This window comes from Rhodococcus sp. Q (assembly GCF_005503035.1).
Classification (GTDB): Bacteria; Actinomycetota; Actinomycetes; order Mycobacteriales; family Mycobacteriaceae; genus Rhodococcus_G.
Map to the genome: position 1 here is coordinate 1 of NZ_SCOY01000015.1, position 55,682 is coordinate 55,682.

The following is a 55,682-nucleotide window of genomic DNA, read 5'->3' on the forward strand; positions in this document are numbered from 1 at the left end:
GGAGGGCCTGAGTCGCGCGCGGGGGGGCGCATCGACGTGCCCGCGATGGTATTTCGTGCATCTGATTACGGGCGAGTACCCGACCGTCAGGTCTTCATGGACAACGGTCCAGGTAGCGCTGCGGCGGTTCCGGTGTCGCAGGGCGTTTGTCGGAACTCGTCGCGCCGACTAGGATTAGAGCAGTACTGAGCTAAGCTGACACCACTGGAGGTTGGGATGGAACGGAACGCGCACCGGATCGACCGTGCGATCGGCGTCCTGCTTGGAGGCGCCGCAGGCGATGCCCTGGGCGCGGGATACGAGTTCACTCATCCGGCCCGTGACGCAGTGATCGACATGATCGGCGGCGGGACGTTCGACTGGGCGCCGGGGGAGTGGACCGACGACACGTCGATGGCACTGGCGATCGCCGAGGTCGCCGCCGCAGGAGTCCCGATCGGTCACGGCGCGGGACTGGACGCGATCGCGGCCCGCTTCGTCGCCTGGTTCGATTCGAACCCGCCGGACATCGGCAACCAGACGAGGGCGGTGCTGTCGACCCGTCCCGAAGGCGCCGACGCGATGCGCACGCGCGCACAGGCTGTTCGTGGACGCAAGGGGGGCAACGGGTCGCTGATGCGTACCGCCCCGGTCGCGCTGGCGTATCTCGACGACGAGCGTGCCTGCCGCGACGCCGCCGCCGCGATTTCCGCCCTCACTCACGACGACGTGCGCGCAACCGAGGCGTGCCAGTTGTGGACGCACGCCATTCGCCATGCAGTCCTGCACGGGACCTTCGACGGGGTGCGAGGCTTCCTGGAGACGGCACCCTCCGACGTCGCCGAGTTCTGGTCACCGCTCCTCGATCAGGCCGAAACCGGTTCGCCCGCAGACTTTCCCAACAACGGATGGGTGGTGCACGCCCTGCAGACGGCGTGGTGGGCGATTGCCACTACAGACGATTCGGACTCCGGGCACCTGGTCCGTGCCCTCGAAGCGGCCGTGCGTGCGGGCGGCGACACCGACACCACGTCGGCAATCGCCGGGGGTCTGCTCGGTGCGCGGTGGGGCGCCGGTGCGGTTCCGCTCCGCTGGCGGCGGATGCTGCACGGCTGGCCCGGCTTCTCCGACCCGGACCTGGTACGGCTCGCCGAAGCCTCGGTTCGGGGCCGCGCCGCGGCACGTTCCGGCCCGGTGATCGAGGTCGCCGTCGGCGACATCACCACGCAGCTCGTCGACGTGATCGTCAACGCCGCGAACTCGGCGCTGCTCGGTGGCGGTGGTGTCGACGGGGCGATCCACCGTGCCGGTGGACCGCGAATTCTCGCGGAGTGCAAGAAGATACGGACCACCACTCTGCCGGATGGCCTGCCCGCCGGTGACGCGGTCGCGACCACCGCGGGCAACCTTCCCGCGACGTGGGTCGTCCACACCGTCGGCCCCGTGCACTCGAGCGCGGAGGATCGCTCCGCACAACTGCGATCCGCCTACACCCGCAGCCTCGCCGTCGCGGACGACCTCGGCGCACGCAGCGTCGCCTTCCCGCTGATCTCGTCAGGTTCCTACGGGTGGCCTCGCCAGGATGCCGTGCGGCAGGCCGTCGACGCGATCCGCGGCGCGGACAGCTCCGTGGAGCGCGTCGTGCTGGTGGCCTTCGACGCCGCGACCGCGGATCTGCTGCGACGCGCGCTGGACTGACGTCGGCCGCTACGCGGTCCGGGCGAGCAGTGCGTCGAGGGCCGCGTAGCTGGCGTTCATGCCCTCCTCCATGCCCGAGCCGAGCATGCCGTCCCGGTCCTCGGCGGTGAGGAACAGTGACTCCACCACGATCTTCGTGCGCCCGTCACCGAGGTCGACGAAGTCGACGGCGTCGATCGACGCGTGCGTCGGCATGCCGTCCCACTCGAACGAGTACACGAGACGTTCCTGCGGGACGACCTCTCGGAACCGCCCCTCGAATCCGTCGCTGCCGCCCCCGTGGTGCTCGACGAACCGCCAGTGGCCGCCGACTTCGAGTTCCCACTTCTCCACGTCGACCGGGTTTCCGCGACCCCACCACTGCGCGATCAGGTCCGGCTCGGTGTAGGCGGCCCAGACCCGGGCGCGTGGCGCGGCGAAGGTTCGTTCGACACGGCAGTCGCGGTCGCCCGATGTCGTGAGTGTCGCGTTGGTGGTGCTGGTCATGGCTCCTCCTCGTGATGCGGTTCGCGGTCGAGAAACGCTCCCAGGTGGTCCAGTCGCTCGGCGACGACGCGGCGGTGCCGGGCCATCCAGGCGGCCTCGAGGTCGAGGGTGTTGCCGCCGAGGCGGCAGTACCGGACCCGGCCCCGCTTCTCGGTCACCACGAGGCCCGCTCGTTCGAGAAGGTGCACGTGCTTCGTGATGCCGGTGAGCGTCATGTCGAAGACGTCCGCCAATTCGGTGATCGTCGCGTCGGAGCGGTCGAGGTGTTCGAGAATTCCGCGACGCGTGGGATCGGCGAGCGCCGCGAAGGTCGTGTCGAGCGGTTGATACTGAACCATCTAGTTCAGTGTTACCCCGCGCATAACCGCTGTCAACCCATGGGGGTCGTCAGCGGAAACGCGTCGATCAGACCATTTCCGGCACGTGGAGGTGAGCGATGGCCAGGTCGAACATGCGCGTTTCGAGCATCGTGGCGCCCATCTCGCGGGTAACGGCGGCGCGTTTCTCGTCCATCTGTGCCTGGGCGCGTTCGAACGCTTCCCGGCTGTCCCAGGTCACCGACACCACTGCGTGGCCGGAGGCGGGGTCGATCATCATGCCTGCGCTGCAGAAGCCTTCCGCCGCGCCCATCGCGGGCAGGGCCACCAGCTTGAAGATGTCGACGGCCCGGGTCATGTGGCCGGGCTCCACCTTCAGCCAGGTGACGCGGACGCACGAGTCGCGGCTCGCCGGGTGGTCGCGGTGCAGGACAGCGATCTCCCACCGCGAGACGGTCGCCGTGCCGTGGAACATCTCCGTGGCGTGGTCGCGCAGTTCGCGGACCGGTCCCTCACTGCCGCGGAGCGCGTCCTCGTCCATCCACGAACTGGTCGCGATACAGCGACCGCTGTCGCGATCGACGAGGAGCGAAAGTCCTGCACAGCCCTCGTAATCCGCGAGTGCGGGCATGACGGTGTCACTCATGTGTTTGATGCCGGCGTCGATGAAGGACGGGTGCGCCAGGATCGTGGTGGAGCGTGCGTACACGACCGAACCCCTTCCACTCGAGGCAGCGCCCCGGCGGCGCCACCGGATACCCCCCGCCTCTCACCCTCCTCCGCGTCAGAGCCCGAGGCAATGCCTGCGTGGGACCGGGATCAACTACCGGCCGGTAGGTCTGCCGCGCAGGTGGGGGCGGTAAAATCCCGGCGAACACAGTGCCTCGTGAGCAGTCGAAGGGAATCGGATTGAACGCGCACACCGGAGAACGGGAGCAGCTCGAGTTCCAGGCGGAGACCCGCCAGTTGCTGGACCTGATGGTCCACTCGATCTACTCGAACAAGGACTCGTTCCTGCGGGAACTGGTGTCCAACGCCTCGGATGCACTCGACAAGTTGCGGCTCGCGGCATTCCAGGACAAGGACCTGGACGCCGACACGTCCGACCTGCACATCGAGATCGCGATCGACAAGGACGCGCGGACGCTGACGATCCGCGACAACGGCATCGGCATGTCCCGGGACGAGGTCGTCGACCTGATCGGCACCCTCGCCAAGTCGGGCACCGCGGACCTGCGTCGCAAGCTCAAGGAGGCGAAGGACGCAGCCGCGAGCGAGGAGTTGATCGGCCAGTTCGGCATCGGCTTCTACTCCACGTTCATGGTCGCGGACAAGGTCACCCTGCTCACGCGTAAGGCAGGGGAGCGGCAGGCGACCCGCTGGGAGTCGAGCGGCGAAGCGACCTACGTCATCGAGACGGTGGACGATGCCCCGCAGGGCACCGCGGTGACGCTGCACCTCAAGCCCGCCGACACCGACGACAACCTCCACGACTACACCGCCGAGCGGAAGATCAAGGAACTCGTCACCCGGTACTCGGACTTCATCGCCTGGCCGATCCGGATGGACGTCGAACGCCGTACCCCGGCGACCGACGAGGAACCGGAAAAGGTCGAGGTCGAAACCCAGACTCTGAACTCGCAGAAGGCGCTGTGGGCGAAGTCGAAGGACGAGGTCTCCGAGGAGGAGTACACCGAGTTCTACCGCCACATCGCGCACGCCTGGGATTCGCCGCTCGAGACGATCCCGATGAAGGCCGAGGGCACTTTCGAGTACCAGGCCCTGCTGTTCATCCCGCAGCACGCGCCGTTCGACCTGTTCATGCGCGACGGCAAGACCGGTGTCCACCTGTACGTCAAGCGGGTGTTCATCATGGACGACGCCGACGAACTGCTCCCCGAGTACCTGCGCTTCGTCAAGGGTGTCGTCGACGCCCAGGACCTCTCGCTGAACGTGTCCCGAGAAATCCTGCAGCAGGACAGGCAGATTCGCGCCATCCGGCGTCGACTCACCAAGAAGGTGCTCGGCACGATCGCGGAGATCGCGTTGTCGCGTCCCGACGACTACCGCACCCTGTGGTCCGAGTTCGGCCGCGCCCTCAAGGAGGGGCTGATCTCCGACGTCGACAACCGCGAGACGCTGCTGAAGATCTCGTCGTTCGCGTCCACGGCCAGCGAGGACGAACTCACCACCCTCGCCGACTACGTGTCCCGGATGAAGGACGACCAGAAGCAGATCTACTTCGCGACCGGCGAATCGCGTCAGCTGCTGGAGAACTCGCCACACCTGGAGGCGTTCAAGGCCAAGGGGCTCGAGGTGCTGCTCCTCACCGACCCCGTCGACGAGGTCTGGACGTCGCAGGTGCCCGAGTTGGAGGGCATGACCTTCCAGTCCGTCGCCAAGGGCGAGGTCGACCTCGACAGCGAAGAGGACAAGGCCGCCGCCGAGACCGAGCGTGAGGAGAAGGAGAAGGAGTTCGCGGATCTGCTCTCCTGGCTGACGACGACCCTCGACGAGCAGGTCAAGTCGGTGCGGTTGTCGACCCGCCTGACCACCTCGCCCGCGTGCATCGTCGGCGACGACTTCTCCATGTCGCCCGCACTGGAGCGGATGTACCGGGCGTCGGGTCAGCCGGTCCCGGTCACCAAGCGAATCCTCGAACTGAACCCCGAGCACCCGCTCGTGCTCGCGCTGCGCACCGCGCACACCGAACGCCCCGGTGACGAGGCGTCCGCGGAGACCGCCGAATTGCTTTACGGCATGGCGCTTCTCGCGGAAGGTGGCGAGCTCTCCGACCCGGCACGCTTCACCGCTCTGCTGGCGAACCGACTGGCCGCCGCGGTCTGACGCCCTTCGACGCCGCGCCGAAGCGGTCCCGGGCCCTGCCCGGGCCACTACGGCGCGGCGTCCGTCGTCATCGCGGCGTCGACGGCGCCCCGGACCGGATTCGGCCCACCTCGGTGCGGGCGAACTCGACCGCAGGGGTGTCGCGGCCGCCCGACGTGGCGAGCGCGTCCGCCACGTCGGCGACCGCCTCGAGGGTGTGTCCGCGGCGCCTGCGGTCCCGCCTGTCGGCCCCCATCCTGCGGAACGCCCTGCGCACCTTGTGATCTCCGCACACCGCGATCAGTTCCTCGGGCGTGATGGTCCCGATCGCGACCTCGGGACCGAGCACGTCGCCGAGGAACGCGCGTTCGCGGGGGACCGTCATCCGAAACACTCGCACCGCGATGGCCAGTGCCACCACGATCACCACGACCCACGTCGCGACGAGTTGAACGACCCGGCCCCCGGCGAGGGCCGCCAGCGAATTCCACACCCCGTGCAGCAGCATCGCGGTCGCCATCAGCACCAGCCCGCGTCCGACGCGGCGCGGCTCGGCGGGCCGGCCGAGCAGGTAGACCAGTCCGGCGCAGAAGACCGCGCTGTACAGGATGTGCGCCGCGACGCCGACTGCCATGCGCAGCCACACGGTTCCCATCGCCGCCGCCACCTGGTTCGCCCCGAACTGCGATCCGGCCGAGTTCAACGCGTACACGACGTCCTCCGCGATCTGGAATCCCAGGCCGAGGAACGCCCCGACGATGAAGCCGTCGAACGCGGTCCGGATCAACCGCGGCGCCAGGGCGATCAGCAGGAGAAGCCCGAGACCCTTCGCGATCTCCTCGGTGACGGGGGCCACGAGACCGGCGCCCCACGCCAATGACCACGACTGCCCGAACACTTTCGCGAACAGTCCGAGCGCGGCAGTGTTGGCCTCCGCCGCGAGCACCCAGGTCGCGGCGAACGCTCCCCACCCGAAGGCCGCGACGACGATGCCGACGGGCTGCCGGGAGTATCGGTCGATGTGCTGGGTGAATCCCCAGAAGAGGGCGCCGTACACCCCGAACAGCACGACCGACACCGCGATCGCACGTCCGTACGCGCCCGACGCGCCCACCAGCATCGTCACGAAACTGAACACGCCGAGCGACACCAGCAGCAGATACACCCAGAACGCCGCATTGCGCGGCTGATAGAAGGTGAACGACCGGCCCCACCCGGAGTCCTCGATCGCGGCGACCCGACGTTCCGTCGCGGTGGCGGTCATCAGGACTCCTCCTTGCCGCGGTCGATGCTCGTGATCATTCGGGAGATCTCCTCAGCCCGTGATTGGTCGGTGTCGGGGGGACCGGTGGCGACGACCTGGACACCCCGACCGTCCTCGACGAACGCCGCGATGACCCCGGAGAACTGGGGTCCGGCGTAACGCGCGACGTATCCGTGCTCCCCGGAGTCGGTCGTGACGGGCGTTGGGGTGCCGTCGATGTGGACGTTGTCGTCGAGCGCCGTGGTCGTGTCCCGGATCTGTTCGAGGAGGGCGCGGGCATCGCCGCTGAAGGCACCGGTCCGGACCGTCAGGGACACGCCATCGGCCTCGACGGTCGCGGACGCCGGATACGAACCTGTCGCGGGCCGGTCGCCGACCCGCACGCCGGAGGTGATGCCCCAGTCGGTCGCGGGCTCGAACGTCACCCTGCCCGCGATCTCCATGACGTCGCCTGCCGCGACGGTGTCGTCGTACTCGACCGCACCGTTGACGGCCGGCAGGACTGTCGCGAGAACGAACGCGAACGCGAGTACCACGACGGCGGGCAGGAGGGTTGCACGGTCGAGTCCCAGCCACCGCCGGTCCACCGGCACCCATCGGTCACCCGGATCGAATTGGTCGGTTGGCGGTGAAACACCCTGCGTCATCGGACCTCCTGCGTCGCTGGGTGCAACGGTAGGGCGTCGGGCGGGCCCGTCGCCGCCGCGACACTCGCGACCCCGTCACGTTGCCGCTGCTATCGTCACCCGGTGCCGCGGATGACCAGCCCTGATGCGCAGTCGTACTGGATCTCACGCCGGATTCCGACAGACCAGTTCCTGCTGTACTGCTTCGTCGGTACGACCGAGCCGCTGACGAGTGCGCGGGACCAGCTTCTGGCGCGCGCCGCGACGATCGGCGACCTGTGCCTGCGGGTGCGGGAGGTTCCCCGACGGCTCGACGTTCCGCACTGGGCGCCTGCCGCGCCGGACGACTCCTCGATCCGCCTGCACGAGGACACCGGAACCTGGAGGGACTGCCTGACCGTTCTCGGTGAACTCGTTCTCGACCAGGTCGAGCCTGCTGAATCACCCTGGCGGATCCACCTTTTCGGACCGTTGGTCGATGCACCGGACAGTGGCGGCGCCGAGTGCGTGGTGGCCGTCCTGCAGGTGTCCCATGCCCTCGCCGACGGGAGGCGAGCCGCGGCGATCGCCCGCGACCTGTTCGCCGACGCGGCGCCGACACCGTCGCCACCGCTGCCGCCGTGGCGTCCCCGCCGCGCCGCCGCGGCCGCCGCGATCCGGCTGCCGATACAGGTAGGCCGGATGCTGCTGCGTGCCCGGCCCGCTCACCATGCACACCGCCAACGCGAACGCGACACAGCAGCAGGGTTGGTTCCGCCGAAGCCGCTCGGCCGGCCGAAGTTGCCGACGAATGCCGCACCGGACGAGCGACGGACCCTCGGTGCCGTCGTCGTTCCGGCCGCCGACCTGCGAGGGCCCGGCGTCAGTGTCACCGTCGGTGCGCTGACGGCGATCTCGTTGGCGCTCGGCAGGTACCTCCTCGAGCGAGGAGTGGACCCCTCGGTGCTCGCCGCGGAGGTCACCGTCGCCAAGCCGGGAATCCCGGACGCCCGCAATCACTTCCGTAACTTCGCCGTCGAGCTTCACTCGGAGGTCGACGATCCCGCCGAACGAGCTGCCGCCATCGCGGAGTCGCTTCGGCAGCGGAGGTTGCGCGCGGACCACCCGTCGGGGGCCGCCGAGGATCGCGCACTCGACGCCGTGCCCGCGCCCCTACTGCGACACGGCATCGAGCACTTCGATTTCACCGCCGTCCCGGACGAGGTCACCGGGCACACCGTGGTCTCCAGCGTCGACCGTGGTCCGGCCGACCTCGTCCTCGCGGGTGGACGGGTCGGGTTCACGGCAGGATTCCCCGCACTGTCTCGTTTCATGGGGCTCACCCACGGCGTGCACGGCATCGGCGACCGCGTGACGATCGCCGTCGCGACCTCACCCGCGGTGATGCCCGACGTGGACGCGTACGAACGGCTGCTGAGCGACGCGGTCACAGAAGTTGCGCGGGCCCTGCACGCCGGCCGTGATCGGACCGGGTCCTGATCGCCCGCGAACCACAGACGTTCGGCCCGGTGGGAGTGGGGCTCCGCCTGGCCTGACATGCCGGCCCTGCGTCATCCCGCGACGGTGACGCCCCCGAACGCCACCCCGCGGAACTCCGCGAGCGCCGCCGCCCGCTTCTCGACGTCGGCGCGCTCCGCCTTCGACAGCACCCGCCACGGCGCCGTCTCGACCGTGAGCGTGCGGCCCGACGTTCGGGGTCGCCACTCGCCGACGAGGTCACCGCCGACTGCGATCGCACCCGGCCGACCCAGAGTCGGCCACAGGGACTTCCGGTTCGCCGCGTCGGGCACGAGAATCTCCCGGTCCTTCAGTTGCAGGTACGGGTCGTACGGGCCGAGCAACTGCACCGACCTGTCCGGGGGAGAAGTACGCAGCGCGTCGACGTCGTCGGCGAGCGCCGAGCGGCTCACCCCGTCCACCGTCACCTCGACCACATCGCCAGGCCAGTTCGCCTTCACGTCCCGGACGGGGGCGTCGACGTACGCCGCGACCGCCTTCGGATCGCTGGGTCCGAAGAAGTGCAGGTACCCGCGGATCACGTCGAACCGCGGCTCGGCGTCGGTACCCGTGTGCGCGTACGCCGCTCCGCGCCAGCCGGGAATGCGCTCGAGGACCGGTGGTGACGTGTGCGGGCGCAGTTCCAGACCGGCCTGAAGCGCCGCCAGCCGGAAGGGCATCTCGTACATGTGCGTCGCGTTGCACGGCCGGCAGAACCGGAGGTACGGCTCGGGCATCCGAGCGGTGAGTTGCGACGACATGTCGCCCTTCACGGTGGGCTCGTGCACGATGTCGCGCATCTCGTGTGCGACGGCGCGGAGCGCGTCGAACGTCGGAATACCCGCCGCCTTCAGTGGCCGGTTGGCATCGAAGATCCGCTTGGCGGCGTCCGCCTCCGACAGCGGGGCCGTCGCGACCGCCACCTTCGGCAGGTCGGCACGGCGATAGCAGTGCGGCGCACCCCGCAGCGTCCACGCCAGCGCGAGCGCGTCACCGGTGTCTGCCGGTGTGCCGCGCAGGTGCAGCGCCAAAGCCGCGCCGTCGGGACCGGTGTTCTGAATTCCGAGGTCGAGGAGGTCGCAGTCGGCGGCGTCGGTGGCGATACCGGGCATGCGATCGAGCTGCTGCACGTGCCATCGATACGCGAGCACCTGCACACGGGACACCTCGGCGGTCATGGGGCGAGTGTAGGAGCGGTGACCGACACCAGGCGTGTCAGCGGTTGTCGACCTGATACGACTCGATCCGCCGGATCAACCCTTCCCGTAAGTGGAAGTAGTCGCTGAAGATGCCGTGCAGTTCGCCGCCGTCGGTGAACCGAGCCTCCACCGTCCCGAGCAGGACGACGACATCGTTCTCCTCGACCATGCGGATCACCGTCAACGTCGGCTTCCCGGTGAACGTGTCGTTCTCGATCTCCTTGTCGAAGGCCGCCTTGCCGGTGATCGAGAAGTCGCCCGGCATCTCCCAGACCACGTCCTCGGTGAGCAGGGAGAGGATCGCGTCGTGGTCGCCCGTGCGGAAACCCTCGACGTACGCGGCGACAGCGCGCTTGTTCGGGGACAGTGACGGATCGGATTCGGACATCTCCGGCTGCATGACTCTCCTTCGGGCAGGCGAGGCGGTCCAGTTCATCGTGGCACCGGTAGCGGCATCACACCCCTGATGAGGCCAGATCGATGTCGAGTTCCGCGAGAGACGCCGGATCGGCGAGCACGACCAGCTCGACGATCCGGTCTCCCTCGACCACGAACGTGTACACCGCCCGGACGTGCCCGCCGGGCGCCCACGCCGCCGCGGGACGCCCGTCGACCGTGACGACCTGCGCGGCACGAGCGCGCCCGCTGAAAGCCTCCGCGACGCCGCCGGCTCCGGCAACCATCGCCGACAGGGCAGGCGCACCGTGGGTCACCCCCGCCGCCGACGCGGACACCGCCACCGAGTCCGCGCGCAGCACGACATCCGGATCGAGGAGTTCGAGCAGGTCCTCGAAACGGCCCTCCCGTGACGCGGCGAGAAACGCCTCGACCACCCGCCTGCGCCGCGGCGCGTCGGGCTCGGAGACGCCACCGCCCTGCACGCGGCGCCTGGCACGGCTCGCGAGCTGTCTCGCGGCGGCGGGGGAGCGGTCCACGATCGGTGCGATCTCGTCGAAGGGCACCGCGAACAGGTCGTGCAGCACGAAGGTGAGCCGCTCTGCGGGCGTGAGGGTGTCGAGCACGACGAGCATCGCAACACCGATCGAATCGGCAAGGACCGCTTCGGTTTCCGGTCCGATGGCCGCATCGGCCGGATCGGGGCGGCCGGGCTCGTCCAGCGTCACCTCGCGGCGCGACCCCCTCGACCGCAGCATGTCCAGGCACACCCGGCTGAGGGCGGTCGTGAGCCAGCCCGCCAGGTTCAGGATCTCGTTGCTGTCGACCCGAGCCAGGCGTAGCCACGTCTCCTGCACCGCATCGTCGGCCTCCGCGGTCGACCCGAGCATGCGGAAACCCACAGCTCGCAGATGCTCGCGGTGCTCCTCGAACTGCCTGGCCAGAATTTCTTCACTCATCGCTGTCACATTCTTTCGTAGCGGTCCGTCAGAGGGGTGACGAACATGCGAGAACCGATGTGACAGGAGAGTTCGAGATGCAGGCACGAATGACCAACCCCGCGATGGTTCTGCCCGGCGCCGTGGCGGCGTTGCAGGCGGTCGGCGGCACGACGGAGAACACCGGACTGCCGACCCGCACCGTGCACCTCGTGCACCTGCGCGCCAGTCAGATCAACGGCTGCGGCGTGTGCGTCGACATGCACCCGAAGCTGGCGATGAAGGACGGCGAAACCGTCGAGCGCCTGCTCGCGGTCGCCGCGTGGCGCGAATCTCCGTACTTCACGGACGCCGAACGGGCGGCGCTGGCTCTGACCGAGTCGGTGACCCGGCTCGCCGATCGACCGGACCCCGTCCCGGACGCCGTCTGGGACGACGCTGCCGACCACTACGACGAGCAGCAGCTCGCGGCGCTGATCATGCAGATCTCGCTGATCAATGTGTGGAACCGGCTCAACGCCACCGTCAAGCAGGTCGCCGGCGCAGGCTGGTGAACACGACGGCGGCCCGGTGGGAATCCCACCGGGCCGCCGCCGCACATCTGGTTACAGGCCGGGACGCTTGCCCACGGTCAGGGTGACCTCGCCGGTGTGCGCGAAGAAATCGTTGCCCTTGTCGTCGACGACGATGAACGCGGGGAAGTCGACGACGTCGATCTTCCACACCGCCTCCATGCCGAGCTCCTCGTACTCGACGACCTCGACGTGCTTGATGCAGTCCAGCGCCAGACGCGCGGCCGGGCCACCGATCGAACCGAGGTAGAAGCCGCCGTGCGAGTTGCAGGCGTCGGTGACCTGCTTCGAGCGGTTGCCCTTCGCGAGCATGACCATCGAGCCGCCCGCGGCCTGGAACTGCTCCACGTACGAGTCCATGCGGCCTGCGGTGGTCGGGCCGAACGATCCCGACGCAAGTCCCTCGGGCGTCTTCGCCGGTCCGGCGTAGTAGACGGGGTGATCGCGCAGGTACTGCGGCATCTCCTCGCCTGCGTCGAGGCGTTCCTTGATCTTCGCGTGCGCGATGTCGCGGGCGACGACCAGCGGACCCGTCAGCGACAGACGCGTCTTCACCGGGTGCTTCGACAGCTCGGCGAGGATCTCCGGCATCGGCTTCGTCAGGTCGATCTTGACCGCGGCGCCCTTGCCGGTACCCGAGATGCCGTCGGTCTCTGCGTCGAGCTGGCTGTCGGTGACCTCGGGCAGGAACTGGCCGGGGTTGAACTCGAGCTGCTCGAGGAAGACGCCCTCGGGGGTGATCTTCGCCTTCGCCTGACGGTCCGCCGAGCAGGAGACGGCGATCGCGACGGGCAGCGACGCGCCGTGGCGGGGCAGGCGGATGACCCGGACGTCGTGGCAGAAGTACTTGCCGCCGAACTGCGCGCCGATGCCGATCTTCTGGGTCAGCTCGAAGACCTGCTTCTCCAGTTCGTGGTCCCGGAAGCCGCGGCCGGTGATCGCGCCCTCGGTGGGCAGCTCGTCCAGGTAGTGCGCCGACGCGTACTTCGCCGTCTTGAGCGCGAACTCGGCGGAGGTACCGCCGACGACGATCGCCAGGTGGTACGGCGGGCACGCCGCGGTGCCGAGCGACCGGATCTTGGCCTCGAGGAACTGCATCATCGAGTCCGGGTTCAGGATCGCCTTCGTCTCCTGGTACAGGTACGACTTGTTCGCCGACCCGCCGCCCTTCGCCATGAAGAGGAACTTGTAGGAGTTCTCGTGGCCCTTCGCGGTGTCCGCGTACAGCTCGATCTGCGCGGGCAGGTTGTTGCCGGTGTTCTTCTCCTCCCACATCGTGATCGGAGCGTTCTGCGAGTACCGCAGGTTCAACCGGGTGTAGGCGTCGTACACGCCCCGCGCGATCGACTCCTCGTCGTCACCAGGCGTGAGAACCTGCTGGCCGCGCTTGCCCATCACGATCGCGGTGCCGGTGTCCTGGCACATCGGGAGGACACCCGCCGCGGAGATGTTCGCGTTCTTCAGCAGATCGAGTGCGACGAACTTGTCGTTGTCCGAGGCCTCCGGGTCGTCGAGAATGCTCGCGACCTGCTTGAGGTGATCGGTGCGCAGGTAATGCGAGATGTCGTGCAGCGCGGTCTCGGTGAGCAGCCGCATCGCTTCGGGCTCGACCTTCAGGAAGGTGCGTCCGTCCGGTCCCTCGACGGTGGACACCCCCTCGGTGGTCAGCAGCCGGTACTCGGTGGGATCTTCCCCGATCGGCAGCAGGTCCTCGTAGAGGAAGTCGGCCATCATCTCTCCTGGGCATGGGCGTGTGAAGGTCGGGATCCAGGCTAAACCTGCCCGCCGAGTGTGACGAAGGCGGGGATCATACGGGCCTTTCCCTGCTCGTGGGGTCCGTACACTGGGCGGGGTGTCCGAAACGATCGCCGTCCATCGCCCGCGCTTCCACGCGTATCTCGACGTCGCGGTCGTCGTCGCGGTCCTGGTGTGCACGAACCTGATCGCTCACTTCACCACCGTGTGGGCGTCGGTGGCCGCCGTCCCGCTCGCGGCAGCGGTCCTCCTCGGACTGGGCCGGAGTCGGGGGCTGGGCTGGCACGAACTCGGACTCTCGCCGCGGCACTGGCGCCGCGGCACCCTCTATGCGCTCGGCGCGGTCGCGCTGGTGCTCGCCGTGGTCGCGGTGGCCATCGCGCTTCCGCTGACCCGCCAGTTCTTCCTGAGCAACCGGTACGCGACGGTCTCGGGTGCACTGATCGCATCGATGATCGTCATCCCACTGCAGACGGTCATCCCGGAGGAGCTGGCGTTCCGTGGTGTCCTGCATGGAACGCTCGAACGTGTCTGGGGAGCCCGCGGAGTCTTCGCGGCGGGCTCGCTCCTGTTCGGCTTCTGGCACATCGCGTCGTCACTGGGACTGACCACGGGCAATCAGGGGCTCACCGGGATCCTCGGCGCCGGACTGTTCGGGCAGGTCGTCGGGATCGCGGGCGCCGTCGCCGCCACCGCGGCCGCCGGAGTCGCATTCACCTGGTTGCGGCGCCGCAGCGGTAGCCTCCTCGCGCCCATCGCGCTGCACTGGTCCCTCAACGGAGTGGGAGCCCTCGCGGCGGCCCTCGTCTGGCACGTCACCCTGTCGTGACGTTGCCACCGTTCTCGAACTCGGCGATGTCGCGCGCCAGCTCCCGCTGAAGGGCGAAGTACATCGCCGGATGCATCCGCTGCTGATCCGGAAGCGGAACACGTTTGCGTGGTCGCCCGAAGGCCAGCCAGAGCGCGGGACCGACCGGCGGCAGCAACGCGATCGCCGCGATCCACGTCCGGCGCCGCGCCCGGCACATCTCCCACTCCCGTCGCGTGACGGCATCCGTGAGCGTCCCAGCCCAGAGCGGCACGATCACCGCCGCGGCCAGCATCGGCGTGAGTTGCTTCTGCACGATTTCGGTTCCTCCCCCGTTGTGTGGCTGTCGGCGCCACCTGATGTCGACCCCCTGCACGGAGGGTACGGGGTGGGAGAGCCGTTTCACCCGGGGTTCGTACCGGACTTAGCGAACCCACAGGAACGGCTGAGATTCGTCTCAGAGGTCGAACGGAACCCACCGGCCGAACGGCGGAGGCCCCTCGCCGTGCACCTTGATGCGATGACTCGGGTCGTCCGGGGTGATGTGCATCCACTCGTAGCCGTGGAGAACGTGCTCCTCGTTTCCCTCGGTGCTCGCGACGACGAGGTCGCCGTTGGGGCGTTGCTCGAATGTGAACGGGCTCTCGGGTGCGATCACCCACCACGTTTCCTTAGCCATGGCCCACCCTCCTCGGGGAGGTTTTCCTGCTGGTCGGCTGCCCTTCGGATACGGTTCCGAGCCTACCGCCGAACCGGCCGTCGGCACCCGCGCCTTCGGTTACGGGTGAGACGCAACAGGACACGTGCGACTGGCGGGCACCACTGTGCTGTGATGCAATTCACCGAGGCCGGCCGCACACGATCCGATGAAGCGAGGCGCCCCGTGCATGTCACCCGTCGTGAACTGTTCAGATTCGCAGCCGTGGGCTCGGCCGCGCTGGGTGCCGCGGCGCTGGGCGTGACCGGCGCCGCGGGCGCGGCGCCGCTCGGCACACTGGTCGACTACTCCGGCGGCGTGCCGTCCGCCGACGCCATCCGAGCAGCAGGGCATGTCGGCGCCATCCGATACGTCTCCGATCGAAGGCCGGGCGCCGAATGGATGGTCGGCAAGCCGATCCGGGCCGACGAGGCGTCCGCGTTGATCGAGGCCGGCCTCCAGATCGTTTCCTGCTACCAGTTCGGTAAGGGTGCGACCGCCGACTGGCGCGGTGGATTCGAAGCGGGTGTCACACACGCCAGGCGCGGACTCGAACTGCACCGCGCCGCGGGCGGACCCGAAGGGCGCCCGATCTACACGTCGATCGACGACAACCCGAACACCGTGGACGTCGCGACGAAGGTCCTGCCGTACGTACTCGGCTGGGAATCCGTGATCGGACGCGAGAACACCGGCGTCTACGCGAACTCCGGCACGATCGACGCACTGAGGCTGGCAGGCGCGGGAAGGTTCTTCTGGCAGCACGACTGGGGGACACCCGAGGGCTACGTCCACCCCGCCGCGCACCTGCACCAGTACGAGATCGACAAGCGTGCCATCGACGGGGTCGGAGTCGACCTCAACGCGATCCTCAAGCCCGACTACGGCCAGTGGTCGCTCGCCTGAGCGACCACCGGCCGTAGTGGTTCGGTCCTACGTCAGCAGAGCGGCTTGGCGATGTTGTAGATCTGCTGCGCCTGCTCCGGCGTCGCCTCGGTGCCACCGTTGCCCGCCCGAACCTGCAGTTCGGAAACCACCGTCGCCTCGTCGACGTTGGCGTCGATCGCCGCACACGTCTCGGCATAGATGTCCTCGATGGCGGCGTCGTCGCGTCCCTCGGAGAGATCGGGATAGCCCGCCCGGAACGCGGCGACGAACGTACCCGACTGGATGGCGTCGACCGCGCCACTCGCGCGACTCGTCAGGCCCGCCGCCGCGGACTGCATCGACGAGACCGCTCCCTGCGCCGACGAGATGGCACCCTGGGCTGCGTTCGCGGCCGAGCTCACGGCATCGGATGCCCGATCGAGGACGCCGGCCGTCGTGGTGACGGTGGTGTCGCTGCTCTCGCTGTCGGAGGTGCATCCCGCGACGGTGACAGAGACGAGGGTCGCGGTGAACAGTGCTGCTGCTACACGCTTCATGTGTCGAGCCTAGCCCCGGACGTAACGGCTGGGGCGTATGTGGACGACGTAGGGAAGAACGAGTCGCAATCGAAAGGACACCGATCACACGTGGACATCGTCATCAACCTCGTCTATGCCTTCGCAGCCAACCTCTACGACGAGATCTCCGCAGGCTCGACCGCAGGCGCAGGGGAGCAGCAGAACCCCTGACCGGCGGTCGGTGTCAGCCGCCGACCTTCGCGAGCCACCGGCGGGCCTCCTCCGGCAGGGTGCCCGCGGACTCGGCGGCGCGGCACCACTTCTTGGCCATGGCAAGGAACTTCATCGGGTTGTAGACGTCCTCCTCGCAGGACCACAGCCCGTCGCCGGCGTAGTGCAGGATCGTCAGGTTCGACGCGCCGTGAACCGATCCGTCGCCCGGATCGCACATCGGGTTGTCGATCTCGCAGATCACCCAGCCCCGCTGCTCGTCGATGGTGTGCCACAGCGCCGGGAATGCCGTCATGTGACTGCCCGGGAAACTCGACATCGTGCGGTTGATCCACGGACGGATCTCCTCGCGGCCGGAGAACGTGCCGTATGCGTGCTCCACGTAGTTCGCGTCCTCGGTGAACATGTCCGCGAACAGGTCCCAGTTGCCGGTTTCCTTCGCGGTCTCCACCGTGCGCTGGTAGCCGGCGAACGCCTGCTCCAGTTCCTCCCGGCTCCAGCGGCCTCCGGTCGGGGCGAGTGTGGCGTCGTTGCCGGGCAGGGTCACGGGTCCTCCATCGGTGTCGGTCGAAACCGGATGGGGCGATCCAGGTTTCGGCTCAGGTCTGGGTATGCGAGAGCGGTGACGTCGCGAGTTCCGGTTCCTCCGCCAGCACGTGAAGTGGGCGGTCTCCGGGACCCTCGCCGTCGGCCCGCCAGGACAGCACCGACCATCGGGACAGGCCCGACAGCGCGGAACCGAGGCTGCCGAACGAGCCGGACGACAGCGCGGAACCGGCGGATCCGATCGACCCTATCGAGAGGATCGAGAAGGCGGAGCCGATCGACAGGATCGAGTACGCGGAGCCGATCGACAGGATGGATCCCTCCGAGCGGATGGACAGGATCGACCGACTGGAGCGCACGGACTTGACTGAGCGTCGACTGCGAGTGGCCATTCCCCGGTTTACCACGGTGCGGCCCACCGCACGACCCGGCGAATGAACGAAGGCCCCTCGCGTGATGCGAGGGGCCTTCGTGAGTTCGTCGATCGGAACTTTCCGATCAGGGGACGTACACGGTCCCGACGGTCGGGAGGAAGCTGCACGTGACGGCGGCGCCGCCCTCGGTCTCCGTGGTGAGCCCACCGGAGACAACGGCGAGAACGCGGCCCTGGCCGGTCTGGGCGATGCCGGACAGGGTGGCCGGGCCGTCCGGGTTGATCCGCGACGCGGTGGTCAGCTCGGTGCGGCCGTTCTTCGGGTGGTCGATGTTGACCCAGTCGACGACCAGCGGCACGGGCTGCTTCTCGGTGGCCTTGCTGGTGCCGAGCGCGGTGAACACGAAGCCCGTCTCGCCGGCCTTCGGTCCCGGAGGGGGCAGGTGCGCGGGCCCGGGAACGGCGAGCGCCGCACCGATCGAGTCGGACGTGCCGCCGATGCAGCCCTCACCGATGGTCGGGTACAGGAACTGCGAGATGACCGGGCCGCTCTCGGGGGGCAGCTCCGGGCCGCCGCCGCCGCTGCCGTCGAGGAACGTGATGACACGCTGGAGGGTCGACTTCGTCTGCGGGGGCAGGTTGGACGCCTCGAGCAGCGCCTTCGCCTGCGCGAGCAGATCTGCCTGCGGGCTGGCGATGTCCGTCACGCCGAGCTCGATCGGGCCCGCGGCTGCACCGACGATCGCGGGGGCGAGCGAGGCGAGTGCCTTGATGTCCAGGCCCTCAGGGATCTGGGGGACCGTGGGCTCGGCGGACGCGCTCGCCGGTAGCGCGACTGCGGCAGCGGCAAGCGCCAGCGCAATGATCGATGTGCGCGTTCCTCGCGTACGAAGCACGGTGTCCCCATCCTTGTCGTCAAACGTCGGCGTCCCTAAGGCGACGACTGGCCCAGCAGGCCCCTCGTTGTCGAAGGGTCACTCTATGCAGGGCTTCTGGCGTTGTACAGCGTTTGCCGTGACCGTCCCACGCAATGGCGAAGGGCGAGCACCCGCGGAAGTGTACTCACTGGTACTTCCGACGATGTCGACGTCCCGACGATAGCGTGTTACGGGAGTGAACTCTGAGGTAGTTGATGCAACTGTTACGTGCTGCCGTCGCCGTGCATCGAGTCCGCCGCCCCTGACGTAGGCTCGCCGACGACCAAGTCGGGTCCGGCCCGCAGGAACACCACCACCCTGGAGAACACGAGCACAGTGTCCGAGACGACCCCTGCGTCCGAGGCGAACCACGCCGCCCCGGCCCGCGGCCCCAGGACACGGGCGGACCGATTCCTGCGGCTGGCACCCCTGCTCCTTCTCGTCTCGGTCGCGGCACGGATGGCATGGTCCCTGCTCAGCGCCAACGGCATGAACCTCGTCGACCTGCACGTGTACGTGGACGGATCTGCGGCCCTGCTCCAGGGCGACCTGTACGACTTCACGTACTCCGAGGTGACTCCCGACTTCCCGCTGCCGTTCACCTACCCACCGTTCGCCGCGCTCGTCTTCTTCCCACTGCACTATCTGCCGTTCCCCGTCGTCGGCATCGGATGGCAACTCGCGACGATCGGAGCGCTCTACCTGCTGGTCCGGATGAGCATCGAACTGCTCCATGGCACCCGAACGGCGTGGACACGCGGACTCGACCGCCGATGGACGTCCATCGCCCTCCTGTGGACCGTGGTCGGAATGTGGACGGAACCGGTCCGCACCACCCTGGACTACGGACAGGTCAACGTGTTCCTCGCGCTCGGGGCGATGGTCGCGGTGCGCTCGACTCGGTGGTGGCTTGCGGGCGGGCTCGTCGGATTCGTCGCAGGCATCAAGCTGACTCCGGCGGTAACCGGGTTGTACTTCGTGCTGCGGCGCCGCTGGAAGGACGCGGTGTTCGCCGCGGTCGCCTTCGGCGGCACCGTCGCCCTCAGCTACCTGCTGATCGGGAACGAGGCGCGCACCTACTTCGAGCACCTGCTCGGAGACGCGTCTCGGATCGGGCCGGTCGGGTCGGTCTGGAACCAGTCCCTGCGCGGCGCGATCAGCCGGGTCGCCGGACACGACGTCGGCAGCGGCGGGGTGTGGCTCGTCGGGGTTGCGGTCGCGGCAGTGCTCGCGTGGTTCGCGTGGCGGTCCCTCGGGCGTGACGATCTGCTGGGCACGCTGGTGATCGTCCAACTGTTCGGGCTGCTGCTCTCGCCGATCTCCTGGTCGCACCACTGGGTGTGGCTGATCCCGATGTCGATCTGGCTGGTGCACGGTCCGCTCGCCGACCGCCTCGGCTCGAAGATCCTCGCCGGAATGTGGCTGACGTCGATGCTGGTCGGTGTGCCGTGGGTGCTGAGCTTCTTCCAGGATTCGATCTGGCTGATCTCCCGGCCCGGCCTCCTGGCGTGGCTCGGTGCGGTCGACGTCATCGGGACGGCGGCCTTCTTCCTGTGGGTGATCTACGCCGGTCGGGTCAGCCCGCGGCCAGCCGGTCGATCGCCCGCGCCAGCGTCACGTCCAGATCGGTGATTCCGCCCTTGAAATGGGTGGAGCACCGGAACGTGAGCGTTCGCCAGCGGATGTCGATGTCGGGGTGGTGATTGCCCGACTCGGCGATCTCGGCCACCCGGTCGACCAGGGTGATCGCGTCGGGAAACGTGGGCAGTTCGATGGTTCGGACGATCGCCGCGCCGTCGCGGCGCCACTGCGGCAGCCCCGTCAGTGCCTCGGCGACCTCTGCGTCGGTCAGCAACTCCGCCATGGTCATGATGGTCCCATGCGCACGGGTGCGAGCAACAGGGACGACCGGCGGGAAGTGGCCGCCGCGGCGATCGTCGAGGATGGCCGGCTGCTGCTCGCGCAGCGCGTGAGCCCGCCGGAACTGGCAGGCCGGTGGGAGCTTCCCGGCGGCAAGATCGAACCTGGCGAGACGCCTGCCGAGGGACTTCGACGCGAACTGCGCGAGGAGCTCGGCGTCGAGACGGTCGTCGGTGCGCGGATCGGTGTGGACGTGCCGCTGCCGAACGGGATGGTGCTGCGGGCGTATGCCGTGGAATTGAAGTCAGGCGTCCCGGTGGCGCTCGCACATGCCGCGGTGCGGTGGGTCGGCGCCGCCGACCTCCTTGGCGCCGACCTGGTGCCCAACGATCGCGCCTGGTTGCCCGAGCTGATCGGCCTCCTCGCCGTCAGGTAGGTCGGTCGGCTCAGGCGGCACGCGCCTTCTTCAGGCCCTTCTTGAGTTCCTTGCCGGTTGCGCCCTGGTCCTCGAGCTTCTTCATCCGCATGATGACGACCGGGCACTTCACACACCGGGTCTTGCTGCGGCAGCACTTCTTCTTCGGCTTCAGGCTCGACACCTTCTTCGCCTTGACCTTGCTCATCGGCGACCGGGACCTTCCACTCGACAACCACGAAGCGACTCTCCGAGGGAGGTTAGCGTGTCCTCAGTCGCCCTGGACCTCGGGTCAGCGGCCGTGCACCGGGTAGTTGCCGCGGATCACGTGCGACGGGTCGACCGACTCCTTCAGTCGACCTAGCGAGTTCAGGACCGGCGCGTCGAAAGCGCGGTCCAGTGACTCGCCCGGCCCGAGGAGCGTCGGGACGGTGGGGCCCGCGGACCAGGGTGCGAGCTCGTCGAACAATGTCGACATCGCCTCCGCTCCGGCAGCGAGCAGATCGGGTGCAGGCGCGACGGTCAGCGTCATCACCGCATACTCGGCACCGCGAGGCCGGAGGTCGAATGCGCCGGCCCGCCCCGTGCGCGACGGACCGCCCAGGTGACGGAACTGGATCTGGCTCAGCGGAAGCGAGCCGGCCGTACCGGCGCGCTCGACCACCAGGTCGACGAGGTCGTCGTCCAACGCGGTGAGCATCATCGAGGAGTGCACGCCCGGTGACGGATCCGTCGGCTCCTCGCAGATCGTGCCGACGTCGCCCGGCTGCAGTGGGCGAGTGGTGTCGCGCAGGACCGTGCCCGCCGCGCGGATCGAGGCCAATCGGGTCGTGAGCTCGCCCTCCGAGCCCAGCAGTATCGCGTCGACGAAGCAGAACGACTGCCCGCGGATCTCGTCGGGCAGCTCCGGGATCGGCGGGAAGTGCATGATCGACGCCCACACCGACAGTTCCGCCGGAGCGGTGGCCGTCAGGGCGGCGACAGCGCGCAGCACCGCCGCGGCGTCGGTGGCGGGAAAGGCGACTCGGCCGCCCGTGATCTCGGGAGCCGGGAAGAGGTCGATCTCGACGGCGGTGACGATGCCGAACTCGCCGCCTCCCCCGCGAAGGGCCCACATCAGTTCGGGGGACGTGTCGTCGCTGATCCACCGGTGCGTGCCGCCCGCGTCGACCAGTTCGACCGCGCTCAGCGACCCCGATCCCGGCCCGTACGGGCGGGTGAACCACGACAGTCCGCCGCCCAGGCAGAAGCCCACCACCGAGACGTCGGGATTCGAGCCGACCAAACCGGTCAGGCCGGTTCCGTCGAGCGCGGACTGCAGCGCACCCCACTTCACGCCCGCTCCGACTCGCGCGGTCCGCGCGGTGGAGTCGATCCAGATGTCGTCGAGGGCGGCGGTCCGGATCAGGAGGGTGTCGTCGAGCGCCTTGTTCGCCCCGTGGCCACCCGGCTGCGCCGTCACGCGGACACCGCATTCGGCGGCGAAGCGGACGGTCTTGACGACGTCGGCGACGGTCGCGGCAGTGACGACCGCGGCGGGACGTTGCGTCACGCTCACGTTCCACGCCAGGGTCGCGGCAGGCCAGTCGTGATCGCCCGGGAGGTGGAGCCTGCCGTCGAGGTCGGCGGCGAGCAGGTCCCACGCGGCGGTGGCGGAGCGGGTGCGGGAGCGGTGGGCGTCGAGGTCGATCGGTGTCGATGTCATGGCCGCCAGCCTGCGGCGGTGTGACGGCCGGGCACATCCCTCGCGACCGGGCCTTCGACATCCCAGGAACCTGGGGTGTCGGAATTGCGCCGCGCACGGGAGGATTCCACGCCATGACGACCATGCGCGCGGAAACGGTCCGCACCAAGCTGGACGCTCTGTCGCGGGCCGGTGGGTCGTGGCAGGAGTTCGGCCTGACCGCCATGGAGTTGTTGACGAAGGCGGTGCCGTTCGACGCGGCGTGCTTCGGCACGATCGATCCAGCGACGTCGATGGTGACCGGTTCGGTCAAGTCCGGACTCGACAACCCGTGCGAGGTCGAGTTCGCCTTCCACGAGTACGTCGAGGACGACGTCAGTCTCTTCACCGATCTGGCCCGTCGCAAGGTCGGCGTGAGCATCCTCCACGAGGAGACCGGGGGCGATCCGAGGCGCAGCTCCCGGTTCCGGGATCTGTTCGAGCCGATGTTCGACCTCGGGCACGAGATGCGGGCGACGATCCGGACCGGTGGAGACGTGTGGGGCGGCTTGGCCATCTATCGGCGGGCGGGTGGCAGTGGGTTCAGCCCGGCGGAGGCCGATTTCCTCCAGGGGTTGTCCGGGACGCTCGCCGTCGGGGTTCGCGCCGGCCTGATCGTGGACGCGGCACGGGGGGTCGAGGTCGGCGTCGAAGCGGGAGAGCGGTTCGCTGCGGACAGGGTGGACGGACCCGCGGTCCTCACCTTCGACCACCACAACCAGCTGTGTCAGGCCACCCTGGCCGCGCAGGCGCGTGTCGAGGAACTCGGTGGGGACCTCTGGGCGGAACTTCCCCAGCCGGTGTTGGCGACGCTGGCGGGTGCGCGGGCGTTCGCGGCGGGGCGGACGTCGGCTCCTCCGCGTGTTCGGGTCCGCTCGGTGACCGGCCAGTGGCTGGCCGTCCACGCCGCCACGCTCACCGGGCGCGCGGGTCATCCCACCCAGATCGTGGTCACGATCGAGCCGGCAGGCGCACCCGAGGTTGTACCGCTGGTGGTGGCGGCGTTCGGGCTGACGGCCCGGGAACGCGACGTCGTGGACGGGGTCCTGCGCGGGGCGAGCACCGCCGAGATCGCCAAGGCTCTGCATCTGTCCCCGTAGACGGTGCAGGACCACCTCAAGGTCGTCTTCGACAAGGCGGGCGTCTCGAACCGGAAGGAACTCAGCGCTCGGGTGTTCTTCGACCACTACGCCCCACGGAAGGACTCCCGGGTGGGGCCGTCCGGGTGGTTCGCTCGGCCCTGAACGCCGCCCGTGTCGCAGATCACTATTCCCTGGTCAGGGGCCGTGATCGGGGATTGCGATGTGTGGAACCGGTGCGCAGGCGGGTAGGATGTTCGCTGGCCGCAGTCCCTGCACCAGCGCAAAATGTCGATTCGGCACGCGACGTTCGGTTTGACGGGGGTCGCGAATGGAAATCACGCATGCGCGTAGCGGCAGCCAGAAGCCGTGCGACCCCAAATTCGTGTGGCCCCATCAGCAGCCAGGAGAACGCCCCGCGTGAGCACCACCAATTTCCGCAACGTCGCCATCGTCGCGCACGTCGACCATGGCAAGACCACCCTCGTCGACGCGATGCTGCGCCAGTCCGGCGCCTTCGCCGAGCGCGCCGAGCTGGTCGACCGCGTGATGGACTCCGGTGACCTGGAGCGCGAAAAGGGCATCACCATCCTCGCGAAGAACACCGCGGTCCACCGCCACAACGAAGACGGCTCCGTCACCGTCATCAACGTGATCGACACTCCGGGCCACGCCGACTTCGGTGGCGAGGTCGAGCGCGGCCTGTCCATGGTCGACGGCGTCGTCCTGCTCGTCGACGCGTCCGAGGGCCCGCTGCCGCAGACCCGATTCGTGCTCCGCAAGGCCCTCTCGGCGTCCCTGCCGGTCATCATCGTCGTGAACAAGACGGACCGCCCCGATGCCCGCATCGAGGAGGTCGTCACCGAGGCCCAGGACCTGCTCCTCGACCTGGCGTCCGACCTCGACGACGAGGCCGCTCAGGCCGCCGAGGCGCTGCTCGACCTCCCGGTCCTGTACGCGTCGGGCCGTGAGGGCAAGGCGTCGCTGAACCGTCCCGAGGACGGCCAGGCGCCCGACACCGAGAACCTCAACGTGCTCTTCGACGTGCTGATGGAGCACGTCCCGGCGCCCAAGGGCGACGAGAACGCACCGCTGCAGGCCCATGTCACCAACCTCGACGCGTCCGACTTCCTCGGCCGTCTCGCGCTGGTTCGCATCCACAACGGCCAGCTCCGCAAGGGCCAGAACGTCGCGTGGATGCATGCCGACGGCGTGAAGACCGTCAAGATCACCGAGCTGCTCAAGACGGTCGGCGTCACCCGTGAGCCCGGCGAGAGCGCAGGCGCAGGCGACATCGTCGCCGTCGCGGGCATCCCGGAGATCATGATCGGCGACACCCTCGCCGACACCGAGAACCCGGTCGCACTGCCGACCATCACCGTCGACGAGCCCGCGATCTCGGTCGTCATCGGAACCAACACCTCGCCGCTCGTCGGCCGGGTGAAGGGGCACAAGCTCACCGCGCGCATGGTCAAGACGCGCCTGGACTCCGAGCTGATCGGCAACGTGTCGCTGCGCGTCCTCGACATCGGTCGCCCGGACGCCTGGGAGGTGCAGGGCCGCGGCGAGCTGGCGCTGGCCATCCTCGTCGAGCAGATGCGCCGTGAGGGCTTCGAGCTGACCGTCGGCAAGCCGCAGGTGGTTACCCGTCAGGTCGACGGCAAGCTGCACGAGCCGTTCGAGGAACTGACCATCGACACCCCGGAAGAGCACCTCGGCGCGATCACGCAGCTGCTCGCGAACCGCAAGGGCAAGATGGTCCAGATGACCAACCACGGAACCGGTTGGGTCCGTATGGAGTTCATCGTCCCGTCGCGTGGCCTGATCGGGTTCCGCACCGACTTCCTCACCGAAACCCGCGGCACCGGCATCGCCAATGCCGTCTCGCACGGTTACGGACCCTGGGCCGGCGAGATCCGCGCGCGCCACACCGGTTCGCTCGTCTCGGACCGGAGCGGCAGCGTGACCCCGTTCGCCATGATCCAGCTGTCGGATCGCGGCACATTCTTCGTCGATCCGGGTGCCGACACCTACGAGGGCATGGTCGTGGGCATCAACCCGCGCGCCGAGGACCTCGACATCAATGTCACCAAGGAAAAGAAGCTCACCAACATGCGTTCGGCGACGGCCGACGTCACGGAGACGCTCGCGAAGCCGATCGAGCTGACCCTCGAGTCCGCGATGGAGTTCTGCGCGGGCGACGAGTGCGTCGAGGTCACCCCGGAGGCCATCCGCGTCCGCAAGGTCCACCTGAACGCGACCGAGCGCGCCCGCGAGCGTTCGCGCGCGAAGTCCCGTGACAAGGCTGCGCTGTAAAGTGCGCTGACGTGCCTGTGCGCCTTCGCGGTAGCTCCGACTACCGCGAAGGCGCACAGGCGGCGTAGCCGCTTACGAAGGGAACGGTGGGTGCGAGCGATCCTGCGGATGGTGACCGTGTTGGTCTCCGGACTGGCCCTGGCGGGCTGCACGGCAAACCCACCACCCCCGGTGGAGAGCACGGACAGTCCGAAACCCACCACCACCGTTCCCACCAAGAACACCGTCGTCGTCGGGATCGACGAGATCGGGCAGGGTTTCAACCCGCACCTGCTCTCGGACCAGTCTCCGGTCAACGCGGCCGTCACCTCGATGGTGCTGCCGAGTCCCTTCCGGCCGATCCAGAGTCCGACCGTGCCTGGCGGGACGGACTGGGTGCCCGACGAGTCGCTGCTCGTGACAGCGGACGTGACGTCGCAGGCGCCGTTCACGATCACCTATCAACTCCGCAACGAAGCCCAGTGGTCGGACAGCGCACCCATCGCCGCCGAGGACTTCCGCTACCTGTGGCGGCAGATGATCAGCCAGCCCGGCGTCGTCGACCCCGCCGGCTACGCGCTGATCGACGACATCGCCTCGTCGGCGGGCGGCAAGACCGTCACCGTCACCCTGACGTCGCCCTATCCGGCATGGCGCGAGCTCTTCACGGACCTGTTGCCGTCGCATCTCGTCAAGGACACTCCGGGCGGTTTCTCCCGCGGGCTCGCGGAGAACATCCCGGTCTCCGGTGGGCACTTCCACATCAAGAGCGTCGACCGTGGACGCGACGAGATCCTGCTCGAACGCAACGACCGCTTCTGGGGAACGCCAGCGACGCCCGATCAGATCCTGATGCGGCGCGGTGGATCGAACGCCCAGCTCACCGATTCGGTCCGGTCCGGTGACACCCAGGTCGTGCAGGTGCGCGGTGCCGGTTCCCTGCAGGCGCAGCTCGCCGCGGTCCCCGGGGTGCGGGCGGGTACGACACCGCAACCGCGAGTCCTGGACCTGACGTTCAACGGCCGCACCGACGTCGTGGCGGATCAGCGTGTACGGCGTGCCCTCACCGGCCTGCTGAACACGGATCTGCTCGCATCGGTGGGGTCGCCGTCGGGCGCGAACGCGACGGTCGCCCGAGCCCAGGTGCTCGCACCGTCCGCACCCGGATACGTTCCGACGGCTCCGCCTGCGCTCACCCGGGACGACGCGCTGCGTCTGCTCGCGGAATCCGGGTGGATTCTCGACGTCCCGCAGGCGCAGCCCGACGACTCCGCGGAGGCTCCGGAGGAAGAGGTGCGTCTGGTTCGCGACGGTGAACAGCTGGCGTTGACAATCGGTGCGACCACCGGCGACGACTCCGCGATCGCGGTTGCGAACACGGTTGCCGACCAGTTGCGCGGCACCGGTGTCCTGGTCGATGTCACGACGATGCGTGCCGAGGAACTGTACGGGCAGGCACTGGTCGAGGGTCGTGTGGACGCGGTCGTCGGCTGGGCGCGTGCGGGCGCGGATCCCGCGACCGTGCTGGCGTCCCGATACGGGTGCCCGCTGCCCGCTGCACCCGAGGCTGAGCCGACGGGCGAGGCGAGCGCAGCCGCGGGCACCGCGGCGACCGAAGCGCCGGACGCCACCGACGAGGATTCGGAAGACGCTCCGAATCCCGAAGCCCCGAGCAACATTTCGGGCCTGTGTGATCCCGCCTTGCAGCAGGGGATCGATGCCGCACTGCGTGGTGTCGGCGACGTCGGGCAGGTGATCTCCCAGGCCGAGCCGCGCCTGTGGGACCTTGCCGCGGTGCTGCCGATCCTGCAGGACACGACGGTGGTCGCGGCGGGGCCGGACGTGGACGGCGTGACGCTGTCCGGGGCGATCGAGGTCGGCATCTTCGGTGACGCCGCGAACTGGTCGAGGACTCAGGGATGACGACGCACCACGTGACTGCCGTGAACGATTCGACGCCGCCCCGGCGTGTGCTGCTGGTGCACGCGCACCCCGATGACGAGTCGCTGACGACCGGCGGCACCATCGCCCGGTACGCGGCGGAGGGCGCCGAGGTCACGGTGGTGACCTGCACTCTCGGCGAGGAGGGCGAGGTCATCGGGGAGAGCTGGGCCGGTCTCGTCGCCGACGAGGCCGACCAGCTCGGGGGATACCGGATCCTGGAACTGACCGCGGCACTCGGCCGCCTCGGGGTGTCCTCGCCGCTGTTCCTCGGCGGCGCCGGTCGTTGGCGCGACTCCGGGATGGCAGGCACCCCGGCCGCACGGAATCCGCGGGCGTTCGTGAACGCCGACGCCGACGAGGTGGTCGAGGCGCTGGTCCGGGTGATCCGGGAGCGGCGCCCGCAGGTCGTCGTCTGCTACGACCCGCAGGGCGGGTACGGCCATCCCGACCACATCCGGGTGCACGACGTCGTGACGGCGGCTGTCGAGTCGGCCGCGTCGGATGCTGGAGCCGGGGCTCCGTGGGACGTGGCGAAGCTGTACTGGACCGTGACCGAGGAGACGTCTCTGGCTGCAGGTCTCGAGTGCATCACCGAGTTCCAAGCGAGCTGGCGTCTGCCCGAACCCGGTGAGTTGCCGTGCGTTCCGGACTCCGAGGTCACGACGACGGTCGACGTTCGTGAGCACCTGGCGGCGAAGGTGGCGGCCTTCGAGGCGCATGCGACGCAGGTGACGGTGTCTCCGAGTGGGACGGAGTATGCGCTGTCGAACGACATCGTGCAGCCGATCCTCGTCGACGAGCACTACGTTCTGGTGCGCGGGACGCTCGGTGACGTGGCCGCCGACGGACGCGAGCGGGATCTGTTCTCCGGACTGTGAAACGGCCTTGCGCGGGCTACGCTGTGGTCGATTCACCTGTGTGACTTCCAAGTGTGTGTGAGCTTCACCCACGAAGGGACGAGTGCTGATGGCACTGCACAAGGTCGGTGACCGATCCGACATCACCGACGACATCTATTCGACGCCGCTGAGTGAAGCGGAGCTTCCGAAGTATCGAATGCCAGAGGGGTCGTCGGATCCGCGAATCGTCCGAGCGTTGATCCACGGCGAACTGGCCCTCGACGGAAACTCCTCGCAGAACCTCGCGACCTTCTGTTCCACGTGGTCGGAGGACGAGGTGCATCGTCTGATGGACGAGTGCATGGACAAGAACATGATCGACAAGGACGAGTACCCACAGACCGCGGAGATCGAGTCTCGTTGCGTGCACATGCTCGCCGACCTGTGGAACAGTCCGGACGGCCGCAACACGGTCGGGTGTTCGACGACGGGGTCCAGCGAGGCCGCGATGCTCGGCGGACTGGCACTGAAGTGGCGGTGGCGGGAACGCAGGCGCGCGGCAGGGCAGTCGACCGACCGCCCGAACCTGGTGTGCGGTCCGGTGCAGGTGTGCTGGGAGAAGTTCGCCCGCTACTTCGACGTCGAGTTGCGGCAGGTCCCGGTGGAGGAGGGTGCCACCGGAATGCAGCCGCACCAGCTGAGGGAGTACGTGGACGAGAACACCATCGGTGTCGTCGCGATCCTGGGCGTCACCTACACGTGCGACTACGAGCCGATCGCGGAGATCGCCGCCGAACTCGACGCGATCCAGGCGGATCACGGTTGGGACATTCCTGTCCACGTGGATGCCGCGAGTGGTGGCTTCATTGCGCCGTTCGTGCAGCCGGAGCTGGTGTGGGACTTCAGGATCGAGCGTGTCGCGTCGATCAACTCGTCCGGTCACAAGTACGGGCTGGCGCCACTCGGAGTGGGCTGGGCGATCTGGCGGAGCGCGGACCTGCTCCCCGAGGACCTGGTGTTCCGGGTCAGCTACCTCGGCGGTGACATGCCGACCTTCGCGTTGAACTTCTCCCGGCCGGGCGGCGAGATCGTCGCGCAGTACTACCTGCTGCTGCGTCTCGGGAGGGAGGGCTACCGTCGGATCCAGCAGGCGTGCGCGGACACGGCCAAGCACCTTGCCGACGAGATCCGAGAGATGGGCCCGTTCACCATCCTTTACGACGGCACCGGCGGGCTGCCTGCGGTGTCGTACACGCTCACCGATCCGGAGAACGCAGGATTCTCGCTGTACGACCTGAGCGACCGCCTGCGGATGCGTGGCTGGCAGGTGCCGTCCTATCCGTTGCCCGCGAACCGGGAGAACACGGTGATCCAGCGGGTTCTGGTGCGGCACGGAATTTCTCGTGACGTGATCGAGTTGCTTGCCCGCGACATCGAGGAGTCGGTCGCGGCGTTGAGTGGCGGCGGGGTCCCCGCGGCCAGTGAGCGCACGAGTTTCCATCACTGAGTCGGTTTCTCGGCGAGACAGGTGACGGGCAGCGTCCTTCCCTCTAGGCTGTGATCTGGATCATAGTTGCGGGGGATGGCTCGGAGGTGCCGGCGTGAACTGGAGCGTGCAGAACCAGATAGTGGAGTTCGTGGACTCGCTGCGGCCCAATTCGCAGATGCATCACGATCAGTACATGAACGCGCTGCACGGATTCGTCCACATGCAGTCGAACCTCCTGACGATGCTCGGGTACCCGCCCGTGGGGTGAGTGCCCGGCGCCTACGATCGACGGCATGACCACCGCACCCGCCGCCGACCACGGGACCGTCGACCGTTTGATCCTGACGTTGCTGGTGTTCGACGGGTTCCTGACGGCGCTGCTGGCCGTGCTGTTCCTACCGACGCACATCGGGGCGGTGGCGGTGCCGGTGAGCGCGCTGGTCGCGGGTGTCGTGAACGTGCTGCTCGTCCGCGGGGCGAGGTCCGTCACCGACAGCGTCGGGCAGGCGACGTGGCCGCTCGTCGCCTGGTTCGTGGGGTTTCTCGTGTGCATGGTCGGTGGTCCCGGTGGGGACCGACTGCTCCCTGCGGACTGGCGCACGCTGCTGCTGCTCGCCGTCGGCCTGCTTCCGCCGATCGCGATGCTGTTCAAATGGGGAGCCGACGCCGCGGTGGAGCGTGGGCAGGCGACGCGGCGCTGAGCGTCGGGGCCCCTACCGAACGATGACCTGCGGCGCGCCCTCGAGATCGGTTCCCGGTAGACCCTCGCCGAACCGCCGGCTGTACCCCGGGGAGATCTTGCAGAACCCCTTGCAGGACTCGTTCAGCTTGCCGAACGTGTTGGGATTGACGGCGGTGTACGAACGGAGGGCCGGATCGCCCACTGGTGGAGTGCCCTCGCGCGACGAGGCTCCACAAAGGCATCGGGTCGGAATTCCACTGATCACCGCAACTGTCGCGCCGAACATCGTGCGCGACAACTCGAGCGCGGTACCACCTTGTTGAGGGTGCGAACGAATTCGACTATCGGACAGGTAAAAGCGCGGCGCGCGCCGCATCCCGGAGAACGCTCTCGATCATGGGTGGAGTGAGCCTGCCGGTGAAGGTGTTCTGCTGGCTGACGTGATAGCAGCCGAACAGGTGCAGCGGCCCGTCCGGGCCGGAAAGTTCGACGTGGGCGCCGTGACCGAACTTCGGCCGCGGCCGCGGCACCGTCCACCCGGCATCGGCGAGCGCGGGAAGCAGTGCCTGCCAACCGAATCCACCGAGCACGACCACCGACCGCAGCGTCGGGGAGAGCATGCGCAACTCCTCGTCGAGCCAGCGGCGGCACGTGTCGCGCTCGGTGGGGGTCGGCTTGTTGTCGGGTGGCGCGCAGTGCACGGGCGAGGTGACCCTGGTGCCGAGTAGGGCGAGTCCGTCGTCGATCGACACCGCGGTCGGCTGATTCGCCAGGCCCACGGCGTGCAGCGCCGCGTAGAGCACGTCACCGCTGCGGTCTCCGGTGAACATGCGCCCAGTTCGGTTGGCGCCGTGGGCGGCGGGTGCCAACCCCACGATCAGGAGTGAGGCGTCGTTCGGTCCGAACCCGGGCACCGGACGGCCCCAATAGGTTTGGTCGCGGAAGGCGGCCCGTTTCTCGCGGGCCACCTGCTCGCGCCACTCGACAAGCCGTGGGCAGAGCCTGCAGTCGACGAGGTCGGCGTCCATCGCGGGGAGTGTGGCATACGGTTCCACGGGTTCGACGCTACCGGTGCGGTGGGCCCGCTGCCCGAGTCCACCGCACCGGAGCATGCCCTAGCAGGGAGGTGTACCCGCGAGTGTCGGGTCGAGGGCCTGGCGGGCGAGGAACAGTGGAACAGGGTGATTCAGCATTCCGACCGGTGCACCGTCAACGACGTTGTTGGCGTGGCGGATCGCCAAGGTCGGAATCTGGCACCTGTCCTGAACGGTGACGTTGTACACCGATCCTTCGGTGCCGGGGGCCGGGTGGAGGAACGGGAGGGGCGGCAGGTCCGGATCCCGATCCGCCTGAGTGATGACGCGGTCCGTCGTCGTGGCGATGACCGTGTACTCGATTCCGGGGAATGTCTCCTTGTTGTCGGCGTTGAGAGCGGCCAGGAACGCCGAGCCGATGATCTGCTGCTGTACGGCGATCGGCTGCCTCGCTGCCTTGGCGTCGGCCTCGGTCCTGTACAGGCCGTTGAAGTCGGTGCCGTGGGTCGACGGGGCCAGCATGACGAGGTTATGGATCGTGTTTCGTGCTGCGCCACCCTCGAACCGGAGGTACTGGCGGGTCACGGTGCCGCCCTGCGAGTGGCCGACGATGTCGACCTGTGCGGACTGGGTTCGGGTGCGCACCGTTTCGACGAAGGTGTCCAGCTCCTTCGCCGAGTTCTCGATCGCGGCGACGCCGTACCCCCATTTCGGCAGGAAGGTTGCAGGGTCGAACAGGATTCCCTTGCCGTAGTTCAGGGCGAAGACGCAGTAGTTGTCGCGTTGCAGTTCCGCGGCCAACGGCTTCCAGCTGTCCGCGGCGGTCATCTTCGTGCCGTGCACGAGCACAACCGGACGTGGGTGCTCGGCCGACCTGCATTCGAAGTTGTTCACGCCGGCAAGACCGACATCGTCGGACGCCTGCGCGCCTGAGGATCCCATGTCCGAGGACTGAGCGGTGGCGGTGGTCGCGGGGAGCAACGTGGCGCCGAGCGCGAACAGTGCGACGGTGGCCAGGCCGGTCGTGACAGTGCGAAGCCGGTCGATCACGTGAGCTCTCCTTGTGAGTGATGAATGCCGCACGAAACAGCGCAGACGTTCTGTTTTAGCAGCGTCACCCTGGCGGAGAGGGAGAATGCGAAAGCCCACGGGTCGTGGCCTCCGGGGTCAGTTCCTGCGCGTCCAGATGTCGCCTGCACCCGGGGTGACGGTCTCGACGAGACTCCATGCCTCCTGAGCAGGGAGATCGAGCACGTCGTAGTGACCAGTTCCGGCCGGGGTCGCGGCGATGACGGTTGCGACCCCGGCGCGGCGCTGGAAGAAGGTTTGCCGCACCGTCCACGCCACGATGCCGTCGGCGTCGACGGTGTGCCTGCCGCGGTCGAGTGATCCGTGCCGGGTCACCAACCGGCCTGGCGGGGTGGCATGCCCGAGACCGCGATACCGGTCGTGGGCGAGCAGGCCCGCGGCGACGGCCAGGATCGCGACCGCGGTCCACACCTGCCAGCCGATCGGTGCACCGGCCGTGTCCGCGACGCCCACCGCAGCGGCGAGAACGACCACCGGCAGCAAAGCCCGGCTGTACCTGCGGCGCTGAGCCGCGGGTCCGTGGGAGTGCAGCGGGGTGGCATCCCGCGATCGCAGCACCAGGGACTCGACCCGCTGCACCTCGGGCCGCGGCGCCTGCGGCAGCAGCAGCGACGAGAACCGCTGATCGGCCGACACGCCCGTCATCACCGCATCCAGCCGGGCGGCGCCCGCCAGTCGCAGCAGCAGCGGCTCACGGAGGCTGGTGCCGCGCAGGCGCGCCCGGTCCAGTGTCGTCTGCCGGGTGCGGAGCAGCCCGTGACTCACGTGCAGGACCCGTCCGTCGTCGGTCACCGTCAGGTTGCCGAAGGTCAGCAGGTAGCGGACGCAGGCGAGCGCGCTCGCGATCGCGACGAGCGCCACGACGCCGATCGTCACCGCTGCCGCGACACCCCAGCCGCGCAGCACGTCCAGGCCCTCGGAGATCGTGTCGGAGTCGGCGACGCGTTGCCCCAATCCGTACTGGAACACCAGGCCGATTGCGGCGGCGACGGTGAGGACGCCCGTGGTCGAGAGCGGGGCGTACCGAACCCAGGACGGCGACCAGTGTGCGATCTCGACCCCACGCGGTGCCTGCGTGGGGTCGGATGCCTCGGGGGAGTCCGTGGCACCGTGTGTGAACAGCAGCGCCTCGCGCAGCGCGGGGACGAGCCGGGCGTCGAGGGCGTTGAGTTCGAACCTGGCCGATTCGCCCGGCTTCTCGGCTCGCTGCCCCGTTCCGATCCGGACAACCGAGAGACCGAGGACGCGGTGCAGCAGTCCGGCCTCGACATCGACCGACCGGATCCGGTTCCGTGGAACGGACAGGACCTTGCGCTGGAACACCCCGGTCCGCAACTGCACATGGACGGGCCCGATGCGGTAACTCGTCGTGAACCACCGTGCGATCGCGTACGCCACCAGCACGGACAGGGCGATCAGACCCCAGTAGTGGTTGCCGCTCTGTGTGCCGACGACCAGCGAGATCAGCAGCACCGGGAGGAGTTTGACCGCTTCGTCGACGGGATGGACGAGCAACATCCGCTTGTCGAGGCGCAGCCACGGCTGCTCCTGTTCGGCGGCGAGGGCGTCCGGACCCGACTGTTCCGGTGGGGCGGTGCCGGGGGCCGGTGACCGCGGCACGGTCATGTCGCGTCCCCCCGGTTGCGTCCGGCGATCTCGGTGAGTCGGGCGACGGTGGCGTCGGCGATCTCGGTGTCGAGCGCCGCGATCCGCACCGCACCCGCGGACGAGGCGGTGGTGACGGTGACCGTGGCGAGTCCGAGCAGGCGGTCGACCGGGCCGCGTTCGGTGTCGACGGTCTGGACGCGGCTGATCGGCGCGATGCGACGTTCCTGGGTGAACCACCCGGACCGCGTGTAGACGGCGGTGTCGCTGACCTCCCAGCGGTGCACCCGGTAGCGCCAGCCGGGCACGACCAGCACGTGCGCGAGCGCGAGCGCCGCCGACGCCGCGAACACCGTCACGTGCGGCCACGACGTCCACGCGCCGTCGACGACCGCCCAGACGACCTGCGCGACGAAAACCGGGATCCACATCAGGGCAGCGTTCACCGCCCACAGCAGCGGAGCCCGTGAGCTCGGCTTCCACCGCGGGTCGGCCATCGTGACGGGGGAGGAGAAGGCCGGGGTGCTCATCACCCCTCCACACTGCCGCACCAGACGCCAACGGCGCTCGTGGGCGCTGTGCGTGTCCCCGGACCCGTGAAACCGCGCACGGGCGCCGAAGGCGCCTAACCTGGACAGGAGCGGAAGGAGTGTGCCGTGGATCGACTCGAGAACGAGGTACCGGACGTCGACCGCGCCGAGCAGGCGGACCCGGTGGTGCCGGACGACGAGCAGGAGGATGCGGCGCAGGTCGAGACGGTCGGCACCAGGGAGGTCGACGAGGCCGACGCGGTGGAGCAGTCCCGTGCCGTTCCCGACGACGAGGACTACCCCCGCAGCTGACCTGCCCTGGCGTAGATCTCCGGCAATGGCGCATGATCGACTGCGTGACTGCTGACGACGCCACTTCCTCGATGCTGCCCGACCCGACGATGCCGGTCGCGGCACCGTCGACGGTGCGTGAATTGCCGGCACCGCCGGCGTCCGCGATGCGACGTGCGCTGCGACGTGCCCGGGACGGGGCGACACTGAACGTCGACGAGGCGACGGTGCTGCTGCACGCCAAGGGCAGCGACCTCGACGATCTGTGTACCTCGGCGGCGCGTGTCCGGGACGCCGGCCTGGAGGCGGCGGGCAGGCCGAAGACCGTCAGCTACTCCCGCAAGGTGTTCATCCCGCTGACCCGGCTGTGCCGCGACAAGTGCCACTACTGCACGTTCGTCACCGTGCCCGGCAAGCTGCGCGCCGAGGGGCACGGGATGTACCTGGACCCGGACGAGGTGCTCGACATCGCCCGCCGGGGCGCCGAACTGGGCTGCAAGGAGGCGCTCTTCACGCTCGGTGACCGTCCGGAGGCACGGTGGCCCGAGGCGCGGGAGTGGCTCGAATCGCGGGGCTACGACTCGACCCTGGACTACGTGCGGGCCATGTCGATCCGGGTGCTCGAGGAGACCGGTCTGCTGCCGCACCTGAATCCGGGCGTGATGAGCTGGGAGGAGATCTCGCGGCTCAAGCCCGTCGCGCCGTCGATGGGCATGATGCTCGAGACGACGTCGACGCGGCTGTTCACCGAGAAGGGGCAATGCCACCACGGCAGCCCCGACAAGGATCCGGCGGTTCGGCTGCGGACGTTGACGGACGCCGGTCGGCTGTCGGTGCCGTTCACCACCGGACTGCTGGTGGGAATCGGCGAGACGATGACCGATCGCGCCGAGACGATCATGGAGATCCGCAAGTCGCACAAGGCGTTCGGACACGTTCAGGAAGTGATCGTGCAGAACTTCCTGGCCAAGGACGACACCGCGATGCGGGAGACGCCCGACGCGGGGATCGAGGAGTTCCGAGCCGCGATCGCCGTCACCCGGCTGGTGCTCGGACCGGCGATGCGGATCCAATCGCCGCCGAACCTGGTGTCGGGGGACGAGTGCCTGGCGTTGATCGCGTCCGGTGTCGACGACTGGGGCGGGGTGTCGCCGCTGACGCCCGACCACGTCAACCCGGAACGCCCGTGGCCGAACCTCGACACGCTCGCCGCGATCACCGCCGAGGCCGGGTACACGCTCGTCGAGCGCACGGCCGCCCAGCCGCAGTACGTGCTGGCAGGCTCGCCGTGGATCGACCCGCGCATCGCCGGGCACGTGCAGGCACTCGCCGACCCGGTCACCGGCATGGCCCGTACCGACGTGATTCCGGCAGGCCTGCCGTGGCAGGAACCGGACGAGATGTGGTCGTCGAGCGGCCGCATCGACCTGAACACCGCCATCGACACCGACGGCCGCAACACCGAGACCCGGAGCGACCTGGGCAGCGCGTTCGGCGACTGGGACACGGTCCGCGAGCAGGTGCTCTCGCTCAGCGCCCCGCAGAAGGTCGATTCGGACGTGCTGACGGCGCTCCGAAACGCCGAGCGCGACCCGGCGGGCTGCTCCGACGACGACTACCGCGCACTCGCGACCGCCGACGGTGCGGGCCTCGAAGCCCTCGTCGCGCTGGCCGACGGCCTGCGTCGCGAGGTGGTCGGCGACGACGTCACCTACGTGGTGAACCGGAACATCAACTTCACCAACATCTGCTACACCGGCTGCCGGTTCTGCGCGTTCGCGCAGCGCAAGGGGGACGCGGACGCGTTCACCCTGTCGGCATCCGAGGTCGCGGACCGGGCGTGGGAGGCGCACGTCGCCGGGGCGACCGAGGTCTGCATGCAGGGTGGTATCGACCCGGAACTCCCGGTCACCGGGTACGCCGACCTGGTGCGCGCGGTCAAGGAACGGGTTCCGTCGATGCACGTGCACGCGTTCAGCCCGATGGAGATCGTCAACGGCGCCTCGCGCGGCGGACAGTCGGTGCGGGACTGGCTGACGGAACTGCGGGCAGCGGGCCTCGACACCATCCCCGGAACGGCCGCGGAGATCCTCGACGACGAGGTCCGCTGGGTCCTCACCAAGGGCAAGCTGCCGACGAGCACCTGGGTCGACGTGGTCACGACGGCGCACGAGGTGGGCCTGCGGTCGAGTTCGACGATGATGTACGGCCACGTCGACCAGCCGCACCACTGGGTGGGCCACCTGAACGTGCTCCGCGGAATCCAGGACCGCACCGGCGGTTTCACCGAGTTCGTGCTGCTGCCGTTCGTGCACCAGTCGTCGCCGCTGTACCTGGCGGGGGCGTCGCGTCCGGGGCCGACGATGCGGGACAACCGGGCCGCGCACGCGCTGGCGCGGGTGATGCTGCACGGCCGTATCCACAATATTCAGACGAGTTGGGTCAAACTGGGGATCGAGGGCACCCAGGCGATGCTGCAGGGCGGTGCCAACGATCTCGGAGGCACGCTCATGGAGGAGACCATTTCCCGCATGGCCGGCTCGCAGCACGGGTCGGAGAAGACCGTCGCCGAACTGCGCTCCATCGCGGAGGGCATCGGCAGGCCCGCCCGGGAACGCACGACCAGTTACGCCGAGCGGGTGGTCGTGTCATGAGCGGCGGGGACCCGATCGGCGACGAGCGGGTCGTCGCGGTTCTCGACCGCGCGGCGTGGGGTGTCAACCCGATTCTAGATCTGGCGTCCGTCGACCCGTTCGGGATCAAGGCGCGCACCTTCCTGCCCCCGGTCGAGGGTGGGTCGGCGCTCGACCGCGTCCTCGACGGGGTGGCGTGGCTGCTGGACCTCGCCGAAGTGCCGGGCACCGCGGCGTGGGAGCGGGCCGGGGACGAGCGTCGAGCGAGTTGGTGGCTGACACGCCTCGGGACCCTGAACACGATGGTCGTGGCGTTCCCGGGTGTCCTCGGACCGGTTGCGAAGCGTCTGCCGCTGCAGGACCTGCTCGGGTTCGCGAACCAGACACTTGTTCTCGTGGCGGTCGCCCGTGAACTGGGCGTCACCGACCGGACCGCCCAGGTGGAGTTGCTGGCGTCGGTGCTCTGCGGTCGGGAGATCGATGCGCGCACCCTGCTCGCCGACACCACCGACATCGCTGAACGCGTCGACGACCAGCCCGCCGGCTGGCGACCGTTCGCCGCGATCGGCGGTCTGTGGTCGACCGCGCGGACGTTGCGGGCCATTCCCGACGAACTGCACCGCAGGCCTCAGCCGATACGGGTGTTTCAGGTGCTCGGTCACGTGCCTCTGGTGGGTGCGATCGCCGGATATCTCGGTGAGCGGGGCGCCCTGTTCGATGCCGCGGTGCAGGGGAAACGGTGGATCGACGGGCACACCGTGCGGACCGCCGTCGCGGGGCAGGGTGTGCACGGAATCACCACCGTCTGAGGGCACCCTTACCGGACCGTTGTCCGGGGGAGGGGTGATACTTGTTACCCGGGTACCGCGCCTCGTGGTGTCCTGCAAAGAAGGTCCGTGTCAGAAAGGCAGCGGCAGTGCCCTACACGATTGCTGAACCGTGCGTGGATGTGCTCGACAAGGCGTGCATCGAAGAATGCCCCGTCGACTGTATTTACGAGGGCGGCCGGATGCTCTACATCCACCCCGACGAGTGCGTGGACTGCGGCGCCTGTGAGCCCGTCTGCCCCGTCGAAGCCATCTTCTACGAAGACGACGTCCCGGATCAGTGGAACGACTACGTTTCCGCGAACGTCGACTTCTTCGTCGAGCTCGGATCACCCGGCGGTGCCGCCAAGCTCGGCAAGGTCGACTACGACCCGCCGTTCATCAAGGCACTCCCGCCCATGGGCGAGCACTGAGCGTCGAGGTTCCCGACCGTGCCTCGTAACGCCGTCTCTCGCGGCCTGCCCGACTTCCCGTGGGACTCGCTCGCCGGCGCGAAGGCCACGGCGCAGTCGCATCCCGACGGCATCGTCAACCTGTCCGTCGGTACCCCGGTCGACCCCGTCGCGCCCCTGATTCGGGACGCGTTGGCGTCGGTGTCGCACGTGCCCGGGTACCCGACCACTCACGGTGAACCCGCGCTGCGGGAGGCCGCGGTGGCGGCGCTCGCCCGGCGGTACGGCATCACCGGTGTCGATCCGGTGGCGGTGCTGCCCGCGATCGGGACGAAGGAGATGATCGCCTGGATGCCGACCCTCCTCGGGCTCGGCAAGGGCGATCTGGTGGTGATCCCCGAGGTCGCGTACCCGACTTACGAGGTGGGCGCGCTGCTGGCAGGCTGCCGCGTGCTGCGGGCGGACGGTTTGACGCGTCTCGGTCCCGAGCGGCCCGAGCTGATCTTCGTCAACTCGCCGTCCAACCCGACCGGCAAGGTGCTCGGCATCGATCACCTCCGCAAGGTCGTCGAGTTCGCGCGCAGCCGGAACGCGATCGTCGTGTCCGACGAGTGCTACCTGGGGTTGACGTGGGACGCCGAGGCGTACTCGATCCTGGATCCGCGCGTCTGCGACGGCGACCACACCAATCTGCTTGCGGTGCACTCGCTGTCGAAGACGTCGAACCTGGCCAGCTACCGGGCCGGCTTCGTCACCGGCGACCCGGCACTCGTTGCCGAGTTGCTCGAGGTGCGAAAGCACGCGGGCATGATCATGCCGCTCACCGTGCAGGCCGCGATGACGGCGGCACTGAACGACGACGAGCACGAGAACGAGCAGCGTGAGCGGTACCGCAAGCGTCGTGAGGTTCTGCTGGGTGCCGTCCGCGGCGCCGGATTCACCGTCGACAACTCCGAGGCCGGCCTCTACCTGTGGCTGACCCGCGAGGAGGCGTGCCGTGACACCGTCGACTGGTTCGCGGAGCGTGGCATCCTCGTCGCCCCCGGCGACTTCTACGGTCCCGGCAGCCGCCGCCACGTGCGAATGGCGCTGACCGAGACCGACGAGCGCATCGCCGCGGCAGCGTCCCGCCTGTAGGCAGCTTCGGCCCCCGCAAGCGGGAGGCGCCCCAGCTCGTGCGCGTGTCGGGGGTCTGTGGACCTCCACAACACGCACGAGCGCCGACGGCGCCTTACCCTGGACTTCAGTTCCTCGGTACCGGGGTTCCGCCCCGGTCCCACCTCGGGACAGGAGGCAGCATGGACGCCGTCACGCAGGTTCCCGCGCCGGCCAACGAGCCGGTGCACTCGTACGCTCCGGGTAGTCGCGAGCGCACCATCCTCGCCGGCGAGCTCGCCGAGATCGCCGGGGCTCCGATCGACCTCCCGCACGTCATCGGTGGCGTGCACCGGATGGGCGACGGGGAGCGGATCGACGTCGTGCAGCCGCACCGCCGGACCGCGGTCCTGGGCACGATCACAGACGCCACCCACGAGGACGCCGACGACGCCGTGACCGCGGCCGTCGCGGCGGCTCCGGGATGGCGGTCGCTGCCGTTCGACGAGCGCGCCGCGGTGATCCTGCGCGCCGCCGACCTGCTGTCCGGCCCCTGGCGCGAAACCATCGCGGCGGCAACGATGCTCGGACAGTCGAAATCCGTGCAGCAGGCCGAGATCGACGCGCCGTGCGAACTGGTCGACTTCTGGCGGTTCAACGTGCACTTCGCGCGGCAGATCCTCGCCGAGCAGCCGGTGTCGAGTCCGGGGGTGTGGAACCGGATGGAGTACCGGCCTCTGGAAGGTTTCGTCTACGCGGTGACGCCGTTCAACTTCACCGCGATCGCCGGCAACCTGCCGACCGCGCCCGCGTTGATGGGGAACACCGTGGTGTGGAAACCGTCTCCCACCCAGACGCTTTCGGCGTACTGGACGATGAGAGTTCTCGAGGAGGCCGGGCTGCCGCCTGGGGTGATCAATCTCGTCACCGGGACGGGTCCCGCGGTGTCGGACGTCGTCCTCTCCGACCCTCGTCTCGCAGGCATCCACTTCACCGGCTCGACCCGCACCTTCCAGCACCTGTGGCGGGAAGTGGGCACCAACATCGACCGCTACCACGGCTATCCGCGGATCGTCGGCGAGACCGGCGGCAAGGACTTCGTCGTCGCGCATTCGTCCGCGGACCCGGACGCCCTGCGGACCGCGCTGATTCGGGGCGCCTTCGAATACCAGGGGCAGAAGTGTTCGGCGGCGTCTCGCGCCTACGTTCCGCGGTCGGTGTGGGAGGAGATGGGGGAGGACTTCCTCGCCGAGACGGACGAGCTCGCCTATGGGGACGTCACCGACCTGGCGAACTTCGGCGGGGCACTGATCGATCAGCGGGCCTACGACAAGAACGTCGCGGCCATCGAGCGGGCGCGCGGAGCCGCCGGCGTCAAGGTCGCGGTCGGCGGCACGTACGACGACGGCGTCGGCTGGTTCGTGCGACCGACGGTGCTGCTCGCCGACGACCCCGGCGACGAGGCGTTCGCCACCGAGTACTTCGGGCCGATCCTGTCGGTGCACGTCTACGACGACGCCACCCCGACCGCGTTCGAGGACCTGCTCACGGTGGTCGACAGGACCGCGCCGTACGCCCTGACCGGGGCGGTGATCGCCGACGACCGAGTTGCGGTGGAGAAGGCCATGGCGGCACTGCGATTCACCGCGGGGAACTTCTATGTGAACGACAAACCGACCGGTGCCGTGGTGGGGCAGCAGCCGTTCGGTGGGGCGCGGGCGTCCGGTACCAACGACAAGGCGGGCTCGCCGCTGAACCTGCTGCGCTGGACGTCGGCTCGCACGATCAAGGAGACGTTCGTGCCGCCCACCGACCATCGCTACCCGCACATGGGACCGGAGGTGTAGCGATGGCGAATCTGCTGCGGCCCGCGATCCTGGCCGCAGCGCGCTCGTCTCGGATCAAGTCGGCGATCACCCACGCCCCCGGAACCCGCTCGCTGGTCACCCGATTCGTCGCGGGGGAGGCCCGCGACGACGCGCTGGCCGCGACGCGTGCCCTGCTCGACTCCGGACGAGCCATCAGCATCGACCACCTCGGCGAGGACACCACCGACGTCGACCAGGCGCGCGCGATCGTCGCCGAATACCGCAGTCTGCTGGGTGATCTCGCCGAGCTGGCCGAGGCGCCGGGATCGCACAGGCTGGAAGTGTCGGTGAAACTCTCGGCGCTCGGGCAGGCGCTGCCCGTCGACGGTGACAAGATCGCGCTCGACCACGCGCGGGAGCTGTGCGAGGCCGCGCTGGCCGCGGGCGTGTGGGTCAGCGTCGACGCGGAGGACCACACCACCACCGACGGGGCGCTGTCGATCGTCTCCGCGCTCCGCGCCGACTACCCGTGGGTGGGAGCGGTGCTGCAGGCGTATCTGCGCCGCACCGAGAGCGACTGCCGCGACCTCGCGGGACCGGGGTCACGGGTCCGCCTGTGCAAGGGCGCCTATCGGGAGCCGGCATCGGTGGCGTTCCAGTCCGCGGCAGAGGTCGACGACTCGTACCGTCGGTGCCTGGCGATTCTCATGGACGGCGACGGCTACCCGATGGTCGCGTCCCACGACCCGGCGATGATCGACGCCGCGACCGCCGAGGCCCGGCGCACCGGACGCGGCCCGGATCGCTACGAGCACCAGATGCTGTACGGGATCCGGGACGTCGAGCAGCAGCGTCTCGCCGACAGTGGCGCCCGCATGCGGGTGTACGTGCCATACGGCGCGCAGTGGTACGGCTACTTCATGCGCCGCCTCGCGGAACGTCCCGCGAACCTCACGTTCTTCCTACGGTCGCTGGCGACGCGGACGTGACGGGCGCCGGACCTGATGTGAGACGCTGGCAGGCGTGCTGCTGAGCTCCCTGAATCCCCTCGCCGTCGCCCAGGGCGACGACCTCCCCGACGCCGTGCGCATCGACGGGCACACCCTCTCGCGCAGCGACATCGTCGGTGGCGCCGGCGCCCTGGCGCGTCGCATCGCCGGTGCTCGGTGCGTCGCCGTGCTCGCCGAACCCACTGCCGCGACCGTCGTCGCGATCGTGGGCTGCCTCTTCGCCGGGGTCACCGTGGTTCCGGTGCCGCCGGACTCCGGACCGGCCGAGCTCGCGCACATCCTGACCGACTCGGGCGCGCAGGCGTGGTTGGGGAAGGCGCCCGAGGGGAGCGACCTTCCCGTCGTGCCGGTGCGGGTGAACGCCCGAGACTGGCACGGGCACCCCGAGCCGCATCCGTCGTCGACGGCATTCGTCCTGTACACCTCCGGTACGACCGGCGCCCCCAAGGGCGTGCTGCTGTCGCGACGCGCCATCGCGGCCGGGCTCGACGCGCTCGTGCGGGCCTGGCAGTGGACCGGCAAGGACACTCTGGTCCATGGGCTTCCCCTGTTCCACGTGCACGGCCTGATCCTCGGGCTGCTCGGACCGCTGCGCGTCGGCAGCAGGCTCGTCCACACCGGTAAACCCACCCCGGCTGCCTACGCCGAGGCGGGCGGCTCCCTGTACTTCGGTGTCCCGACGGTGTGGTCGCGGATCGTGGAGGACGAGGCGTCCGCACGGGCACTGTCCGGAGCCCGGTTGCTGGTGTCGGGCAGTGCGCCGCTACCGGTTCCGGTGTTCGAGAAGCTCACCGCGCTCACCGGACTCGCGCCCGTGGAGCGGTACGGCATGAGCGAAACGATGATCACGCTCAGTACCCGAGCCGACGGGGAACGCAGGCCCGGATGGGTCGGCCTGCCGGTCGAAGGAGTGGAGACGCGGCTCGTGGCCGAGGACGGGACGCCCGTTCCGCACGACGGCGAATCCATCGGCGGGCTGCAGGTGCGCGGCCCGATGTTGTTCGACGGCTACCTGAACCGTCCCGACGCGACGGCCGAATCGTGGACGGAGGACGGCTGGTTCGTCACCGGCGACGTCGCCGCGATCGACGACGGCGGCTTCCATCGCATCGTCGGCCGCGCGTCGACCGACCTCATCAAGTCCGGCGGCTACCGGATCGGCGCGGGCGAGGTGGAAACCAGTCTGCTCGGACATCCCGGCGTCAAGGAGGTTGCCGTCGTCGGACTGCCCGACGACGACCTCGGGCAGCGGATCGTCGCGTTCGTCGTCGGACCGGACGCCGACCGCGACGAGCTGATCGCGCACGTCGCGTCCGAACTGTCCGTGCACAAGCGTCCGCGGGAGGTGCGACTCGTGGAGTCGCTGCCCCGTAACGCGATGGGGAAGGTCCAGAAGAAGCTGCTGGGGTAGTGGGGATGTGAAGCGTTGGGGCGGCGAGTATCTCGACGTGGCACGGCCGAGAACCAGACAGTGGGAATACGGACTCGTCGCGTCGCCCACGGAAGAGGACAGCGGGCAGGTTCTACCATGTGGAGAACCTGTCCCCTGAACGCAGGAGTCCCGTCGTGACCTCCCGGGATCTACAGAGCGTCGACCTGAATCTGATGGTCGCGTTCGACGCCCTGATGTCGGAGCGCAGCGTGACGCGTGCCGCCGCGCGGATGCAGGTGGGCCAGCCCGCGATGAGCGCATCCCTCGCGCGTCTGCGCAAGCTGTTCGACGATCCCCTCCTCGTCCGGGAGGGACGCACCCTGGTGCCGACTCCGGTGGCCGAATCGCTCATCGGCCCGATCCAACAGTCGCTCGCGCTGATGGAGAACGCCCTGGGGCAGCGTCGCGCGTTCGATCCGACACGCGAGCATCGGACCTTCACGATCGTCGCCAGCGACTACGTCCTCTTGGTGTTCCTGCGGCCGCTCCTTGCGCATCTGCGACACGAAGCGCCTTCCGTCAGCATCCACGTCCGCCCTGTGACCGAGGACTACGCGGAGTTCCTGCAGCGGGGCCGTTTCGACCTGCTGATCGCGCCACGGGAACTCCAGCCGTCCGGTGTTCCTCTGAACAGTGAAGACCTGTTCGGTGATCGGTTGGTCTGCGCGGTTGATTCGGAGAACACCGAGGTCGGGGACGCACTCACCGCCGAGGAGTTCCTCACTCTGCCCTACCTGGGGTACGAGGGCCACGCGGTGCAGACGGTCGCGCGACTCCAGATGCGGGCGATGGGCATGGACCGCCCCGTCGACGTCTCGACGCAGAGCTTCTCCGCGGCGGCGCTGTTCCTCCGCGACACCCCGTTCTTCACCGTGATCTCGGAGCGGCTCGCGCACTGCCTCGCCCCGCAGGCTCGCATCCGGCTCGTCGAGCCGCCGATGACGTTCGCCCCGTTGACCGAAACGATGTTCTGGTCGGCTCGCCATGACGACAACCCTTCGCACCGCTGGCTACGACAGCGCATGCGCGACGCCGCCGAGGCGCTCAACTATCAACAGCAGTGATACCGGCTATCGATATGAATCGATAACACCTGCGTGATGCAGCGCACTAGCTTCGAGGTTGATCGGCGTTCGCGCATCTGACCAGCGCGGGCGGAAGCCTTCGGCGGCGACTATGGCGCCCGCCGCCTCTTCGGTCGAATCACCCTTGCGCCGAACCACTTTCGAGAGAAGAATCGATGAAATTCGTCACCTTCCGCACCCCCGACGACCCCACTCCGCGGCTCGGCATCGACAACCGCGACAACCACAGCTACACCGACCTGACGAGCCGGTACCCCGATGACCCCGACTTCGCGTCCATGCTGGCGCTGATCGACGGCGGGCAGGCCGCACTCGACAAGGCGTGGGTCGCCTACACCACACTCGACGCGGCGCACCTCGTCGAGAAGCACACCGCCAGCCTCCTGGCCCCCTTCCGTCCCCGTCGCCTGCGCGACGTCTCGCTGATCGTCAACCACCTCCGTCCGAGCGTCGCGAGGACGGCGCAGTGGATTGCAGCGAACACCGACGACCCGCGAACCGTCGCCGAGATAATGGCGGCGGTCGACCCGCTCGTGTCGCCGCTCTACGAGCCCACCACTCCGCCGTTCGCGGCCGAACGCGACGCCGGGACCGTCTCGGCGCCCGGAAGCGTCCTGACCTGGCCGGCCCAAAGTGACTGGCTGGACTACGAACTCGAACTGTGCGCGGTGATCGGCAGGTCCGGCAGCGACATCGACCCGAGCATCGCCGACGACCACATCTTCGGCTACGCCGTCTACAACGACTGGACACTCCGCGACGTCCAGGCCCGCAACATCGCGGGCAGCGGCTCGATCCACGGCGACTCGAAGGACTTCCCGAACGGCAACAGCTTCGGACCGTGCGTCGTCACCAAGGACGAGATCCCGGACGTGCGCGATCTCGCGATGACGGTGCGCGTGAACGGACAGGTGTGGGGCGAGGGCTCGACGTCGGAGATGCTCCACGGCTTCGACGACGCCGTCGTCTCGCTCAGCAAGGGCGACGAAATCGTCGCGGGCGAGGTGTGGGGCACCGGAACGGTCCCGGACGGCTCGAGTTTCGAACTCGGCAAGCACCTGCCACGGCCGGCGTTCGTCGAGTTGGAGATCGAGCGCATCGGCGTCCTCTCGCACTACGTCGTCCCCGAACTCTGATCCCACCGAAGAAGCGAGCACCCACACCATGACCACGTCCCGCCTCGCCCTCGACGGCGACCCGCGTCTCCTCCAGCTCTCCGACGACGTCTACGTCTTCGGCACGTACCCGTACAGCGGCCTGATCGTCACCGACGAGGGCTGCATCGCCGTCGACGGCCCGATGTCCGTCAACATCTGCGCACCATGGAAGGAGTTCATCGACAGCAAGGGCCCGCTGCGCTACCAGGTGTACTGCGAACACCACTCCGACCACACCATCTCCGCGCCCTACCTCGAGCCCGAGGTCCTGATCTCCTCGGAGACGACGCGCGGTGTGATGGACACCGACGAGATGGCTCGCGAGGCGCTGCGCACCTGGGGCGAGTACCCGGATGTCGATCCGGCGATCGTCGAGAACTACACGATGGCGTACCCGACGCTCACCTACCGCGGGCGCCTCAACCTCGAGCTCGGCGGCAAGCGCTTCGTCCTGTTCGAGGCGCCCGGTCACACCATGGGCTCGACGGTGGTGCACGCGGTCGACGACCGCGTGGCCTTCATCGCCGACCTCGGAATGACCCCGGCCATCCAGTCCGGTGATCCCGTCGCCTGGCTCACCACTCTCGCGCTGCTCGAGACACTCGACGTCGACTGGTACGTCCAGGGGCACATGGATCCGATGCGGCGCGAGGACCTGCACACGTGGCGCACCATGCTGCTGGCGACCCTCGACAAGGTTCGGGAACGAGACGGCGCAGGCCTGAGCGCGAAGGACATCATCGCCGAGAGCCCGATCTTCGACATCCCGGCGATCCTGGCGAGCCATTCGTTCGTCGGTCGTGCCGACATGCCGACCGGACTGCTCAAGGCCGCGGGCGACACCCTCCAGGTGCTCGGCGCCGAACGGATGGTGGAGTCCGTGCACCGGCATCCCACCGATTCCCCCTCGGCATCCCTCGGACCCGTGAGCGCGCAGGAATGACGCGGAACATGAACGACGTCTTCATCATCGGGGTCGGCATGACCCCGTTCGGAGTGCATCCGTCCGAGACCGTCCCGAGCCTGACCGCTCGGGCGGTCCGAGAGGCGCTCGCCGACGCCTGCGTCGATCCCGCCGACGTCGACAGCGCCTACTTCGGCAACACCACCCAGGGTCCACTGGAGGGTCAGGCCATGATCGCCGGCGAGATCGCGCTGCGCGGAACGGGACTCGAGCGGATCCCCGTCTTCAACGTCGAGAACGCTTGTGCGAGCGGGTCGTCGGCGCTGAGTCTGGCTGTCACGAGTGTGCGGGCCGGGGAGTCGGCCGTCGCGCTGGCGGTCGGCGCGGAGAAGATGAACACCGGTGACCGCGCGAAGACGATGAGCGTCTTCGACGGAGCCTACGATCTCTCCGACCCCACCGCACTGCAGCGAACGCTCGACGAACTCGGCGGCGCCGTCGACGCCAGTGAGGCGGGGCAGCGCAGCATCTTCATGGACATCTACGCGGCGATGGCCCGAGCCCACATGGAACGGTTCGGCACGACGCAGCGCCAGCTCGCGGCGGTGTCGGCGAAAAACCACCGGCATTCGGTCGACAACCCGCTCTCGCACTTCCGCAAGGACATGAGTGTCGACGAGATCCTCGCGTCCCGCGCGCTGAGTTTCCCGCTGACCGTTCCGATGTGCTCGCCCCTCACCGACGGTGCCTCGGCCGTGATCGTCTGCAACGCAGAGGTGGCCGCCCGGATGGGGGCGAAGCGGCAGGTCCGCGTGCTCGCGTCCGTCGTCGGCACCGGCGTGGAGCGCGAGATGACCGACTACTCGAAGCACGTCACGAAGCTTGCAGGCGAGCGTGCCTACGAGCGTGCGGGCATCGCGCCGAGCGACGTCTCCGTCGCCGAGGTCCATGACGCTACCGCCTTCGGCGAACTGTTCATCAGCGAACTCCTCGGGTTCGTCGAGTTGGGAGGCGGCGGCGCAGCCGCCGAGTCGGGAGTCACCACGATCGGAGGACGCATCCCGATCAACACCTCCGGCGGCCTCGAATCGAAGGGACATCCCCTCGCCGCGACCGGTCTCGGCCAGATCTTCGAGCTCGTCACCCAGTTGCGTGGCGAAGCTGGCAGCCGTCAGGTGAAGGGCGCACGGATCGCTCTCGCCGAGAACGGCGGCGGATTCAGCCCGTTCTCGACAGGTGAGGAAGCCGTCGCAGTGGTGACCGTCCTCGAGGCGGTCTGATGGCGATCATCGACTTCTTCGACCGTGGGTGGGACCAGAATGCCTCGGGCACGGCGTTCGTCATGGGCGAGCGCTCGTGGACCTATCAGGAGGCGGGCGAACTCACCTGCCAGATCGCATCGGCGCTCCTCGACACCGAAGTGACGTCGACAGGACACGCGGCTGTGCTCTCCCCGAACGATCCCGTGGCGTGGATGTGTGTCCTCGGCATATGGCGTGCCGGCCGGGCCTGGGTGCCGCTGCACCCGGGCGAGCCGACCAGCACGTCGGTCGGGCTGATCCGGCAGTTCGACTGCGAAGCTCTCTTCTTCCACAGCTCGATGCGTGCCGAGGCCGAGGAACTGTGTGCGATGGTGCCCGACCTGGTCCTGATGGTCTGCATCGACTCCGATCAGGGCGGCTCGTACCCGTCGCTCGCCACGTGGATCCACGGCCGTCCGGTCACCCGACCGGACGTCCCGTACGCGATGGACGACGTCGTGATGATCTCTCCGACCGGCGGCACCACGGGGCTGCCGAAGGGCGTCATGAACACGCATCGCACGCTTGCCAACACGTGCGCGCATCTGTTGATGGCGTTCGAGTACGGCCACGCCGAGTCGATCGTCAATCTGGCGGCGGCGCCCCTAACGCACTCTGCGGGCATCATCACCCTCCCGACCACGGCGCGCGGCGGCACCGTGGTGATCATTCCGCGAGCGGACCCCGCGTCAGTCGTCGAGGCGATCGAGACGCATCGGGTCACCGACCTGTTCCTGCCTCCGACGGTCATCTATCGCATGCTGGACTGGGTGGCCGGACGCGAGTTCGACTTCTCCTCGCTGCGCTACTTCGTGCACGGGGCCGCGCCCATGTCGGTGGAGAAGGTCAAGCGAGCGATCGAGGTCTTCGGCCCGGTGATGATGGCCGCGTACGGACAGACCGAGGCGTTCGCGGGAGTCGCGTTCGCGCGTCCCGACGAACGCGTCCGCGACGGAATTCCGTTGTCGGACAAGCGACTCGACTCCTGTGGACGCCCGTACCCGCTCATCACCGTCGAGATCCGCGGCACGGACGACAAAGCCGTACCGCGCGGCGAGGGCGGTGAGATCTGCGTCCGTGGCGACCTGGTGATGAAGGGCTACTACAAGCAGCCCGACAAGACCGCCGAGACGATCATCGACGGTTGGCTCCACACCGGTGACGTCGGGCACCTCGACGACGAGGGCTACCTTCACATCACCGACCGGACCAAGGACATGATCATCTCTGGCGGCTTCAACGTGTATCCCAGTGAGATCGAGCAGGTCATCTGGGGACATCCCAGCGTCAACGACTGCGCCGTGATCGGCGTACCCGACCCCGACTGGGGCGAAAAGGTGATCGCCGTCGTCGAGCTCTCGCCCGGTCGTGATGCCGGCGAGTCGGAACTCATCGCGCTGGTGAAGGACGCGCTGGGCAGTGTGCGGACACCCAAGCGGATCGACTTCGTCGACAGTCTGCCCCGCAGCGGCGCCGGCAAGGTCTTGAAGCGGTCGTTGCGGGACAACTACTGGGTCGACGTCGACACGCGGATCTGACCCACGTCTGGGAAAGGACGATCCTCGTCTCGACAACAGGCCCCGCGCCGAGGGTGGCGTCTTTCCCCACCCTCGGGTGGCTGTCGGCGCTGCGGCACCGGGCGGACGCTGGTTTGGACCAGGACCACCCGACGTGGTGGCCACCGGACTGGAAGGACACCCACCATGCCGCACATCCTCGATTCCACCGTCCCCGACGAGCAGGAGCACGCACCGCCCGCGACCGGCACGGTCCGCCATCACTGGGCGTTCACCCGCATCGGGCTGTACCTCCTCCTGGCGTCGTTGCCGTTGCTGGCGATCTCGGCGCAGGTGTTCGGGGTGGTCTCGATGAACGCGACGGGTGCGCTCGTGATCATCCCGCTCGCCGCGATCCTCGTCGTGCTGTGCGTCTTCGCGCCGCATCCGGTTGACCGGATCGTCGGATACGGCCTCGTCTGGGGCATGTTCGCCTGCCTCGTGTACGACGTGTTCCGCCTCGACACCGTGTACCTGCTCGGGTTGTGGGGGGACTTCATCCCGCGGATGGGCACGTGGGTGCACGCGGGCAGCGACGCCCGCACCGGCGCGATCGTCGGTTACCTGTGGCGATACCTCGGCGACGGCGGCGGGATCGGGATCGCGTTCTTCCTCCTGGCCCTCGCCTTCGGCCTGCAGCACCGATCGCGCCGCACCGTCCTCGTCGCGTTCGTCGCCTTCGCGGTGGCCCCGGTGTGGGCAGGGTTGATCGGCACGGTCGCGCTGTCGCCGGGCGGACAGCAGAAGATGTTCCCTCTCACTCCCACCACGATCGTGCTGTCGCTGATCGGGCACCTGATCTTCGGGCTCGTCCTCGGTCTCGGGTTCCTGCGCGCCCGCGCGCGCCTCGCCCGGCACTGGCCGTGGCGTCCGCTGCTGCCTGCCCGTCTGGCCGCGCCCGCCGAGACCCCCTGACCGAGACGAACACGGGCCCTGGGGTCGACGACGGCGGCCGGCGTCCGGTTGGGGTGCCGGCCGCGTCGTCTCTCAGGCTCCGCTCCGCCCGAGGAACCGGTCGGTGCTGTGCTCCGGCGTCAGATCGAGGCGTCGGAGCAACTGTGCGTTGAGCGCAACGACGACCGTCGACGCCGACATGAGGATCGCACCGACGCTCATCGGCAGCACGAACCCGATCGGAGCGAGGACGCCCGCGGCCAGGGGCACGGAGACGAGGTTGTAACCGGCTGCCCACCACAGGTTCTGCTTCATCTTGTGGTAGCTCGCGCGGGACAGTTCGATCACCGACAGCACCGAGCGAGGGTCCGACGACGCCAGGATCACGCCCGCCGATCCGATCGCGACGTCGGTGCCCGCACCGATGGCGATGCCGACGTCGGCCTGCGCGAGCGCCGGGGCGTCGTTGACTCCGTCGCCGACCATCGCGACCTTGCGGCCCTCGGCCTGGAGTTCGGCGACCTTGGCCGCCTTCTCCTCCGGACGAACCCCGGCGTACACGCGGTCGATGCCGAGTTCGGCGGCGACACTGTCGGCGACGGCTTGGGCGTCACCGGTGATCATCACGACCTGCGCTCCGGCGGCGTGCAGCGCGTCGACGGCGTCACGCGACTCCGGGCGGATCTCGTCGGCGAGGCGCAGCGCGCCGATCACGTCGTCGCCTGCGAGCACGTGCAGGATGATCGCGCCTGTCCTGCGCCACTCGTCGGCGACTGGGAGTTCGGTGCGGTCGTGCTCGGTGAGAAGGTGCGGACCGCCGACCCGGATGCGCTCGCCGTCGACGGTGGCCGTCACGCCGACCGCGGGCGACGAGGAGAAGTCCGACGACGCCGGGACGGTGATGCCGCTCGACTCCGCCTTCCGGACGATGGCCTTCGCAAGGGGGTGTTCGCTGTCGGATTCGGCTGCGGCCGCCAGGGCCAGCACCCGGTCCGGGCTGTACCCGGCGACCGGCTCGACGGCGATCACCGAAGGCTCCCCCTTGGTGAGGGTGCCGGTCTTGTCGAAGAGGACCGCGTCGACGGTGCGCATCGACTCGAGCGCGAGCCGGTCCTTGACGAGAACGCCTCCGCGGGCGGCACGTTCGGTGGCGATCGACACCACGAGCGGAATTGCGAGGCCGAGGGCGTGGGGGCAGGCGATGACGAGGACGGTGATGGCCCGGACGACCGCGGAGTCGGGCATACCGATCGCGGTCCACACGACCGCGGTGATCGCGGCGGCTCCGATCGCGAACCAGAACAACCAGCCGGCGGCGGTGTCGGCGACGCGCTGAGCCCGCGACGACGACGCCTGCGCGTCCGCGACCAGTCGCTGGATGCCGGCCAGTGCCGTGTCGTCCCCGGTGGCCGTGACACGAACGCGCAGACCCGAGTCGGTGGCGACCGTGCCCGCGACGACGGTGTCGCCGGCCTCACGCTGGACCGGCTTCGACTCGCCGGTCACCATCGACTCGTCCATGCTCGCGGTGCCGTCGACGATGGTGCCGTCGGCCGGTACCGATGCACCGGGGCGCACGATCACGATGTCGCCGACCGTCAGTTCGGCGGGGGAGACCGTCACGACGTCCTCCCCGACGAGCTTCTCGGCCTCGTCGGGCAGCAACGCGGCGAGCGAATCCAGCGCGGAGGTCGTCTGCGCGAGGGATCGCATCTCGATCCAGTGCCCGAGCAGCATGATCACGACGAGAAGCGCCAGCTCCCACCAGAAGTTCAGTTCGTGGTGGAGCAGTTCCAGCGTCGAACCCCACGAGGCGACGAAGGCGACGGTGATCGCGAGGGCGATCAGCAGCATCATTCCCGGTTTGCGTGAACGGATTTCACTGACCGCGCCGGTCAGGAAGGGACGACCGCCCCAGAAGTAGATGATCGTGCCGAGGATCGGCGAGACCCACCGCACCCACTCGGCGTTCGGCAGCTGATACCCGATGAGGTCCGCGAACATGTCGTTGAACGCGACCGTCGGGACCGCGAGGACCAGCATGATCCAGAACAGCCGACGGAACTGGTCGACGTGATTGCCGTGGCCCGCGTGGCCCGCGTGGCCCGCGTGGCCATCGTGGCCTTCGTGCCCGCTGTGACCCTCATGCCCGGCGTGCTCCGCGCCGTGATCGTGTGGGGCATCCGTCGTGCCGTGGCCGGCGTGCCCCGAGTGGTCGTGCCCCGGGTGGTCGGTGTGCTCGTGACGAGTCTCGGCAGCGTTGTGGTGCGTGTGCGCGGCGGCCGAGACCGGTTGTTCGGGTCGCTTGCTCATGCCCCGACAATACCCCCTGGGGGTATGTTTCGCCAGGGGTCAGGGCGCGACCGGATAGTGGCTCGTGATCGCGACACGGTTCCACGCGTTCATCGCGACGGCCAGCCAGCTGATCGCCGACGCCTGCGCATCGGTGAGTGATCCGTCGTCCCAGTCGTGACCCGCCGGGACCGGGAGGTCGGTGACCTCCTCTGCCAGTGCGAGTGCGGCCCGCTCCGGCGCGCTGAAGTACTGCGACTCCCACCAGGCGGCGACCATCGCCAGCCGGTCGGTCGTCTCACCCTTCTTCAGGGCATCGCGGGTGTGCATGCGCAGGCAGAACGCGCATCCGTTGATCTGGGACACCCGGATCTTGACGAGTTCGGCGAGCAGCGGGTCGAGTCCCGCGTCCGCGACCGCGGCGTCGGCCTGGCTGCTCAGCGTCACCAGCTGCTGATAGAGGATCGGATGCTGCTTGCTCAGATTGACGGCGTTCATATCGGTCCCTCCGTGCTCTCCGCGCGTCGAGTGCGACCTCCGTCACAGAAGACTAGCCTCGACAGACATGAGCCTGCCTGCCGAGACCACTCGCGTCGTGCTCGCCGCCCGCCCCGTAGGCGAGCCGACGCCGTCCGACTTCCGGATCGAAACGGCGCCCCTCCCCGAGCCTGCCGACGGTGAACTGCTCCTCGAAACCCTCTACCTCTCGCTCGATCCGTACATGCGCGGCCGCATGAGCGAGGCCGAGTCGTACGCCGACCCCGTCCCGCTCGGCGCCGTGATGGTCGGCGGCACGGTTGGTCGCGTCGTCGAGTCCAAGGACCCCTCGTTCGCGAAAGGTGATGTGGTGCTGTCGTTCTCGGGCTGGCAGTCCCACGCGATCGCGGACGCGCGGCACGTGCGGAAGCTGGACCCGGCGGCGGCGCCCCTGTCGACGGCGCTCGGGGTACTCGGTATGCCGGGTTTCACGGCGTACGCGGGGCTGCTCCAGATCGGCAAGCCGGCGCGCGGCGAGACCGTGGTGGTTGCGGCGGCCACCGGTCCCGTCGGGTCCGCGGTCGGGCAGATCGCGAAGATCAAGGGCGCCCGCGCCGTCGGTATCGCCGGCGGGCCCGACAAGGTCGCGCATCTGCGCGCGCTCGGCTTCGACGAGGCCCTCGACCACCGTGCGCCCGACTTCGCGGCGCAGCTGAAGGCGGCCTGCCCCAACGGAATCGACGTGTACTTCGAGAACGTGGGCGGCAAGGTGTGGGACGCGGTGCTGCCGCTGCTGAACACGTACGCCCGGGTACCGGTCTGTGGCCTGATCGCGAACTACAACCTCACGTCGGCGCCGGAGGGTCCGGACCGGTCCGCGGCACTGATGGGCCGGATCCTCACGAAGAGCCTCACCGTGCGGGGCTTCATCCAGTCCGAGTTCGTGAAGGATCAGTTCGTGCACTTCCTTGCCGACATGTCCGGCTGGATCGCGGACGGCCGCGTGAAACACCGGGAAGACGTCGTCGACGGTCTCGAGAACGCTCCCGCCGCCTTCATCGGTTTGCTGAAAGGTCAGAACTTCGGAAAGCTGCTGATCAAGGTCGCGCAGTGACGAGCTCGGCGCGCGAGCATTCCGACTACGGTCCGCTGCACGCGGCGGCGTTTCTCCTCGAATTGATGATGCTCACGATCCTGGCACTGTCCGGTGCCGCGTCCAGCGACAGCCTGGTGGTTCAGGTGCTGGCGGCGGTTGCGCTTCCTGTTGTCGCAGCGGCGATCTGGGCGGTGTGGATGGCGCCGACGTCCGCCCGTCGGCTCGCGAATCCGCGCCGGTTGGCGGTGGAGGTGGTGTTGTTCGCGATCACCGGACTGCTCGCGGCGCTGCTGCTCGCGCCGTGGGTCGGTGCGGTGTTCTTCGTGGTGGCCACCCTG

56 protein-coding genes and 1 pseudogene (1 of these 57 running past the window's edge) are annotated in these 55,682 nt (G+C 68.7%); 33 read left to right on the forward strand and 24 right to left on the reverse strand.

What is annotated here, in order from left to right:
- Nucleotides 1-216: 216 nt before the first annotated feature.
- Both FFS72_RS26800 and FFS72_RS26805 read left to right on the forward strand, forming a co-directional pair.
- Nucleotides 217-1,146 (forward strand): annotated as a pseudogene (locus FFS72_RS26800) (ADP-ribosylglycohydrolase family protein); the annotation flags it as partial.
- A 27-nt stretch (nt 1,147-1,173) separates the two neighbouring features.
- Nucleotides 1,174-1,677, forward strand: coding sequence for an O-acetyl-ADP-ribose deacetylase (locus FFS72_RS26805; RefSeq protein WP_249353349.1), 504 nt, complete (start codon nt 1,174-1,176; stop codon nt 1,675-1,677).
- 9 nt (nt 1,678-1,686) lie between these two features.
- Here the strand turns inward: FFS72_RS26805 and FFS72_RS15420 are convergent, their stop codons facing one another.
- The 3 genes from FFS72_RS15420 to FFS72_RS15430 all read right to left on the reverse strand — a co-directional run bounded on the left by FFS72_RS15420 (nt 1,687) and on the right by FFS72_RS15430 (nt 3,189).
- A complete protein-coding gene (locus FFS72_RS15420) occupies nt 1,687-2,163 on the reverse strand; it encodes an SRPBCC family protein (protein ID WP_137874768.1) in 477 nt (158 codons plus the stop codon).
- The gene (locus tag FFS72_RS15425) at nt 2,160-2,501 is read right to left on the reverse strand and encodes an ArsR/SmtB family transcription factor (RefSeq protein ID WP_137874769.1); all 342 of its coding nucleotides are present in this window, start codon (nt 2,499-2,501) and stop codon (nt 2,160-2,162) included. The genes FFS72_RS15420 and FFS72_RS15425 overlap by 4 nt, the downstream gene beginning before the upstream one ends.
- A gap of 67 nt (nt 2,502-2,568) precedes the next feature.
- Nucleotides 2,569-3,189 (reverse strand): antibiotic biosynthesis monooxygenase family protein, encoded by a 621-nt coding sequence (locus FFS72_RS15430; protein WP_137874770.1) that lies wholly within the window; start codon nt 3,187-3,189, stop codon nt 2,569-2,571.
- A 200-nt stretch (nt 3,190-3,389) separates the two neighbouring features.
- Between FFS72_RS15430 and htpG the strand changes: the two genes are divergently transcribed.
- Nucleotides 3,390-5,327 (forward strand): molecular chaperone HtpG, encoded by a 1,938-nt coding sequence (htpG, locus tag FFS72_RS15435; RefSeq protein ID WP_137874771.1) that lies wholly within the window; start codon nt 3,390-3,392, stop codon nt 5,325-5,327.
- Between the two features lie 67 nt (nt 5,328-5,394).
- Here the strand turns inward: htpG and FFS72_RS15440 are convergent, their stop codons facing one another.
- Both FFS72_RS15440 and FFS72_RS15445 read right to left on the reverse strand, forming a co-directional pair.
- Nucleotides 5,395-6,570 carry a PrsW family intramembrane metalloprotease gene (locus FFS72_RS15440; RefSeq protein WP_137874772.1) on the reverse strand — a complete coding sequence of 392 codons (1,176 nt, stop codon included), beginning with the start codon at nt 6,568-6,570 and terminating at the stop codon, nt 5,395-5,397.
- Nucleotides 6,570-7,217 (reverse strand): hypothetical protein, encoded by a 648-nt coding sequence (locus FFS72_RS15445; RefSeq protein WP_137874773.1) that lies wholly within the window; start codon nt 7,215-7,217, stop codon nt 6,570-6,572. The genes FFS72_RS15440 and FFS72_RS15445 overlap by 1 nt, the downstream gene beginning before the upstream one ends.
- Nucleotides 7,218-7,328: 111 nt before the next feature.
- Between FFS72_RS15445 and FFS72_RS15450 the strand changes: the two genes are divergently transcribed.
- Nucleotides 7,329-8,675 carry a WS/DGAT domain-containing protein gene (locus tag FFS72_RS15450; protein WP_137874774.1) on the forward strand — a complete coding sequence of 449 codons (1,347 nt, stop codon included), beginning with the start codon at nt 7,329-7,331 and terminating at the stop codon, nt 8,673-8,675.
- 71 nt (nt 8,676-8,746) lie between these two features.
- On the opposite strand, the gene FFS72_RS15455 is transcribed toward FFS72_RS15450, so the two are convergent.
- The 3 genes from FFS72_RS15455 to FFS72_RS15465 are packed head-to-tail and all read right to left on the reverse strand — an operon-like array spanning nt 8,747 to nt 11,247.
- The gene (locus FFS72_RS15455; protein WP_137874775.1) at nt 8,747-9,871 is read right to left on the reverse strand and encodes a winged helix DNA-binding domain-containing protein; all 1,125 of its coding nucleotides are present in this window, start codon (nt 9,869-9,871) and stop codon (nt 8,747-8,749) included.
- A 37-nt stretch (nt 9,872-9,908) separates the two neighbouring features.
- Nucleotides 9,909-10,292 carry a nuclear transport factor 2 family protein gene (locus FFS72_RS15460; protein WP_137874776.1) on the reverse strand — a complete coding sequence of 128 codons (384 nt, stop codon included), beginning with the start codon at nt 10,290-10,292 and terminating at the stop codon, nt 9,909-9,911.
- Nucleotides 10,293-10,347: 55 nt separating this feature from the next.
- A complete protein-coding gene (locus tag FFS72_RS15465) occupies nt 10,348-11,247 on the reverse strand; it encodes a sigma-70 family RNA polymerase sigma factor (RefSeq protein ID WP_137874777.1) in 900 nt (299 codons plus the stop codon).
- A 77-nt stretch (nt 11,248-11,324) separates the two neighbouring features.
- Between FFS72_RS15465 and FFS72_RS15470 the strand changes: the two genes are divergently transcribed.
- Complete coding sequence (locus tag FFS72_RS15470; protein WP_137874778.1) at nt 11,325-11,780, forward strand: carboxymuconolactone decarboxylase family protein; 456 nt, start codon at nt 11,325-11,327, stop codon at nt 11,778-11,780.
- Nucleotides 11,781-11,831: 51 nt separating this feature from the next.
- Here the strand turns inward: FFS72_RS15470 and FFS72_RS15475 are convergent, their stop codons facing one another.
- On the reverse strand, nt 11,832-13,529 hold the full coding sequence (locus FFS72_RS15475) for a fumarate hydratase (protein WP_050063437.1): 1,698 nt from the start codon (nt 13,527-13,529) through the stop codon (nt 11,832-11,834).
- Between the two features lie 121 nt (nt 13,530-13,650).
- On the opposite strand from FFS72_RS15475, the gene FFS72_RS15480 reads away from it, so the two are divergent.
- A complete protein-coding gene (locus FFS72_RS15480) occupies nt 13,651-14,382 on the forward strand; it encodes a CPBP family intramembrane glutamic endopeptidase (protein WP_171018698.1) in 732 nt (243 codons plus the stop codon).
- Here the strand turns inward: FFS72_RS15480 and FFS72_RS15485 are convergent.
- Together FFS72_RS15485 and FFS72_RS15490 are read right to left on the reverse strand one after the other, a co-directional pair.
- A complete protein-coding gene (locus FFS72_RS15485; RefSeq protein WP_137874780.1) occupies nt 14,369-14,677 on the reverse strand; it encodes a PLD nuclease N-terminal domain-containing protein in 309 nt (102 codons plus the stop codon). The two genes, FFS72_RS15480 and FFS72_RS15485, sit on opposite strands and share 14 nt — an antisense overlap.
- A gap of 141 nt (nt 14,678-14,818) precedes the next feature.
- Nucleotides 14,819-15,040: a maltose regulon activator MalT gene (locus tag FFS72_RS15490; protein WP_137874781.1), complete on the reverse strand. Its 222-nt coding sequence runs from the start codon at nt 15,038-15,040 to the stop codon at nt 14,819-14,821.
- Nucleotides 15,041-15,193: 153 nt separating this feature from the next.
- On the opposite strand from FFS72_RS15490, the gene FFS72_RS15495 reads away from it, so the two are divergent.
- The gene (locus FFS72_RS15495; protein ID WP_137874782.1) at nt 15,194-15,964 is read left to right on the forward strand and encodes a DUF1906 domain-containing protein; all 771 of its coding nucleotides are present in this window, start codon (nt 15,194-15,196) and stop codon (nt 15,962-15,964) included.
- 32 nt (nt 15,965-15,996) lie between these two features.
- Here FFS72_RS15495 and FFS72_RS15500 read toward each other — a convergent pair whose 3' ends face one another.
- The 4 genes from FFS72_RS15500 to FFS72_RS15515 form a co-directional block, all read right to left on the reverse strand.
- Nucleotides 15,997-16,482: a hypothetical protein gene (locus FFS72_RS15500; protein ID WP_137874783.1), complete on the reverse strand. Its 486-nt coding sequence runs from the start codon at nt 16,480-16,482 to the stop codon at nt 15,997-15,999.
- A 205-nt stretch (nt 16,483-16,687) separates the two neighbouring features.
- Nucleotides 16,688-17,221 (reverse strand): nuclear transport factor 2 family protein, encoded by a 534-nt coding sequence (locus FFS72_RS15505; protein WP_137874784.1) that lies wholly within the window; start codon nt 17,219-17,221, stop codon nt 16,688-16,690.
- Between the two features lie 52 nt (nt 17,222-17,273).
- Entirely contained in the window at nt 17,274-17,612 is a 339-nt protein-coding gene (locus tag FFS72_RS15510) for a hypothetical protein (RefSeq protein ID WP_137874785.1), read from the reverse strand.
- A 106-nt stretch (nt 17,613-17,718) separates the two neighbouring features.
- Nucleotides 17,719-18,489, reverse strand: a complete 771-nt coding sequence (locus FFS72_RS15515) for an Rv1157c family protein (protein ID WP_171018700.1) — start codon at nt 18,487-18,489, stop codon at nt 17,719-17,721.
- Nucleotides 18,490-18,846: 357 nt separating this feature from the next.
- Here FFS72_RS15515 and FFS72_RS15520 point away from each other — a divergent pair, with 357 nt between their 5' ends.
- Nucleotides 18,847-20,142: a mannosyltransferase gene (locus FFS72_RS15520; protein WP_137874786.1), complete on the forward strand. Its 1,296-nt coding sequence runs from the start codon at nt 18,847-18,849 to the stop codon at nt 20,140-20,142.
- On the opposite strand, the gene FFS72_RS15525 is transcribed toward FFS72_RS15520, so the two are convergent.
- Complete coding sequence (locus FFS72_RS15525) at nt 20,087-20,374, reverse strand: 4a-hydroxytetrahydrobiopterin dehydratase (RefSeq protein WP_137874787.1); 288 nt, start codon at nt 20,372-20,374, stop codon at nt 20,087-20,089. The two genes, FFS72_RS15520 and FFS72_RS15525, sit on opposite strands and share 56 nt — an antisense overlap.
- 15 nt (nt 20,375-20,389) lie before the next feature.
- Between FFS72_RS15525 and FFS72_RS15530 the strand changes: the two genes are divergently transcribed.
- On the forward strand, nt 20,390-20,806 hold the full coding sequence (locus tag FFS72_RS15530; protein WP_171018701.1) for a (deoxy)nucleoside triphosphate pyrophosphohydrolase: 417 nt from the start codon (nt 20,390-20,392) through the stop codon (nt 20,804-20,806).
- 10 nt (nt 20,807-20,816) lie between these two features.
- On the opposite strand, the gene FFS72_RS26495 is transcribed toward FFS72_RS15530, so the two are convergent.
- Together FFS72_RS26495 and FFS72_RS15535 are read right to left on the reverse strand one after the other, a co-directional pair.
- On the reverse strand, nt 20,817-20,993 hold the full coding sequence (locus FFS72_RS26495) for a hypothetical protein (RefSeq protein ID WP_171018702.1): 177 nt from the start codon (nt 20,991-20,993) through the stop codon (nt 20,817-20,819).
- Between the two features lie 84 nt (nt 20,994-21,077).
- Nucleotides 21,078-22,490, reverse strand: a complete 1,413-nt coding sequence (locus FFS72_RS15535) for an FAD-binding oxidoreductase (RefSeq protein ID WP_137874788.1) — start codon at nt 22,488-22,490, stop codon at nt 21,078-21,080.
- A 113-nt stretch (nt 22,491-22,603) separates the two neighbouring features.
- Here FFS72_RS15535 and FFS72_RS15540 point away from each other — a divergent pair, with 113 nt between their 5' ends.
- The 8 genes from FFS72_RS15540 to FFS72_RS15565 all read left to right on the forward strand — a co-directional run bounded on the left by FFS72_RS15540 (nt 22,604) and on the right by FFS72_RS15565 (nt 30,855).
- A complete protein-coding gene (locus FFS72_RS15540) occupies nt 22,604-23,608 on the forward strand; it encodes a helix-turn-helix transcriptional regulator (RefSeq protein ID WP_137874789.1) in 1,005 nt (334 codons plus the stop codon).
- 3 nt (nt 23,609-23,611) lie between these two features.
- Complete coding sequence (locus tag FFS72_RS26500; RefSeq protein WP_171018703.1) at nt 23,612-23,752, forward strand: hypothetical protein; 141 nt, start codon at nt 23,612-23,614, stop codon at nt 23,750-23,752.
- A gap of 255 nt (nt 23,753-24,007) precedes the next feature.
- A complete protein-coding gene (typA, locus tag FFS72_RS15545) occupies nt 24,008-25,903 on the forward strand; it encodes a translational GTPase TypA (RefSeq protein WP_137874790.1) in 1,896 nt (631 codons plus the stop codon).
- 108 nt (nt 25,904-26,011) lie between these two features.
- Nucleotides 26,012-27,805: an ABC transporter family substrate-binding protein gene (locus FFS72_RS15550; protein WP_137874856.1), complete on the forward strand. Its 1,794-nt coding sequence runs from the start codon at nt 26,012-26,014 to the stop codon at nt 27,803-27,805.
- Nucleotides 27,802-28,704 carry an N-acetyl-1-D-myo-inositol-2-amino-2-deoxy-alpha-D-glucopyranoside deacetylase gene (gene mshB / locus FFS72_RS15555; protein ID WP_137874791.1) on the forward strand — a complete coding sequence of 301 codons (903 nt, stop codon included), beginning with the start codon at nt 27,802-27,804 and terminating at the stop codon, nt 28,702-28,704. Before FFS72_RS15550 ends, mshB begins: the two co-directional genes overlap by 4 nt.
- A gap of 88 nt (nt 28,705-28,792) precedes the next feature.
- On the forward strand, nt 28,793-30,172 hold the full coding sequence (gene gad / locus FFS72_RS15560; RefSeq protein WP_137874792.1) for a glutamate decarboxylase: 1,380 nt from the start codon (nt 28,793-28,795) through the stop codon (nt 30,170-30,172).
- A gap of 94 nt (nt 30,173-30,266) precedes the next feature.
- Nucleotides 30,267-30,422 carry a hypothetical protein gene (locus FFS72_RS26505; RefSeq protein WP_171018704.1) on the forward strand — a complete coding sequence of 52 codons (156 nt, stop codon included), beginning with the start codon at nt 30,267-30,269 and terminating at the stop codon, nt 30,420-30,422.
- Nucleotides 30,423-30,447: 25 nt separating this feature from the next.
- Entirely contained in the window at nt 30,448-30,855 is a 408-nt protein-coding gene (locus FFS72_RS15565; protein WP_137874793.1) for a hypothetical protein, read from the forward strand.
- Nucleotides 30,856-31,177: 322 nt separating this feature from the next.
- On the opposite strand, the gene FFS72_RS15570 is transcribed toward FFS72_RS15565, so the two are convergent.
- The 4 genes from FFS72_RS15570 to FFS72_RS15585 form a co-directional block, all read right to left on the reverse strand.
- Nucleotides 31,178-31,864: a uracil-DNA glycosylase gene (locus tag FFS72_RS15570; RefSeq protein ID WP_137874857.1), complete on the reverse strand. Its 687-nt coding sequence runs from the start codon at nt 31,862-31,864 to the stop codon at nt 31,178-31,180.
- Between the two features lie 87 nt (nt 31,865-31,951).
- Nucleotides 31,952-32,920 carry an esterase/lipase family protein gene (locus FFS72_RS15575; RefSeq protein WP_137874794.1) on the reverse strand — a complete coding sequence of 323 codons (969 nt, stop codon included), beginning with the start codon at nt 32,918-32,920 and terminating at the stop codon, nt 31,952-31,954.
- A 117-nt stretch (nt 32,921-33,037) separates the two neighbouring features.
- A complete protein-coding gene (locus FFS72_RS15580) occupies nt 33,038-34,585 on the reverse strand; it encodes a PH domain-containing protein (protein WP_137874795.1) in 1,548 nt (515 codons plus the stop codon).
- The gene (locus FFS72_RS15585) at nt 34,582-35,094 is read right to left on the reverse strand and encodes a PH domain-containing protein (protein ID WP_137874796.1); all 513 of its coding nucleotides are present in this window, start codon (nt 35,092-35,094) and stop codon (nt 34,582-34,584) included. Before FFS72_RS15585 ends, FFS72_RS15580 begins: the two co-directional genes overlap by 4 nt.
- 126 nt (nt 35,095-35,220) lie before the next feature.
- Between FFS72_RS15585 and FFS72_RS15590 the strand changes: the two genes are divergently transcribed.
- The 14 genes from FFS72_RS15590 (at nt 35,221) to FFS72_RS15655 (ending at nt 51,500) form a co-directional block, all read left to right on the forward strand.
- Nucleotides 35,221-35,406, forward strand: coding sequence for an Rv3202a family protein (locus tag FFS72_RS15590; protein ID WP_137874797.1), 186 nt, complete (start codon nt 35,221-35,223; stop codon nt 35,404-35,406).
- Nucleotides 35,407-35,495: 89 nt separating this feature from the next.
- On the forward strand, nt 35,496-38,039 hold the full coding sequence (locus FFS72_RS15595) for a bifunctional FO biosynthesis protein CofGH (protein WP_502704124.1): 2,544 nt from the start codon (nt 35,496-35,498) through the stop codon (nt 38,037-38,039).
- Nucleotides 38,036-38,827 (forward strand): hypothetical protein, encoded by a 792-nt coding sequence (locus tag FFS72_RS15600; protein ID WP_137874799.1) that lies wholly within the window; start codon nt 38,036-38,038, stop codon nt 38,825-38,827. The genes FFS72_RS15595 and FFS72_RS15600 overlap by 4 nt, the downstream gene beginning before the upstream one ends.
- Nucleotides 38,828-38,934: 107 nt before the next feature.
- Nucleotides 38,935-39,258 carry a ferredoxin gene (gene fdxA, locus FFS72_RS15605; RefSeq protein WP_050063124.1) on the forward strand — a complete coding sequence of 108 codons (324 nt, stop codon included), beginning with the start codon at nt 38,935-38,937 and terminating at the stop codon, nt 39,256-39,258.
- An 18-nt stretch (nt 39,259-39,276) separates the two neighbouring features.
- The gene (gene dapC / locus FFS72_RS15610) at nt 39,277-40,374 is read left to right on the forward strand and encodes a succinyldiaminopimelate transaminase (protein ID WP_137874800.1); all 1,098 of its coding nucleotides are present in this window, start codon (nt 39,277-39,279) and stop codon (nt 40,372-40,374) included.
- 161 nt (nt 40,375-40,535) lie between these two features.
- The gene (pruA, locus tag FFS72_RS15615; RefSeq protein WP_137874801.1) at nt 40,536-42,179 is read left to right on the forward strand and encodes an L-glutamate gamma-semialdehyde dehydrogenase; all 1,644 of its coding nucleotides are present in this window, start codon (nt 40,536-40,538) and stop codon (nt 42,177-42,179) included.
- Between the two features lie 2 nt (nt 42,180-42,181).
- Nucleotides 42,182-43,129 carry a proline dehydrogenase family protein gene (locus FFS72_RS15620; RefSeq protein ID WP_137874802.1) on the forward strand — a complete coding sequence of 316 codons (948 nt, stop codon included), beginning with the start codon at nt 42,182-42,184 and terminating at the stop codon, nt 43,127-43,129.
- Between the two features lie 34 nt (nt 43,130-43,163).
- Nucleotides 43,164-44,561 (forward strand): acyl-CoA synthetase, encoded by a 1,398-nt coding sequence (locus tag FFS72_RS15625; protein WP_137874803.1) that lies wholly within the window; start codon nt 43,164-43,166, stop codon nt 44,559-44,561.
- Nucleotides 44,562-44,716: 155 nt separating this feature from the next.
- Nucleotides 44,717-45,646 (forward strand): LysR family transcriptional regulator, encoded by a 930-nt coding sequence (locus FFS72_RS15630; protein WP_137874804.1) that lies wholly within the window; start codon nt 44,717-44,719, stop codon nt 45,644-45,646.
- 176 nt (nt 45,647-45,822) lie between these two features.
- Nucleotides 45,823-46,803, forward strand: a complete 981-nt coding sequence (locus FFS72_RS15635) for a fumarylacetoacetate hydrolase family protein (RefSeq protein WP_137874805.1) — start codon at nt 45,823-45,825, stop codon at nt 46,801-46,803.
- Nucleotides 46,804-46,831: 28 nt separating this feature from the next.
- On the forward strand, nt 46,832-47,767 hold the full coding sequence (locus tag FFS72_RS15640; RefSeq protein ID WP_137874806.1) for an MBL fold metallo-hydrolase: 936 nt from the start codon (nt 46,832-46,834) through the stop codon (nt 47,765-47,767).
- 8 nt (nt 47,768-47,775) lie between these two features.
- On the forward strand, nt 47,776-49,008 hold the full coding sequence (locus FFS72_RS15645; RefSeq protein WP_137874807.1) for a thiolase family protein: 1,233 nt from the start codon (nt 47,776-47,778) through the stop codon (nt 49,006-49,008).
- Nucleotides 49,008-50,567: a class I adenylate-forming enzyme family protein gene (locus FFS72_RS15650; RefSeq protein WP_137874808.1), complete on the forward strand. Its 1,560-nt coding sequence runs from the start codon at nt 49,008-49,010 to the stop codon at nt 50,565-50,567. Before FFS72_RS15645 ends, FFS72_RS15650 begins: the two co-directional genes overlap by 1 nt.
- 165 nt (nt 50,568-50,732) lie before the next feature.
- Nucleotides 50,733-51,500: a hypothetical protein gene (locus FFS72_RS15655; RefSeq protein ID WP_137874809.1), complete on the forward strand. Its 768-nt coding sequence runs from the start codon at nt 50,733-50,735 to the stop codon at nt 51,498-51,500.
- Between the two features lie 72 nt (nt 51,501-51,572).
- Here the strand turns inward: FFS72_RS15655 and FFS72_RS15660 are convergent, their stop codons facing one another.
- Nucleotides 51,573-53,522: a heavy metal translocating P-type ATPase gene (locus tag FFS72_RS15660; protein WP_212744363.1), complete on the reverse strand. Its 1,950-nt coding sequence runs from the start codon at nt 53,520-53,522 to the stop codon at nt 51,573-51,575.
- Between the two features lie 309 nt (nt 53,523-53,831).
- The gene (locus tag FFS72_RS15665; protein WP_137874811.1) at nt 53,832-54,269 is read right to left on the reverse strand and encodes a carboxymuconolactone decarboxylase family protein; all 438 of its coding nucleotides are present in this window, start codon (nt 54,267-54,269) and stop codon (nt 53,832-53,834) included.
- Between the two features lie 67 nt (nt 54,270-54,336).
- On the opposite strand from FFS72_RS15665, the gene curA reads away from it, so the two are divergent.
- Together curA and FFS72_RS15675 are read left to right on the forward strand one after the other, a co-directional pair.
- The gene (gene curA, locus FFS72_RS15670; RefSeq protein ID WP_137874812.1) at nt 54,337-55,362 is read left to right on the forward strand and encodes an NADPH-dependent curcumin/dihydrocurcumin reductase; all 1,026 of its coding nucleotides are present in this window, start codon (nt 54,337-54,339) and stop codon (nt 55,360-55,362) included.
- A protein-coding gene (locus tag FFS72_RS15675; protein ID WP_249353343.1) for a YrdB family protein crosses the window boundary here: on the forward strand, nt 55,359-55,682 show its 5' portion. 36 nt of this gene lie beyond the right edge of the window; 324 of the gene's 360 nt are visible here — the first part of the coding sequence; the start codon lies at nt 55,359-55,361; the stop codon falls past the right edge of the window. Before curA ends, FFS72_RS15675 begins: the two co-directional genes overlap by 4 nt.

Bases quoted from the DNA above. Each gene is read 5' to 3' on its own strand.
- FFS72_RS15420 (WP_137874768.1), bottom strand. From the start codon at position 2,163: ATGACCAGCACCACCAACGCGACACTCACGACATCGGGCGACCGCGAC.
- FFS72_RS15425 (WP_137874769.1), bottom strand. From the start codon at position 2,501: ATGGTTCAGTATCAACCGCTCGACACGACCTTCGCGGCGCTCGCCGAT.
- FFS72_RS15440 (WP_137874772.1), bottom strand. From the start codon at position 6,570: ATGACCGCCACCGCGACGGAACGTCGGGTCGCCGCGATCGAGGACTCC.
- FFS72_RS15445 (WP_137874773.1), bottom strand. From the start codon at position 7,217: ATGACGCAGGGTGTTTCACCGCCAACCGACCAATTCGATCCGGGTGAC.
- FFS72_RS15450 (WP_137874774.1), top strand. From the start codon at position 7,329: ATGACCAGCCCTGATGCGCAGTCGTACTGGATCTCACGCCGGATTCCG.
- FFS72_RS15455 (WP_137874775.1), bottom strand. From the start codon at position 9,871: ATGACCGCCGAGGTGTCCCGTGTGCAGGTGCTCGCGTATCGATGGCAC.
- FFS72_RS15460 (WP_137874776.1), bottom strand. From the start codon at position 10,292: ATGCAGCCGGAGATGTCCGAATCCGATCCGTCACTGTCCCCGAACAAG.
- FFS72_RS15465 (WP_137874777.1), bottom strand. From the start codon at position 11,247: ATGAGTGAAGAAATTCTGGCCAGGCAGTTCGAGGAGCACCGCGAGCAT.
- FFS72_RS15470 (WP_137874778.1), top strand. From the start codon at position 11,325: ATGCAGGCACGAATGACCAACCCCGCGATGGTTCTGCCCGGCGCCGTG.
- FFS72_RS15475 (WP_050063437.1), bottom strand. From the start codon at position 13,529: ATGGCCGACTTCCTCTACGAGGACCTGCTGCCGATCGGGGAAGATCCC.
- FFS72_RS15490 (WP_137874781.1), bottom strand. From the start codon at position 15,040: ATGGCTAAGGAAACGTGGTGGGTGATCGCACCCGAGAGCCCGTTCACA.
- FFS72_RS15495 (WP_137874782.1), top strand. From the start codon at position 15,194: ATGCAATTCACCGAGGCCGGCCGCACACGATCCGATGAAGCGAGGCGC.
- FFS72_RS15500 (WP_137874783.1), bottom strand. From the start codon at position 16,482: ATGAAGCGTGTAGCAGCAGCACTGTTCACCGCGACCCTCGTCTCTGTC.
- FFS72_RS15510 (WP_137874785.1), bottom strand. From the start codon at position 17,612: ATGGCCACTCGCAGTCGACGCTCAGTCAAGTCCGTGCGCTCCAGTCGG.
- FFS72_RS15525 (WP_137874787.1), bottom strand. From the start codon at position 20,374: ATGGCGGAGTTGCTGACCGACGCAGAGGTCGCCGAGGCACTGACGGGG.
- FFS72_RS15530 (WP_171018701.1), top strand. From the start codon at position 20,390: ATGCGCACGGGTGCGAGCAACAGGGACGACCGGCGGGAAGTGGCCGCC.
- FFS72_RS26495 (WP_171018702.1), bottom strand. From the start codon at position 20,993: ATGAGCAAGGTCAAGGCGAAGAAGGTGTCGAGCCTGAAGCCGAAGAAG.
- FFS72_RS15535 (WP_137874788.1), bottom strand. From the start codon at position 22,490: ATGACATCGACACCGATCGACCTCGACGCCCACCGCTCCCGCACCCGC.
- FFS72_RS15540 (WP_137874789.1), top strand. From the start codon at position 22,604: ATGACGACCATGCGCGCGGAAACGGTCCGCACCAAGCTGGACGCTCTG.
- FFS72_RS15550 (WP_137874856.1), top strand. From the start codon at position 26,012: ATGGTGACCGTGTTGGTCTCCGGACTGGCCCTGGCGGGCTGCACGGCA.
- mshB (WP_137874791.1), top strand. From the start codon at position 27,802: ATGACGACGCACCACGTGACTGCCGTGAACGATTCGACGCCGCCCCGG.
- gad (WP_137874792.1), top strand. From the start codon at position 28,793: ATGGCACTGCACAAGGTCGGTGACCGATCCGACATCACCGACGACATC.
- FFS72_RS15565 (WP_137874793.1), top strand. From the start codon at position 30,448: ATGACCACCGCACCCGCCGCCGACCACGGGACCGTCGACCGTTTGATC.
- FFS72_RS15570 (WP_137874857.1), bottom strand. From the start codon at position 31,864: ATGGACGCCGACCTCGTCGACTGCAGGCTCTGCCCACGGCTTGTCGAG.
- FFS72_RS15580 (WP_137874795.1), bottom strand. From the start codon at position 34,585: ATGACCGTGCCGCGGTCACCGGCCCCCGGCACCGCCCCACCGGAACAG.
- FFS72_RS15585 (WP_137874796.1), bottom strand. From the start codon at position 35,094: ATGAGCACCCCGGCCTTCTCCTCCCCCGTCACGATGGCCGACCCGCGG.
- FFS72_RS15595 (WP_502704124.1), top strand. From the start codon at position 35,496: ATGCCGGTCGCGGCACCGTCGACGGTGCGTGAATTGCCGGCACCGCCG.
- FFS72_RS15600 (WP_137874799.1), top strand. From the start codon at position 38,036: ATGAGCGGCGGGGACCCGATCGGCGACGAGCGGGTCGTCGCGGTTCTC.
- pruA (WP_137874801.1), top strand. From the start codon at position 40,536: ATGGACGCCGTCACGCAGGTTCCCGCGCCGGCCAACGAGCCGGTGCAC.
- FFS72_RS15620 (WP_137874802.1), top strand. From the start codon at position 42,182: ATGGCGAATCTGCTGCGGCCCGCGATCCTGGCCGCAGCGCGCTCGTCT.
- FFS72_RS15635 (WP_137874805.1), top strand. From the start codon at position 45,823: ATGAAATTCGTCACCTTCCGCACCCCCGACGACCCCACTCCGCGGCTC.
- FFS72_RS15640 (WP_137874806.1), top strand. From the start codon at position 46,832: ATGACCACGTCCCGCCTCGCCCTCGACGGCGACCCGCGTCTCCTCCAG.
- FFS72_RS15645 (WP_137874807.1), top strand. From the start codon at position 47,776: ATGAACGACGTCTTCATCATCGGGGTCGGCATGACCCCGTTCGGAGTG.
- FFS72_RS15650 (WP_137874808.1), top strand. From the start codon at position 49,008: ATGGCGATCATCGACTTCTTCGACCGTGGGTGGGACCAGAATGCCTCG.
- FFS72_RS15655 (WP_137874809.1), top strand. From the start codon at position 50,733: ATGCCGCACATCCTCGATTCCACCGTCCCCGACGAGCAGGAGCACGCA.
- FFS72_RS15660 (WP_212744363.1), bottom strand. From the start codon at position 53,522: ATGCTGGTCCTCGCGGTCCCGACGGTCGCGTTCAACGACATGTTCGCG.
- FFS72_RS15665 (WP_137874811.1), bottom strand. From the start codon at position 54,269: ATGAACGCCGTCAATCTGAGCAAGCAGCATCCGATCCTCTATCAGCAG.
- curA (WP_137874812.1), top strand. From the start codon at position 54,337: ATGAGCCTGCCTGCCGAGACCACTCGCGTCGTGCTCGCCGCCCGCCCC.